General features: G+C 38.7%; 50 protein-coding genes and 4 tRNA genes (1 of these 54 running past the window's edge). 27 read left to right on the top strand and 27 right to left on the bottom strand.

From position 1 onward, the window contains the following. The 9 genes from rsxC to I6E72_RS10070 form a co-directional block, all read right to left on the bottom strand. Positions 1-1,317 carry the 5' portion of an electron transport complex subunit RsxC gene (rsxC, locus tag I6E72_RS10110; protein WP_197112205.1) on the bottom strand. It extends 1,266 nt beyond the left edge of the window, so only the first 1,317 of its 2,583 coding nucleotides appear in the window; it begins with the start codon at positions 1,315-1,317; its stop codon lies off the left edge, out of view. An 8-nt stretch (positions 1,318-1,325) separates the two neighbouring features. Continuing rightward, a complete protein-coding gene (rsxB, locus tag I6E72_RS10105) occupies positions 1,326-1,880 on the bottom strand; it encodes an electron transport complex subunit RsxB (protein ID WP_007585357.1) in 555 nt (184 codons plus the stop codon). A gap of 1 nt (position 1,881) precedes the next feature. Then, on the bottom strand, positions 1,882-2,463 hold the full coding sequence (gene rsxA / locus I6E72_RS10100) for an electron transport complex subunit RsxA (protein WP_008172491.1): 582 nt from the start codon (positions 2,461-2,463) through the stop codon (positions 1,882-1,884). 81 nt (positions 2,464-2,544) lie between these two features. Then, complete coding sequence (locus tag I6E72_RS10095; protein ID WP_197112203.1) at positions 2,545-3,363, bottom strand: substrate-binding periplasmic protein; 819 nt, start codon at positions 3,361-3,363, stop codon at positions 2,545-2,547. Between the two features lie 15 nt (positions 3,364-3,378). Further along, on the bottom strand, positions 3,379-5,322 hold the full coding sequence (locus I6E72_RS10090; protein WP_007585367.1) for an EAL domain-containing protein: 1,944 nt from the start codon (positions 5,320-5,322) through the stop codon (positions 3,379-3,381). Positions 5,323-5,470: 148 nt separating this feature from the next. Continuing rightward, a tRNA-Asn gene (locus tag I6E72_RS10085) sits at positions 5,471-5,547 on the bottom strand. Positions 5,548-5,568: 21 nt separating this feature from the next. Further along, positions 5,569-5,645: transfer RNA gene (locus I6E72_RS10080), tRNA-Asn, on the bottom strand. A gap of 21 nt (positions 5,646-5,666) precedes the next feature. Next, positions 5,667-5,743: transfer RNA gene (locus I6E72_RS10075), tRNA-Asn, on the bottom strand. Positions 5,744-5,756: 13 nt separating this feature from the next. Beyond that, positions 5,757-5,833 (bottom strand) — tRNA-Asn (locus I6E72_RS10070). 1,053 nt (positions 5,834-6,886) lie between these two features. Here I6E72_RS10070 and I6E72_RS10065 point away from each other — a divergent pair. The 5 genes from I6E72_RS10065 to I6E72_RS10045 all read left to right on the top strand — a co-directional run bounded on the left by I6E72_RS10065 (position 6,887) and on the right by I6E72_RS10045 (position 13,003). Next, positions 6,887-8,266 carry an MATE family efflux transporter gene (locus I6E72_RS10065; protein WP_024591018.1) on the top strand — a complete coding sequence of 460 codons (1,380 nt, stop codon included), beginning with the start codon at positions 6,887-6,889 and terminating at the stop codon, positions 8,264-8,266. Then, the gene (gene uvrB, locus I6E72_RS10060; RefSeq protein WP_007583893.1) at positions 8,263-10,257 is read left to right on the top strand and encodes an excinuclease ABC subunit UvrB; all 1,995 of its coding nucleotides are present in this window, start codon (positions 8,263-8,265) and stop codon (positions 10,255-10,257) included. The genes I6E72_RS10065 and uvrB overlap by 4 nt, the downstream gene beginning before the upstream one ends. Before the next feature lie 2 nt (positions 10,258-10,259). Beyond that, positions 10,260-11,198, top strand: coding sequence for a class I SAM-dependent methyltransferase (locus I6E72_RS10055; RefSeq protein WP_165736317.1), 939 nt, complete (start codon positions 10,260-10,262; stop codon positions 11,196-11,198). Then, positions 11,199-11,879 (top strand): tRNA (adenine(22)-N(1))-methyltransferase, encoded by a 681-nt coding sequence (locus I6E72_RS10050; protein ID WP_197112201.1) that lies wholly within the window; start codon positions 11,199-11,201, stop codon positions 11,877-11,879. Positions 11,880-11,980: 101 nt separating this feature from the next. Then, positions 11,981-13,003 (top strand): hypothetical protein, encoded by a 1,023-nt coding sequence (locus I6E72_RS10045; RefSeq protein ID WP_197112199.1) that lies wholly within the window; start codon positions 11,981-11,983, stop codon positions 13,001-13,003. A 4-nt stretch (positions 13,004-13,007) separates the two neighbouring features. On the opposite strand, the gene I6E72_RS10040 is transcribed toward I6E72_RS10045, so the two are convergent. Beyond that, entirely contained in the window at positions 13,008-13,250 is a 243-nt protein-coding gene (locus tag I6E72_RS10040) for a hypothetical protein (RefSeq protein ID WP_007583900.1), read from the bottom strand. Positions 13,251-13,458: 208 nt separating this feature from the next. Here I6E72_RS10040 and I6E72_RS10035 point away from each other — a divergent pair, with 208 nt between their 5' ends. After that, positions 13,459-13,908: a methyltransferase family protein gene (locus I6E72_RS10035; protein WP_007583901.1), complete on the top strand. Its 450-nt coding sequence runs from the start codon at positions 13,459-13,461 to the stop codon at positions 13,906-13,908. Positions 13,909-13,995: 87 nt separating this feature from the next. Here the strand turns inward: I6E72_RS10035 and queC are convergent, their stop codons facing one another. Continuing rightward, positions 13,996-14,652 (bottom strand): 7-cyano-7-deazaguanine synthase QueC, encoded by a 657-nt coding sequence (gene queC, locus I6E72_RS10030; protein ID WP_007583902.1) that lies wholly within the window; start codon positions 14,650-14,652, stop codon positions 13,996-13,998. 145 nt (positions 14,653-14,797) lie between these two features. Between queC and queE the strand changes: the two genes are divergently transcribed. Next, positions 14,798-15,463, top strand: coding sequence for a 7-carboxy-7-deazaguanine synthase QueE (queE, locus tag I6E72_RS10025; protein WP_024591014.1), 666 nt, complete (start codon positions 14,798-14,800; stop codon positions 15,461-15,463). Positions 15,464-15,735: 272 nt separating this feature from the next. Beyond that, entirely contained in the window at positions 15,736-16,479 is a 744-nt protein-coding gene (locus I6E72_RS10020; protein WP_197112197.1) for a class I SAM-dependent DNA methyltransferase, read from the top strand. Between the two features lie 219 nt (positions 16,480-16,698). Here the strand turns inward: I6E72_RS10020 and I6E72_RS10015 are convergent, their stop codons facing one another. The 4 genes from I6E72_RS10015 to I6E72_RS10000 all read right to left on the bottom strand — a co-directional run bounded on the left by I6E72_RS10015 (position 16,699) and on the right by I6E72_RS10000 (position 21,797). Next, positions 16,699-17,253, bottom strand: a complete 555-nt coding sequence (locus I6E72_RS10015) for a hypothetical protein (RefSeq protein ID WP_197112195.1) — start codon at positions 17,251-17,253, stop codon at positions 16,699-16,701. Continuing rightward, entirely contained in the window at positions 17,247-17,783 is a 537-nt protein-coding gene (locus tag I6E72_RS10010; RefSeq protein WP_197112193.1) for a DUF543 domain-containing protein, read from the bottom strand. The genes I6E72_RS10015 and I6E72_RS10010 overlap by 7 nt, the downstream gene beginning before the upstream one ends. Before the next feature lie 127 nt (positions 17,784-17,910). After that, positions 17,911-20,088 carry a DEAD/DEAH box helicase gene (locus tag I6E72_RS10005; protein WP_197112191.1) on the bottom strand — a complete coding sequence of 726 codons (2,178 nt, stop codon included), beginning with the start codon at positions 20,086-20,088 and terminating at the stop codon, positions 17,911-17,913. Continuing rightward, positions 20,073-21,797 (bottom strand): dsDNA nuclease domain-containing protein, encoded by a 1,725-nt coding sequence (locus tag I6E72_RS10000; RefSeq protein ID WP_197112189.1) that lies wholly within the window; start codon positions 21,795-21,797, stop codon positions 20,073-20,075. Before I6E72_RS10000 ends, I6E72_RS10005 begins: the two co-directional genes overlap by 16 nt. Before the next feature lie 329 nt (positions 21,798-22,126). Here I6E72_RS10000 and I6E72_RS09995 point away from each other — a divergent pair, with 329 nt between their 5' ends. Then, on the top strand, positions 22,127-22,702 hold the full coding sequence (locus I6E72_RS09995) for a GNAT family N-acetyltransferase (protein WP_331459206.1): 576 nt from the start codon (positions 22,127-22,129) through the stop codon (positions 22,700-22,702). A 513-nt stretch (positions 22,703-23,215) separates the two neighbouring features. Here I6E72_RS09995 and bcp read toward each other — a convergent pair. Then, on the bottom strand, positions 23,216-23,695 hold the full coding sequence (gene bcp / locus I6E72_RS09990; RefSeq protein ID WP_002963124.1) for a thioredoxin-dependent thiol peroxidase: 480 nt from the start codon (positions 23,693-23,695) through the stop codon (positions 23,216-23,218). Between the two features lie 11 nt (positions 23,696-23,706). After that, positions 23,707-24,240, bottom strand: a complete 534-nt coding sequence (locus I6E72_RS09985) for a glycine cleavage system protein R (RefSeq protein ID WP_007583906.1) — start codon at positions 24,238-24,240, stop codon at positions 23,707-23,709. 359 nt (positions 24,241-24,599) lie between these two features. Here I6E72_RS09985 and bamC point away from each other — a divergent pair, with 359 nt between their 5' ends. Both bamC and I6E72_RS09975 read left to right on the top strand, forming a co-directional pair. Further along, the gene (bamC, locus tag I6E72_RS09980; RefSeq protein WP_024591010.1) at positions 24,600-25,661 is read left to right on the top strand and encodes an outer membrane protein assembly factor BamC; all 1,062 of its coding nucleotides are present in this window, start codon (positions 24,600-24,602) and stop codon (positions 25,659-25,661) included. 66 nt (positions 25,662-25,727) lie between these two features. After that, on the top strand, positions 25,728-27,098 hold the full coding sequence (locus I6E72_RS09975; protein WP_007583911.1) for a YjiH family protein: 1,371 nt from the start codon (positions 25,728-25,730) through the stop codon (positions 27,096-27,098). Positions 27,099-27,151: 53 nt separating this feature from the next. Here the strand turns inward: I6E72_RS09975 and I6E72_RS09970 are convergent, their stop codons facing one another. Together I6E72_RS09970 and I6E72_RS09965 are read right to left on the bottom strand one after the other, a co-directional pair. Then, the gene (locus I6E72_RS09970) at positions 27,152-27,298 is read right to left on the bottom strand and encodes a DUF2897 family protein (protein WP_197112187.1); all 147 of its coding nucleotides are present in this window, start codon (positions 27,296-27,298) and stop codon (positions 27,152-27,154) included. 107 nt (positions 27,299-27,405) lie between these two features. Beyond that, entirely contained in the window at positions 27,406-27,942 is a 537-nt protein-coding gene (locus tag I6E72_RS09965; protein ID WP_165721433.1) for an acyloxyacyl hydrolase, read from the bottom strand. Between the two features lie 244 nt (positions 27,943-28,186). Between I6E72_RS09965 and I6E72_RS09960 the strand changes: the two genes are divergently transcribed. Continuing rightward, on the top strand, positions 28,187-28,780 hold the full coding sequence (locus tag I6E72_RS09960) for an MlaC/ttg2D family ABC transporter substrate-binding protein (RefSeq protein ID WP_007583914.1): 594 nt from the start codon (positions 28,187-28,189) through the stop codon (positions 28,778-28,780). A 230-nt stretch (positions 28,781-29,010) separates the two neighbouring features. Continuing rightward, positions 29,011-30,348, top strand: coding sequence for an ankyrin repeat domain-containing protein (locus I6E72_RS09955; protein WP_010555074.1), 1,338 nt, complete (start codon positions 29,011-29,013; stop codon positions 30,346-30,348). 82 nt (positions 30,349-30,430) lie between these two features. On the opposite strand, the gene I6E72_RS09950 is transcribed toward I6E72_RS09955, so the two are convergent. From I6E72_RS09950 to I6E72_RS09930, 5 genes are read right to left on the bottom strand one after another with little or no spacing between them, the layout of a single operon-like run. Then, complete coding sequence (locus I6E72_RS09950) at positions 30,431-30,874, bottom strand: DUF2069 domain-containing protein (RefSeq protein ID WP_024591007.1); 444 nt, start codon at positions 30,872-30,874, stop codon at positions 30,431-30,433. Further along, positions 30,871-31,425 (bottom strand): NAD(P)H:quinone oxidoreductase, encoded by a 555-nt coding sequence (gene wrbA / locus I6E72_RS09945; protein ID WP_007581039.1) that lies wholly within the window; start codon positions 31,423-31,425, stop codon positions 30,871-30,873. Before wrbA ends, I6E72_RS09950 begins: the two co-directional genes overlap by 4 nt. Beyond that, a complete protein-coding gene (gene arsC, locus I6E72_RS09940) occupies positions 31,425-31,772 on the bottom strand; it encodes an arsenate reductase (glutaredoxin) (RefSeq protein ID WP_197112185.1) in 348 nt (115 codons plus the stop codon). The genes wrbA and arsC overlap by 1 nt, the downstream gene beginning before the upstream one ends. A 53-nt stretch (positions 31,773-31,825) precedes the next feature. Further along, complete coding sequence (locus tag I6E72_RS09935; protein ID WP_197112183.1) at positions 31,826-33,283, bottom strand: M48 family metalloprotease; 1,458 nt, start codon at positions 33,281-33,283, stop codon at positions 31,826-31,828. A gap of 1 nt (position 33,284) precedes the next feature. Further along, positions 33,285-33,950, bottom strand: a complete 666-nt coding sequence (locus I6E72_RS09930; RefSeq protein WP_024608627.1) for a hypothetical protein — start codon at positions 33,948-33,950, stop codon at positions 33,285-33,287. A 145-nt stretch (positions 33,951-34,095) separates the two neighbouring features. Here I6E72_RS09930 and I6E72_RS09925 point away from each other — a divergent pair, with 145 nt between their 5' ends. The 11 genes from I6E72_RS09925 (at position 34,096) to I6E72_RS09875 (ending at position 49,827) form a co-directional block, all read left to right on the top strand. Continuing rightward, the gene (locus I6E72_RS09925; RefSeq protein WP_002961455.1) at positions 34,096-34,314 is read left to right on the top strand and encodes a sulfurtransferase TusA family protein; all 219 of its coding nucleotides are present in this window, start codon (positions 34,096-34,098) and stop codon (positions 34,312-34,314) included. Then, complete coding sequence (locus tag I6E72_RS09920) at positions 34,307-35,383, top strand: AI-2E family transporter (RefSeq protein WP_007581049.1); 1,077 nt, start codon at positions 34,307-34,309, stop codon at positions 35,381-35,383. Before I6E72_RS09925 ends, I6E72_RS09920 begins: the two co-directional genes overlap by 8 nt. A 135-nt stretch (positions 35,384-35,518) precedes the next feature. After that, positions 35,519-37,774, top strand: coding sequence for an aminotransferase class V-fold PLP-dependent enzyme (locus tag I6E72_RS09915; RefSeq protein ID WP_121954331.1), 2,256 nt, complete (start codon positions 35,519-35,521; stop codon positions 37,772-37,774). Between the two features lie 667 nt (positions 37,775-38,441). Beyond that, positions 38,442-40,088 (top strand): glucose-6-phosphate isomerase, encoded by a 1,647-nt coding sequence (pgi, locus tag I6E72_RS09910; protein ID WP_024591002.1) that lies wholly within the window; start codon positions 38,442-38,444, stop codon positions 40,086-40,088. A gap of 268 nt (positions 40,089-40,356) precedes the next feature. Further along, positions 40,357-41,829, top strand: a complete 1,473-nt coding sequence (gene zwf / locus I6E72_RS09905) for a glucose-6-phosphate dehydrogenase (RefSeq protein WP_101163306.1) — start codon at positions 40,357-40,359, stop codon at positions 41,827-41,829. A gap of 2 nt (positions 41,830-41,831) precedes the next feature. After that, on the top strand, positions 41,832-42,542 hold the full coding sequence (pgl, locus tag I6E72_RS09900; RefSeq protein WP_007581060.1) for a 6-phosphogluconolactonase: 711 nt from the start codon (positions 41,832-41,834) through the stop codon (positions 42,540-42,542). A 336-nt stretch (positions 42,543-42,878) separates the two neighbouring features. Beyond that, positions 42,879-43,583, top strand: coding sequence for a SapC family protein (locus I6E72_RS09895; RefSeq protein WP_002961447.1), 705 nt, complete (start codon positions 42,879-42,881; stop codon positions 43,581-43,583). A gap of 290 nt (positions 43,584-43,873) precedes the next feature. Continuing rightward, positions 43,874-44,905 (top strand): isoaspartyl peptidase/L-asparaginase family protein, encoded by a 1,032-nt coding sequence (locus I6E72_RS09890; RefSeq protein WP_010555079.1) that lies wholly within the window; start codon positions 43,874-43,876, stop codon positions 44,903-44,905. A 272-nt stretch (positions 44,906-45,177) separates the two neighbouring features. Beyond that, positions 45,178-49,065 (top strand): ATP-dependent RNA helicase HrpA, encoded by a 3,888-nt coding sequence (gene hrpA, locus I6E72_RS09885; protein WP_197112181.1) that lies wholly within the window; start codon positions 45,178-45,180, stop codon positions 49,063-49,065. A gap of 75 nt (positions 49,066-49,140) precedes the next feature. Then, positions 49,141-49,521: a response regulator gene (locus tag I6E72_RS09880; RefSeq protein ID WP_007581064.1), complete on the top strand. Its 381-nt coding sequence runs from the start codon at positions 49,141-49,143 to the stop codon at positions 49,519-49,521. A gap of 9 nt (positions 49,522-49,530) precedes the next feature. Then, complete coding sequence (locus I6E72_RS09875; RefSeq protein WP_007581065.1) at positions 49,531-49,827, top strand: PilZ domain-containing protein; 297 nt, start codon at positions 49,531-49,533, stop codon at positions 49,825-49,827. A gap of 30 nt (positions 49,828-49,857) precedes the next feature. Here the strand turns inward: I6E72_RS09875 and I6E72_RS09870 are convergent, their stop codons facing one another. After that, positions 49,858-51,048 carry a class I SAM-dependent methyltransferase gene (locus tag I6E72_RS09870; protein ID WP_197112180.1) on the bottom strand — a complete coding sequence of 397 codons (1,191 nt, stop codon included), beginning with the start codon at positions 51,046-51,048 and terminating at the stop codon, positions 49,858-49,860. A gap of 64 nt (positions 51,049-51,112) precedes the next feature. On the opposite strand from I6E72_RS09870, the gene I6E72_RS09865 reads away from it, so the two are divergent. Together I6E72_RS09865 and I6E72_RS09860 are read left to right on the top strand one after the other, a co-directional pair. Further along, entirely contained in the window at positions 51,113-51,844 is a 732-nt protein-coding gene (locus I6E72_RS09865; RefSeq protein WP_211185177.1) for an HD domain-containing protein, read from the top strand. Between the two features lies 1 nt (position 51,845). After that, complete coding sequence (locus I6E72_RS09860; protein WP_197112178.1) at positions 51,846-52,286, top strand: VOC family protein; 441 nt, start codon at positions 51,846-51,848, stop codon at positions 52,284-52,286. Here I6E72_RS09860 and I6E72_RS09855 read toward each other — a convergent pair. After that, the gene (locus I6E72_RS09855; protein WP_101163310.1) at positions 52,283-53,275 is read right to left on the bottom strand and encodes a response regulator; all 993 of its coding nucleotides are present in this window, start codon (positions 53,273-53,275) and stop codon (positions 52,283-52,285) included. The genes I6E72_RS09860 and I6E72_RS09855 overlap by 4 nt on opposite strands. A 3-nt stretch (positions 53,276-53,278) precedes the next feature. Beyond that, on the bottom strand, positions 53,279-56,611 hold the full coding sequence (locus I6E72_RS09850) for an MHYT domain-containing protein (RefSeq protein ID WP_197112176.1): 3,333 nt from the start codon (positions 56,609-56,611) through the stop codon (positions 53,279-53,281). 343 nt (positions 56,612-56,954) lie between these two features. Here I6E72_RS09850 and I6E72_RS09845 point away from each other — a divergent pair, with 343 nt between their 5' ends. Beyond that, positions 56,955-57,587: a M48 family metallopeptidase gene (locus tag I6E72_RS09845; protein WP_442960306.1), complete on the top strand. Its 633-nt coding sequence runs from the start codon at positions 56,955-56,957 to the stop codon at positions 57,585-57,587. The last annotated feature ends 84 nt before the right edge of the window (positions 57,588-57,671 follow it).

The raw sequence follows: 57,671 nt of genomic DNA, 5'->3' as shown, positions 1-57,671 counted from the left end.
GGCTATACGGTAGTACTGTACAAGAGGGATTTCGCTTGGACACACATATGCACAAGCACCACATTCAATACAGTCAAATAAATTATGCTCTTGTAGTTTGTCGTACTCTTTTGATTTAGCAAACCACTGCAATTGCTGTGGCAGTAAAGAAGCAGGGCAGGCATCGGCACAGGCGCTACAACGTATACAGGCTTTTTCAGGGCCGGGCTCCGCTAGCTCTTTATGATCAGGTGCTAAAATACAGTTGGTTGTTTTAACTATGCCAATACGCACTGTGGGTAGCGTAAAGCCCATCATTGGGCCGCCCATTACAACACTTTGCTGCGGTACAGGCGAGAAACCTTGGCAATCAAGTAAATGCTTTATTTCAGTGCCAAGTAGTGCCCATACATTTCCAGGTTTATGAATAGTGTTGCCTGTTACCGTAACTATACGTTCAATGAGTGGTTTACCTTCATAAACGGCTTGTTGTACGGCAAACAAAGTCCCGGTGTTATGCACTAAAATACCAATATCGGCAGGAATACCAATACTAGGAACTTCACGGTTAGTAAGTAATTTAATTAATTGCTTTTCACCGCCAGATGGGTAAATAGTTGGCACCGTTTGAATAATAATTTTTGAGTTATGCTCAGCTGCTTGCTTCATTGCTGCAATAGCTTCAGGCTTGTTATCTTCTATACCCACAATGCACAGTGTTGGGTTTAAAAGCTGCTGCATTATTTCAATGCCTTGGATAACTTCTTTAGCGTGTTCGCGCATTAAAACGTCATCGGCAGTAATATAAGGTTCGCACTCAACAGCATTTACAATCAAAAATTCGATAGGTTGCTTGGTATCTGCTTTTACATAAGTAGGAAAACCAGCACCACCCATACCGCTAATACCGGCTTGGTGAATAATATTTATCAGCTCATCATGACTAAGCTCAGCAGGATTTTTATTTTTATTTAGAGCTACCCATTCGTCTTTGCCGTCTGGTTCAATAATAACACTTAGTTCAGGTAGGGCCGATGGATGTGCTGATGGCATAGGTGCAATATCAGTAACCACACCAGAGCTTGGCGCATGCACAGGTACCGACCAGTTAGCAGCAGGCGCTGTAAGTGGTTGGCCTTTTAAGACGTGTTGGCCTTTTTCTACAAGTAACTTACCGTTTGCGCCTATGTGTTGCTTAAGCGCAACAATGAGTTTGTCGGGCAAAGGTAGGCGAGTGATACTCGCACTATTAGAGAGTGATTTTTGTTGTGGTGGGTGTATGCCGCCAGGAAATGCCCACACGGTGCCTTTTTTTATTTGTTCAAGTAACTTGTCCACTCAAACCTCTAATCTATTTGTGTAACAGGAATAGCATCTAGCTGCCATTTCCAGTTTTGTTTAGTTTCGGCTACAGGTAGCATATCAATGCAATCTACAGGGCAAGGCTCAACACATAAATCACAGCCAGTACATTCATCAATTAATACAGTGTGCATTTGACGAGTTGCGCCCAAAATGGCGTCAACCGGGCAGGCTTGAATACATTTGGTACAGCCAATACATTCATCTTCGCGAATATAAGCCACTGTTTTTATAGGTTCTGCTTGCTCGCCACCGGCAAGTGGTTTTTCATCAACACCCATTAAGCCGGCAAGCTTTTTCATGGTTGATTCGCCGCCCGGTGGGCATTTATTTATTTCATCGCCATTGGCTATGGCTTCGGCGTAAGGGCGACAACCCGGGTAGCCACATTGTCCGCATTGAGTTTGCGGCAAAATAGTATCAATTTGCTCAACAATAGGGTTACCTTCAACGCGAAAGCGAATTGCTGCAAACCCTAAAATAAGTCCAAAAATGAGTGCTAGCGAACCAATCGCTATCAAGGCATAAAACAAGGTCATATTAAAACTTCACTAATCCAGTAAAACCCATAAACGCCATCGACATTAAGCCTGCAGTGATCATTGCAATAGAGGCGCCTTTAAAAGGCGTAGGAACGTCAGCAGCGGCTAAACGCTCTCGTAGTGCTGCAAACAATACAAGCACTAAAGAAAAACCAACCGCAGCACCAAAACCATACACTGCAGATTGTAAAAACGAATGATCTTCTTTGATATTTAATAAAGCCACACCTAATACCGCACAGTTAGTGGTGATCAGCGGTAAAAATATGCCTAATAAACGATATAGAGTAGGGCTTGTTTTACGCACAACCATTTCGGTAAATTGCACTACAACGGCAATCACTAAAATAAAGCTCATGGTGCGTAAAAAGGCGATATCCAGAGGGATTAAAATATATTGATTAACTAAATAGCTAGTTACAGAGGCAAGAGTAAGCACAAACGTGGTTGCCAAAGACATACCAATCGCCGTATCAAGCTTACCTGATACGCCCATAAACGGACATAAGCCTAAAAATTGTACTAATACAAAGTTATTAACCAGAACGGTTCCAATCAATAACAAGACATATTCTGTCATGTGTGCCTCACGCTATAATAAACGTGGGTATTATCCTTTTTTCTTTATCGATTAACAACACATGAGAAGCAAATAAACGACTCAATCAGTAATGATATTAAAGTGACTTAAGATTTCAGGGGTAATTAGAATAGGATCGATATTATATGGCTTTAAAATATCTTTAAATTGATCGTGCTCTTGGTATAAATCTAATAGTACTTTATTAAATAGGGCAATTTGTTCAGGAGATAATTGAATTTTATTAAAACCAATAAAATAGGGGGATTCGCTTTGTAAAAAGGCCAAATTAACATGATGTAAGTTAAATTGTTTTAGCCTAGCGCGTGCTTGTAAAGTATTGGCAAAGTACCCATCTATACGATTGTTTTCTATCATTTTTACACCCGTGCCATTGGCATCGGTGAGTAAAACAATATCAAATTCCCTCAATCCGTCTTTAATCATTTGTTGCTGTATTTTGATTAGTTGAAAAGATGCATTTGAAGGGCCAAAAACAGCAATTTGCATTTTTTGTAGATCATTGAGGCTTTTGATGGTTTTTTTTGCACCCTCAGGTTGAAAAAAGCCATATTGCATTTTCATAAGCGGGATCGAAAAATAAAGCCATTCGTTGCGGTCAAGATTCCAGCCCATAGGAAAGTTTCCTTGAGCTTGCAGGTTTTTTAACATGAGCTTAGAGCGACGATTTGGTACGCTGACAAACTCACATTTATAATTGAGGCGTTTACACGCTAAGGTAAGTATATCAACAAAGGGGCCAGCGGCATTATCGTGTTCATCAACAAATGAAAATGGAGGATAGTTATGAGTGCTAAAAACTAATTCTTTTTGCGGGGCGTTTGCGTACAAACTCAAAGGCATAATAAAAAGTATAATAAAGGTAATTACTCTTTTCATGATGCCTCCAATAGACTATATGTCTTTAGGTTTTTCTATGTAATAACCTTGAACGCCATCTAAACACAACGTTTCTATAATGTGCTTTTCTTCTTGGCTCTCAACGCCCTCAGCAAATACACTAACACCAATGCGGTGGGCTAAATCGACCATTAAGCGCATAAAGTACTGATTGTTTTTATCGTCTTCGAGGCCGCGAGTATAACTTGCGTCCATTTTAATAAAGTCAGGTTTTAAATCTCGGAAAAACTTAAATGAAGTTAAGCCAACACCAAAACGTTCAACTGTAACGCGTGCGCCAACACGGTGAACCATGTCGATAAAGCGCTTACTAGCCTTGATGTTTTGCTGTAAACCAAACTCACTTACTTCAAATACAAGTTTAGATGCAATATGCGTATCTTTCAATAATCGACGCTCTAGCCAAATTACAAACTGATCGTTGTGTGCACTAGAGGCTGTTACGTTTAAACCAAAAAACTTTTCAGATAAATTACGGCTTTTAACCTTTTCAAGAGAAGAGTCAATTATCAGGCGATCAATTTCTATTGCCATATCAAGCTTTTCGGCCATCGCTAAAAAAGAAGCGGTAGGCAGTACTTGATTGTCTTCTGTTTTAAATCGAACTTGTACTTCAGCGTAGGCTTTTATGCTTTTACCAAGCGGCATAATGTTTTGCATCACTAAATGCACACGCTTAGATTCAATAACTTCTTTAATAACCTTACGCCAGTTTTGATTACCAAAACCCGCACTTACGTTATTAACTAAATCGGTTTCGCGTTGTACGTGCCATGCGTTTACTTGTTTTGATTGCGCCATGCTCATTGCGTTATCAACAACAGAAAGCAATTCGCCTAACGGCTTACCTTTTTCGTATCCTACAATACCCGTATTAGCTACCGAGCTTAACTCTTGGTTTTGTTGGTACTGCGTGAAGCGCGATTGCAGGTTTTCACCAAAGCGCTCAGCTTCTTTTAAAGGAATGTGGGGTAGTACGACAGCAAAGTCAGAGCTGTTTAATCTAAATACTTGGCTGCCAGTGTAAGTGCCGCTTATGTGCTTAATAATATCGGCAACGCCTTTAACGTACTCATCACCTTTTTGATAACCACGGCTTTGGTTTATAGCTTGTAGTTCGCTACAACGAACCATAGCTAAAGATCCAAATGTACTTTGCTCAGTGTTTTCAATGTTTTTTTCGTAGTACTCAACAAACATATTACGATTACCAAGCGAGGTAATTACATCTTTGTACGCTTCATGCTTAATAGTCATAGCAGCGCTTTGTATGTCTTCGTTTTTGTTTTTTAAGAAATGTGATAATCGATTAAAGCTAGGTACTAAATCTTTTCCCATTTTTTTCAATCGAGTGCCATCTAGTGCTGTTTCTAAATCATTATCAACTTGGTTTTGATTGATATAAATATCGATAATGTCAGCAACTGTTGTACTTATGTTTTTATTTAAATGGTAAAAAATAGATTTCATTAGAATTATTGGAATAATAACTAAAATGGCAGAAATCAAAATAACAATAAAAAGGGACGTTTGTAGCTGCGACGCTAAATGCTCAATGTTAAGTACAAATTCAACTTTTATATCTGAGGCGTCATTTACAGCAAATTGAGGGCGCACTGAGTTAAAGTTAGAGAGTACAAAATCAGCAAACATTGGTAATTGAGTAGGGGGGTTAATGCTAAATATTTCAGCCCCTTGGTAATCTCTTAGAGTAAAGCTTGAAAACGTTTTACCATCTGCAATTGATTGTTTTAAATTTTGAGCAGAAATATCGTCTAAAGAAAGGTCATTAATATACTTAGTAACAGTAGTTTGCGCACTTTTTTGTGCATCACTTACCGCAGTATCAAAGCTTATAGATATGAAGTAGCTTCCTGCTGCAACACACAATAACCAAGAGATAATTTGTATAAAAATAAGTTTTTTAAATCCAGCCATGTTTTCAGTCTTTTAATAATTCAAAAGGGAAGGAATCAAGTCCTTGATTAATAAACTAAGTACAGCGCATTAAGGAATAAACTAATGCTTTAGTTATATAAGGAAGAGTAGTGGAATTAGCTTGAGATGTCTATGAAATTCTTAGAATTGGCTCCCCCTCCCCGACTCGAACGGGGGACCTGCGGATTAACAGTCCGTCGCTCTAACCAACTGAGCTAAGGGGGAACTAAATGATAATTATGAATTTGGCTCCCCCTCCCCGACTCGAACGGGGGACCTGCGGATTAACAGTCCGTCGCTCTAACCAACTGAGCTAAGGGGGAACTACATCATAAACATAAACTTGGCTCCCCCTCCCCGACTCGAACGGGGGACCTGCGGATTAACAGTCCGTCGCTCTAACCAACTGAGCTAAGGGGGAATCGTAAAAAACTTGGCTCCCCCTCCCCGACTCGAACGGGGGACCTGCGGATTAACAGTCCGTCGCTCTAACCAACTGAGCTAAGGGGGAAGCGTCTTGCCTTTCAACGGGGCGAAATATTAATGACCGCGCCGCAAAGTGTCAACATATAAAAGTCATAAATTGAAAAAAGAGGTTTATTCGTTGTTTTTGTGTTCGATCTGCGTGTTTTATAGCTCTATTAAAGTTACTTTTTTAAAAATTTAAGAATAACAATGTGACTTTTATTATTGCTGAGTCTTCAAATTGGTTAAATTAAACACGGTATTAAAGTGGCTTGTTATTAAAAAACAACTCAAAAACATAAAAAACTCATTTTTTACTTAGCGATATTTTTCGTATTTAATTCGTTTTTTGTTTTAATTTTCTAAAAATATACCTATGCGTATATTCGCAGAAATATTTTTTGATCTAAATTGTGATCTAATCACTATGTATAAAATGAGTATTTGTTTTATCCGTTCAAAAATAGAGCAATCAATAACTTAACTTTGTATTAAACGTTTTTTTATACCTAACGTACAACTATGTTAAGAAGAAAAATTGGTCAGCTACAGTTTTTAGCGTGAGTTTATAAAAATGCCACAATCAACAAATGGTCAATTGGTTGGATATCACCGAAAATGGAGGCTCTCTCAAAGCCTTTATAAATGCGGGTTTGAATGAGTTATCCACGGTTTCTGTGGATAACTCTGTTTATGAAACTTTAAGAACATCATCGGCACCAATGGTTTAGGGTGCTACAACGATTTCAAGCTTTTAAATCACTATTTTTAATTCAATATAAAACAAAGGGTTATGATTTGATACTGAATGTATGCAACTCGATGAGGGAATTTTTTCGTAACGATAAACCAAGCAATACCTTTGTGTAAAAAAGCATCATATATCACTGGGTGTTTGTAATAAAAGTTATAAAAATGTGTTTTAATTGGTTTTTGGTGTGTTTAGGCTCTATTTTAACAAAAAGATGCAAAAACTAAGTTTTACTATTTTTTCGAATCTTTACTTCTTTAATTACTTCAATTGTAGTGATAAATCCGTGGCTTGAACTGCCTTGATGCTTTAAAATGATTCGTTCAGTAAAAGAGGCCTATTTATTTCATGCGCGCAATTTCAAAATCCCAGACTCGCCCAGATTTACTAAACGATCCCATCTTGCCCACATTAAAGACGATGACCATCCCGATGATATTCGGCATGATCACGCTAATGATGTTCAATATTGTCGATACATTCTTTATAAGCTTACTAGGCACTGAGCCGCTTGCAGCGGTGAGCTTTACATTTCCGGTTACCTTTACCGTTATTAGCTTAGCAATAGGGCTGGGGATCGGTACATCGGCGGTAATAGCAAAAGCGCTCGGGAGTAATAAAATAGATGAAGCGCGTTTTGACGCCAGTATTTCTTTAATGGTAGGTGTGGTTCTGGTTATTGTGTTGTCATCTGTTGGGTATTTACTGATTGACCCCATATTTACTTTGCTAGGAGCGGGCGCACAAGTATTGCCGTTAATACACGAATACATGAATATATGGTTTATTGGTAGTGTATTTTTAATAACCCCAATGATTGGTAACTCGGTACTGCGCGCCAGTGGCGATACAAAAACGCCAAGTATAGTAATGGGTGGAGCAGGGCTCATAAACGCCGTACTCGACCCTATATTGATATTTGGTTTTGGGCCAGTACCAGCGTTAGGTATTCAAGGCGCGGCCATAGCAAGCGTTATTGCATGGTCTGTTGCTGTGGTTATTATTTTATATATATTAGCGGTTAAAAAACGCTTGTTGAGCCTAAAAGCAGGCAAGCAAACAGTGACGGGCGCTATTCGTAAAATATTAAAAATTGGTTTGCCTGCTGCCGGCGCAAACATGCTTACACCGGTTGCAATGGCCGTAATGACCGCTATGGTTGCGCACCACGGGCCAGAGGCCGTAGCTGCATTTGGGGTAGGAAGCCGAATAGAATCTATTGCAAGTATATTAGTGCTTGCGCTATCAATGACATTACCGCCATTTGTTAGCCAAAACTTTGGCGCTGGCAAATTATGCCGCGTTAAAGAAGCGTATACCGGCACACTAAAATTTGTGATGGTATGGCAATTTGCCATTTACGTATTACTCATTGCATTCTCAGGTGTTATAAGCCAATTATTTGGTAAAGAACAAGCCGTAATAGATGTAATTAAACTCTTTATTTATACCATCCCGCTAAGCTATGGCTTACAAGGGGTGATCATATTATCAAATTCATCGTTTAATGCTTTACACAAACCAATGTACGCATTGGTATTAAGTGTCATTCGGTTATTCATATTTTATGTACCATTTGCTTATGTAGGCAACGAAATAGCCGGATTATTAGGGCTATTTATTGGCGCTGCTTTAGGTAACTTATTTACAGCAATAGTGGCATACAAATGGTTTATGAAAAAACTAGAAGCGCTGAGCGGCGAATCGTTACAGGAGTGCAATAATTGAGCGATCATTTTCAGTTAAAATCACATTTTAAACCAGCAGGCGATCAGCCCACAGCGATTAAGCAGCTATGTGAAGGATTAGAAGCAGGCCTTGCACACCAAACTTTATTAGGTGCCACCGGTACAGGTAAAACCTTTACCATGGCTAATATTATTAACGATTTAAACCGTCCGACAATAATAATGGCGCACAATAAAACGCTTGCTGCGCAGCTATATGGGGAAATGAAAGAGTTTTTCCCTAAAAATGCGGTTGAGTATTTTGTATCGTATTACGATTACTACCAGCCAGAAGCCTATGTTGTATCAAGCGACACATTTATTGAAAAAGATGCCTCGATAAACGAGCACATAGAACAAATGCGTTTAAGTGCGACCAAAGCACTGCTTGAGCGTCGCGACACCATTATTGTGGCGTCGGTATCGGCTATTTATGGTTTGGGCGACCCTAAATCATACATGAAAATGATGCTACTTTTAAAAGTGGGCGAAAAAGTAGACCAACGCGACATGCTGCGTCGCCTAGCTGAAATACAATACACCCGCAACGATATAGATTTTAGCCGTGGTACATATCGTGTACGTGGTGAAGTGGTTGATATATTTCCTGCAGAATCTAGCACCTTCGCAATTCGCGTAGAAATGTTTGATGACGAAATAGAGCGCTTGAGTATTTTTGATCCGCTTACAGGCGCCGTCGAAAAGCATATAATACGCACCACTATCTATCCAAAAACACACTATGTTACCCCGCGTGAAAAAATACTCGGTGCTATCGATAAAATACAAGAAGAACTAAAAGATCGAAGAGCCCAGTTACTCAGTGCTAATAAATTAGTAGAAGAGCAACGCGTAACGCAGCGTACGCAATACGATATAGAAATGATGCGGGAGCTAGGTTATTGCTCTGGTATAGAAAACTACAGCCGCTATTTATCGGGCCGTACGCCGGGCGATCCGCCACCCACATTACTTGATTACCTCCCAGACGACGCATTGATGATTATTGATGAATCGCACGTAACCGTATCGCAAATTGGGGCAATGTATAAAGGCGACAGAAGCCGAAAAGAAAACCTGGTTGAGTATGGCTTCAGAATGCCCTCAGCAATGGACAACAGGCCGCTGCGCTTTGAAGAATTTGAAGCTATTTCACCACAAACAATTTATGTATCGGCAACGCCAGGCGACTTTGAGTTAGACCGTTGTGTGGGCGCAATAGCAGAGCAAGTAATTCGCCCAACTGGGCTGCTTGACCCACTTATTGAAGTGCGCCCAGTGGGCGATCAGGTTGATGACTTACTTTCAGAAATTTATAAAAGTGTAGAGAAGGGCGAACGCGTACTTGTAACCACTTTGACCAAACGTATGTCTGAGGATTTAACCGATTACTTAAGTGAGCACGACGTAAAAGTGCGTTACTTACATTCAGACATAGACACGGTTGAACGGGTTGAAATTATTCGTGATTTACGTGCGGGTGTGTTTGATGTGTTAGTGGGCATTAACTTACTTCGAGAAGGTCTGGATATGCCAGAAGTGGCGCTAGTAGCCATACTTGATGCCGATAAAGAAGGCTTTTTACGCTCAGCGCGTTCAATCATTCAAACCATTGGTCGTGCAGCACGTCACTTAGATGGTCGCGCTATTTTGTACGGTGATAAAATTACAAAATCGATGGCTAAGGCCATGGACGAAACAGCGCGCAGACGCGAAATTCAGCATGCTTATAATATTGAACACGGTATTGAACCGCATTCACTAGCCAAAAAGATTCTTGATGCGATGGATGTAGGCGAAGAAGCCGGCCCTAAAGATAACCTTAGACTTGTTCGTAAAGACTCTAAAAAGGTACTGAGTGCGAAAGAAATTACCGTGCAAATTAAGCAGCTTGAAACCAAAATGCATGCATACGCAAGCGACCTAGAATTTGAAAAAGCGGGCTCTGTTCGCGATGAAATACATGAACTACAACAACAGTTGATTAATTAAAAATGACAGCAAACTTTACTCCTCTTATTACTGCGCTTGAAGATGCGCCAATTTTAAAAAATGAACTGTGCCGTGTTTTTCATGGCCGTGGCCATAGTGTTGAGGCGTTAAGTCATATTAATTTAGACTTTTATCCGCCAAGTTTGTTTTTGGTTTCGTACGACGAAATTGACGAGCAAACACTAAGCGAGCTTACCGATGTTGTGTGGCAGTGGGCACAAAAAAACCAGCCAGAGCTTATTACGTCACTTGTGTATCAGCAACGCGCTGGCGTACAAAGCCAAAACACCGTGGTTTATGGGCAATTACCTAATCCGCATGTTGTAACCGAAAACGGCATTCGTTTTTTGGTTGATTTACAGAGCCGTCAAAATACCGGAATATTTCCCGATATGCGCAGCGGCCGTGAGTTTGTAATGGCTAATAGTAAGCATGGCAAAGTGCTTAATTTATTTTCGTACACGTGTGGGTTTTCGCTTGCAGCAATGCAAGGCGGAGCAGATCATGTAATGAATATGGATATGAGCAAAGGTGTACTTAAAGTCGGCAAGCAAAACCATCAATTAAATGGTTTTGAGCGTGGCGTAAGTTTTTTACCTCACGATATTTTAAAGTCGTTTGGAAAACTAAAAAAAGCAGCCCCGTTTGACTTAATAATAGTTGATCCGCCAAGCTTTCAAAAAGGCAGCTTTATTTTAACTAAAGACTATCAAAAAGTACTGCGCAGGTTGCCAGAGCTACTTTGTGATACCACACAATTGTTATTGTGCGCGAATAGCCCAGAGCTTAGCGAAGAGGCGTTTAAGGCGTTAATAAACGAGCACACCCAAGGCGCAATTGAATTTGTTGAGCGCCTAGCCCCTACCGAGCGTTTTATTGAAGTAGACAGCGACAGAAGCTTAAAAGCACTTATCTACAAAACGTCACAATCTGCTGATTAAATGAAGCTCAGCAAACGCCTAACTGCCATTGATACATTAATTTCGCAGCATCACGATATTATTTGGGATTGCTGCTGCGACCATGGTTATTTAGGCATGGCGCTATTAAAACGCGCAGCTGCAAACCAGGTTATTTTTGTAGATATAGTCGCCACTTTAATGAACGACCTAGAAACGCAATTATCATCTATTAATAAATTACAAAAAACCTGTAATAAAAATCCGCAGTGGCAGGTCTTATGTCAGGATGTAGGCAAAATTGAAATTGCTCAAAGTAAAAGCCAAGTAGTTGTAATCGCAGGTGTTGGCGGTGAGCTGTTGTTAAGTTTAATACAACAAATTATTGCTAATAACGTAAGTGAGCATTTGAATAATGTTCGTTTTATTTTGTGCCCAGTGCATCACACTTATAAGTTGCGAGTCGGTTTAAAGCAATTAGGTTTAGGGCTTGTAAGTGAGCAAATAGTTTACGACAACAAACGTTTTTATGAAGTGATTGAAGTGAGCTTTAGTAGCAATAATGAGATTAGTCACACCGGTAATAAAATGTGGGACTTTGCTAGTGCAGAACACGCTATGTACCAGCGCCAACTCATAAATCATTATAATAAAATGCTCAATAAAGATAAGCCATACTATCAAAAAGTTATAACAGACTATCAAGAACTCACCGATAGTTAAAAAAGCCCGAAAGTAGGGCGTACATGTGATCTAATTACGACATTGACGACGTAATGTGTTCATAGTTTATATCGCACAACGCGAGTTTATTTGGTTTATTTATGTCAGATAACAAGAGTCACATTAATCATTTGCTTAGCAATGAGCAGAAATGGCAACACAGTTACGAGCAACCTATTTCTTATGCACCCCTTGTGCAATTGGCTAATAGTAGCTGGGTAGTGCCACAACATTTTTTACGTTACAAGCACACGCTTGAAAGCGTAAACGAAGTGCTTGAGAGTATAGAATTTTCGGCTCACTTTAGGGTGCTTGCTGCACAAAAAGGTGAAGAAATTTACCTGCAAGTAGCAGTGCTGAGCCCAGACAACTATCAAAAAAGTGCATCTGCAAATGAAGGTAAAGCCAAAAAGCTATTATTTGGCAGACGCTGGATAGTAGAGGAAAACTTACCTACTTCAGAACTTATTCAAACTGCATTTTTAGCGTTAAAAGTAGCGCGTGAACATGAAGTAAGAGAGCTCTTTCAGTTAATGCAAAGCGGTGCAACAAGTACGCCATTTAATAACCATCACGACTTACCGGTAATAGCGCAAAACCCTGAGCTTGTTAAAAGTGAAAGTGCTGAAAGCCGTGTTGATGAAGTACTTAAACGTATTGTATTTGCAGGAAAAAGTATTGAACTTAAAAGTCAGCAGCAAATAGCCGAGCAACATTTATATACTGTTGAGCTGTTGTGTGAAGATTGCCAACTTAGCGAGTTTAATAAAAAAACAATCGCGTTTTTAACAGCAGATCCATCCGCTAATAGCTTTTTACACGCCTTAATTACAGCATTAGTAGCCACAAGCAATGATTACGTAAACGAGCAATTTAAGTACAAAGGTTTTGCCCGCTTTAGTAAGCACGTTGTGGTTGAGCAAATAGGTAACTTAAGTATCGCTATGCGCTCGCCAAGTACCGTAGGGCTTTGCTCTATGGGTAAGCAACATGCCAATCAGTTAAATTTTGAGATAGACAGCGGGCGAGCACCACAGGGCTGCGGGCAAGCTATTGGTGGGTTTTTAGCTGCTCACGGCATTGAGCAGCCAGAAAATGCACATTTATATCCAAATTACTTATAACAATTTAAAGCTTATTAATTTCATCTTTAACGCTAAAGCTTGAATCGGTAACAATAGCCTCAAGTGTTTGTACACGCTCTTTTAATGCAAGCACTTGTGCATTTGTTTCAGCTAATTGTTTATGGGCATCGCTGTTGTTGTTTTGCATTTTATGCTTAAATTCAAGATGCTTTTTATACATATCGTAAACTACTCCTGAGCCAACCGAAATTAGCACAATAAGTACAATCATCGTAGTTCCAGACATAACCTTATTCCTTATCATTTTATTATTCGTTTATGGTTAAAGTATAACCTTTAAGCGCTTTTGATAAAGCTGACAATTGTAACTTAATTTGTATACTTTACTTAAGCTCAGGTTTGAGCGTGTTCATCATTTATACACTTTAGATATTGTTTAATGGCTGCATAGCCACCATATAATAAACATACTTTAGCCAATACAGTGAGTTGCCATGTTAAATAATAAAATACCTCCCGTTATTGTTGTGCTGTTTTTTGCAGGCATAATGGCGCTTATTGCGCATTATAGTGTTATTGATTTCACCGCATTTATTACCTACTTAGCAGCAAGTTTGGTCATTATAGGGTGTGTTTTTTGTATTGCAGGGGTGGTGAGTTTTAAAATAGCAAACACCACTGTAAACCCTAATAAACCTGAGCAAGCGTCAAAACTTATTACTAGCGGTATTTATCGGATTTCGCGTAACCCAATGTACGTAGGTTTTGCATTTATTTTAGCAGGGTGGGGTATTTGGTTAAGTTCCTTGTGGGCACTTTTATGTATTATAGGGTTTATTGCGTATTTAACGTTTTTTCAAATAATACCCGAGGAGCGTGCGCTCACTAAATTATTTGGCGAAGAGTTTACCGCCTATAAAGCGCGCGTAAAACGCTGGTTGTAATCTCTACGTTAAAATTAAACAAACAAAAAAGGCTATCGATGATAGCCTTTTTTGTTTACAGCAATTGTATTACTAATTAATTGGTGCTTATTCGTATTCTAACGGGTCTGTAATATTATTTAGTGCAAATGCTTCAAGGCGTTCTTGGCACGCGCCACATTTACCACAGGCCTTTTCACGGCCGTTATAACAAGTCCACGTTTGGCTGTAATCTAATCCCATTTCAATACCGTCGGTTAAAATACCAATTTTAGTATTGTTTAAGTATGGGCTAAAAATTTCTACAGCGTCGTAATTTGCAATACGACATACATCATCCATTTTTTGCACAAATTCAGGACGGCAGTCAGGGTAAATAGCATGATCCCCAGAGTGAGCGCCGTAATAAACTTGGCCAGCTTTAAGTGATACCGCGTAACCAACAGCAAGCGAGAGCAAAATCATATTACGATTAGGTACAATCGTACTTTTCATGCTTTCTTCTTCGTAATGGCCTTCAGGCACATCAATGTCATCAGTAAGTGATGAGCCACCAATAAGTTGGTTAATCGCCGAAATATCAACAATTTTGTGTGGAACGTTTAATTTTTCACACACACTTGCCGCCACTTTAAGCTCTTTTACATGACGCTGACCATAGTCAAATGATAGGGCATATACATCATGGCCTTGTTGCAGGGCTTTATTTAATACGGTAAATGAGTCCATACCGCCGGAATAAATAACAACTACTTTTTGCGTCATATCTGTTTTGCTCTTAGTTTTAATAGAGGTTTATATCAGGGCGCGATATACTACACGGCCGCAGCTTAAATAACAATTTTTGCACAGCGCTTTTTGGTTTTTTAATAGTAGCAATTTGGCTACTAGGTAGTAAGTGAGATCTCTTTTGTACAAAATTAATGAAGTGTTTGAAACCATTCAAGGTGAAGCTAGCTTTACTGGCACACCCTCAATATTTTTACGTCTGCAAGGTTGCCCTGTAGGCTGCTCTTGGTGCGACACCAAGCAAACGTGGGATGTTGATAATGTATATAAAGTATCGCTGGACGAAACCGTAGAAAAAAAAGCCGACTCAGATCATTGGGCTAACGCCAGTGCAGAGCAAATTTTAGCGTTGTTTCAATCACGTGGTTACACCGCAAAGCATGTTGTAATTACTGGCGGCGAGCCATGTATGTTCGACTTAAATCCAGTATGTAACTTATTACACGAACACGGCTTTAGTACACAAATAGAAACCAGCGGCACGTTTGAAATACTCGCCCCAGAGCAAACATGGGTAACGGTATCGCCAAAAATCAATATGCGCGGCGGTTATGAAGTACTTACCAGCGCTATGAAGCGTGCCAACGAAATTAAACACCCCGTTGCCATGCAAAAGCATGTAGAAGAGTTAGAAGAATTATTTGCTAAAACAGGCGTTAATCCTAAGCTTGTTTATTTGCAGCCAATTAGCCAAAAAGTATCGGCAACCAAATTAGCAATCGACACCTGTATTGCCAAAAACTGGCGCCTATCAATACAAGTACATAAGTATTTAGGAATTAGTTAAAGAGTAGCTTAAAGTTATAGTACGTAGGTTGGGTAGAGCGTAGCGAAACCCAACGAATCTCCAATTTCACACCGTTTTATAACAACGCTCTATAATATTTAAATACACAGGCCGTATAAGCGAAGCGCCATCCGACAGCCCTGTACTTTATAGCCTGAACTTTATAACCTAAGATTACATCTACCCTAAAGCTCATATCTTCTTCGTTAATTGTGCTAATTAGTTTACTATGCGCGACTTAAAAATATTCTACTACTTACCACTAGGCTTATATGTCCGCAAATGCACTTTACACCGACCTTTCTGATTACTACGACTTAATGTGCGCAGATATAGATTATCAAGCCCAAAGCAATTCTATTCACAGGCTGCACCAAATTTTTGGTAATGGCGCAAATACCCACCTCGATTTAGCATGTGGCACCGGCCCGCATGTACGCCACTTTATTGATTACGGCTATAAAAGTAGTGGGCTTGATTTAAACCAGCCAATGCTAGATAAAGCAAAAACGCGTTGCCCAGAAGCGCAATTTTCGTTGCAAAACATGAGTGAATTTAAGGTAACCGAGCACTTGGATTTAATTACCTGCTTTTTGTATTCAATCCATTACTGCGACGGCATTAATAAGTTAAAAGAATGCCTTGCCAGCGTACACAGCGCATTAAACGTAGGTGGAATATTTTGTTTTAACACGGTTGATAAAAACAAAATCGACAGCGATTCATTTGTAGAGCACACAGCAACAAGCGAAAATAGCTTCTTCACATTTCGCTCTGGTTGGCATTACAGTGGCAGCGGCAGTAAACAGTTATTAAAACTCAGCATAGAAAAAACCACCGCAGATAAAACACTCGTATGGCACGACGAGCACCCAATGGTGGCTTTTAGTTATACCGAGCTTAAAGAAGCCTTAAAACCGTACTTCGAAATCCACATATTTGAACATGACTACGACAAAATAACCCCATGGGCAGAGCGCTCAGGCAACGCCATTTTTGTCTGCGTAAAAATTTAAGGCGAACATTCATCAAGAAGAGATAAAAGTTTGGGTAGAGCGCAGCGAAACCCAACGAACTCAAACGAACCTCCAATACCCACGGCCCAATAACCCAGCATTATATATTTGAAAACGTAGGTCGGATAAGCGAAGCGCCATCCGACACAAACAAAGTTGAATACCGCGACACATAAGCAGCTTTTGATTAAAGCTTAGGAAGGTTTGCAACGCTTTAATTTAATCTCTATTTAGGTACTCAGCTACCTCAAGCACTTGCTCATGAGTTCCTGTAGGTAAAAGTCTATCTACATTGTAGTCGTAGCATAAATACTCTTCTTTACTCCACACTGAAGACGTTTTGCTTCCAACTAAAAGTATACTCCCACTTGTGCATTGGGTATAACCATTAGCGCGAGCTGCAATTTGCCAAGTAACATAATTCGCAATAAGCGTTACTATTGAAACTACTAGCATTACACCAACAGCTAACCCTAATTTCTTTTTTAAACTGTTAAAAAAAGGTTTCTCTGTTAAGTCAAATAAAACATCAGAAATACCTATCAACACAGCTAAACACATTACAGCCCAACCAGGAAAAATAAGAATATCAACACTCGATGAGACAATTACAGGGTAACCACTGTATGGATATAGTAGCCCTTGTATTATTTCATTGAGTACATAAGACGCCATAAACCATGTAGCTAAAATAGTAAGGGCTATTGCGATAACTAACGCAATTAAAAAAGTAGCGTCGATATTACTAAATCGTTGTTTTAAACTTTTTACCATGGGTTAACTAACTCATTTATAAAACTATTCAACTCTTTTTTTACTTTAATCTTAACGGATTTCACTATTGATTCAGTAGTAACTAAATAGACTCTATGAAGCTCTTCTCCGATATTTATTGAAGCTCTTCTCATAAATTCTTTTTCTCTTTGTTCTAAATATTTTATTAATGATTCGGTAATTTTAAGTTTTATATCTGCTTGATTTAATAAGATACTAATACCAACTCCCACAATAATACCAGCACCTATTGCTACTACAGCAATTGCTGCTTTTGCAATTAATAAGCCAAAGAGAATTCCTCCTATGGCTCCTAAAACAGCTTTAACGATATCGGTACTCGTTGTAGCCAACCAGTTTGTCCAACGATAATCCTCTTCAAAAAGCCAACTAATGCTATTTAGAGTCACAGAAAAAAATACTGAAATATAAAAACCACTTTTAGCACCTTGTTTCAAAGCCTCTTTACCCACACCCAATAACCCCGCATTATATATTTGAAAGCGTAGGTCGGATAAGTGAAGTGCCATCCGACACAGTAACTTATTTAAGTTTCGGCGAATATAAACAGCTAATTAATTATGATGTATGAAGTCAAGATTTGACCCCTATGGCTTTCTAATGGGCGACCCATCTGGCTTCTAGTTCTAAAGACATTTAGTAAATAGCCTGTTTAATAAACATTTGGTCCACCGAATTGAGTTGTCTAAGGTATTTTAAGTTCATTCTTAAATAGCGTAACAAAGTGTCTATTTTTGTTTCACTTAGTTCTGGGGTCACAAGCTTTTCTAATGTCTCTATTGGTATACCCATTTCCTCTAATGCGGAGAATGAAGCTGGTAAGTGACTATTTTCGAATATATGTATCAGCCAGCCTAAGTTGGCTGTTGGTTCTCGATCAAATAAGATGTATTGATGATTCAATAAGTCTTGTAGCAAAGATAGTGCTCTTACAACAGCGTGTTTAAATATATTGCGAACAATACTAAGCTCTCGGTCTGTTGCGTTTGAACGAGCGGTATCACTTTCATTTGCTTTATAGATATAGTCTATCTGAGCTTTGATATATTCTGTATGGTTATTGGCATATATATATTCGCGTAATTTATTATAAAGCTCGTCGCTGTCCTCATAACTTAGTTGCTGTCTAGCCAGAACTCGATTTTCTACGGTTTTGATAAAACGTGTCAGTAGCTCTAGCTGGTATTTCTTCGGTTTAGTGATTGTTGCGATTTGCTCTATATCTCTAACCGATAACTCCGCGAACAGCTCGTAAGCTTGTTCCAAAACTTCAACGTCATAAGTCGAATGCTTTCGAATGATTTCCATAGGAAGGTTTGATTTACTTGCGAATTGAATCAGGCTTTGATTACTTTGCTCTGATAAATGATCAGGTTGTATTCCTGCCAATAGGTTAATAGGGGAGTCTTCATTCTGTTGCCCTAAAGGAAGACCTACGATTTGTGGTTCTGGTTCCGGTAATTGTTCTAGGCAAAAAACGTTTCCAACTAAATATTGCCCCATTCTACCTGCACGTCCCGATATATTTTTATGAGTAAAGCTATCTATTTTTGGATTACCATTTCGGTTGTCGTAAATAATAATATTTTCTGCAGAGGTGTTGACACCTTCGATCATTGTTGAAGTACAAATTAAAAATTTAATTTCTTTGTTATTGAAAAGATCAACTGTTTTTTGTTGAATTGCACGAGGTAGAGCACCGTGGTGAATACCTATACCGCTTTTTAATGCTTGTGTACAACCCCAATCAGAACCATAGTTTTTCTTTAGCCACTGATAGTACCTCCTTAATAATCGGTCCTCAAAGCAACTAAATCTTTCTATTTGTAGATTCGTTTGTGAAGTTAAAAAGTGAACTACATTTGAAATACAGTTTGAAGATTTGCAATAGATAATTGTTTGCCCTTTATAGGTTTCAATAATCTTCGCTAAATGCTCATTTTTATCTTCTATATTATTTGGTGCGATATTGTATTTATGGATATTTAATGCAACGGTCTTAAAGTCGGAAGGAATGAATGTGAACTCACGTGTTAATGAACTCATCCCTTGAACAGCATCTATATAAGGTCCAATCATGTAGAACTGTTTAGATACTGTAAGTAATTTGCTAAGGGCTATATTCAAGGCAAAAGCTCTTGGCCTAGACTGAATATCTTTGATATCGGCAAGTTTATAGAATTCATCAATAATAAATAAATCTATATCCCTTAAGTCTTCTCTCTCATTTACACGCTCTTGAGTAAAAATATAAATTACTTTTTCTTTTCGGCTTAATTGTGAGCCATGATGGATAATTTGATATTTGTTACCAAAACGTGCTTTGATACGTCTTCTAGTCTCATCTATAAGGGCTATTGTTGGAACTACAATTACGATAGTCTTGAACTTATTGGCTGCTAATAACGCATCAACAATAGCACTTTTCCCCATGCTTGTTGGAGCGCTCAAAATGACATTTTTTCCGGAAAGTAGTAAATTAAAAACCCTTGCTTGCATTGAGTGAAAAATGAAACTGTCATCAAAGTTACTTTTATAAACATCAAGAACAAACTCTTTCTCAGGAGAAAGGTCAGTAAAGTATTTTTTTAAATAAGGATAAAGACCAGCAATACGCAAAAGGTTTTGAAGTAGCTCGTTGTGCTTTTTAAAAAGCGGTAATGCTTCTAAGGCCCGAATAATGAATTCCTGACCTACCGGTACTAAATCAGGTGAAGATAAGCATACATTAGCTTTCTTCAAATACGAGAATGCGCTTAACGTTTCATTCCTAACACACTCTAAACATTGCTGAGGATCTAAGCTGGTTTCCATTGTGATTTCACCTGAGTTTGTATTTCGTTAATAAGAGAGCTTAGTGATGGAATAGGATATAAGTATACTTCAATATGAAGATCTTCATAAAACTCATCTTTAAGAAGCATTTTATCTACAAGAGATTTGAATTTGGTTGTAACTTCTAATTCCAGGCTTTTCTCATAATCAATGGTCATTTCTCTAGCGTTACATTTGAGGTGATCTGACTGATAGCCAATAAAAAATACAAACCTAAACCTATCTAGATTTGTATCAAGGGAGCTATTTGCATTGAGTATGTCGTCAATATCATGGTCCAGTAGATAGTTGTCTTTTTTGGCGATCAGTACTTTTTCTTTTTGAGTGGAAAAAGCTTCTGAGTCTAGGAGAGAATTAAATTCGTGGACTATGTTTGCAATGGATGAGTCGTCAATTTTATCTATTAGTCGACTAAAGCCCATGAGTAAGTTATCCGGGTGATGTGCATTTAGAATAATATGAATATTATCAAAACAAGTATTGTTATTGTCATCTATATGGAGATTTGCTGCAATTGGTTGAGCTTTATAAATAGTTCTGATTGTTGAGTGCAATAAAGCTTTAGCTATTAGGTTGTTGATGAAATTAGCTTCTTGCTTGTACCGTTGAGTCAATAACTTAAATTTATCCGTAATTTTGCCAGGGGCATTATCTGCAATTTCATTGGGTAATAATAAGATTTCATGAAACCACTTATATAAATTGCGGGCTATTAAATCATAACCGTATTGCCTCCGATGATACTCACCTTTAAGCCCTTTACACTCCTTTCTTCCACTGTATTCTTGTTCTTCATAAAGATTATTATCTTGAAAAAACAAAGAAAGAACGACTTGAAGGGTTTTGCCATCTGTGGTGTATATTTTTACATGACCTTCACTTAAGTTTGCATAATGTTCAATTTCGGATTCAAACCACGGAATAAAATCTTCTCGAAGATAAGATTTATCGTCAATCGACTTAATGACCCGTGACGCAGCACCTTTTTTAAACAGGTTATTAAGCAAAGAACATAGAATCCTTTCGGGATCACCATTTTCAAAAAGATAAATGCCTTTTCTTTGCGCCGCTTGTTGTATTAACTTTGTGCAGCGTGATTCGATCACTTCTTGTGGAATTACTTCCCATTCCGCATGGTCAAGCCAATATTCAATGTCATTGCCATTTGGTGATGTAAAGAGTGGCGATTTTTTTGGTCTGTTACGCTCAATACAAGCTCCTAGTCTCTTCAATAAAGGAGGCTTTAATATAGCTTTTTCATTACGAGTGTTTAGCGATGTTTTCAAGTATTTAAGTGAATCAGTAACGTCTCTTGGTGTGACTATACGGAAATAACTAGGGTGTTTCCCTTTATCGCATAGGATTGACTTATGTAAGATGGAATCTTCTTTGCTAACAGTCTGCTCTTTTCTTTGCCCCTTTACTGGAGGGACAACTTTTGTATCAGCGTCAGCGAATTCGGAAACACTCCACTTTCTATCTTTCTCTGTAGTTTTTATTTGTATATATTCGATTTTGTCAGTGTATACAGCATCAACGTCGTCAACAGCTTCACAACGAACTGATAGGAGGTTTTTGTTCTCTAACATTCGCAGTGCATAGTAAGCCGCTACAAAATTTTGATAAATAAAACCTTTTAGAGCTGCAGGGCCCCCACTATCAGACAATTCCATTTCAGATGCACTCATTAATATTCCAATTATTCTATTTTTATCCTATATCAGTAAGTGTACATTGCCAACGTGCTATAAAACCAGTTGTATTAGCTAGTAAATAGTGATTTTTTGTTGAGTAAATAGCCAAATATATTGAGCTAGCAGTTAAATCCTAAGGGTCAAATCTTGACTTCATACATCAAAATCATGGAACGCCTACTTATCCCTCGATCATGCTTTTACTTAATCAAACTTTAAGTAAGTAACATAAAAAAAGCGTTTCGCTAGGGCAATACTTTTCTTTATCTTTTCAATAGCTCAAAGGCTATTCAGCCGTTAAATAAGTTTGGGGTTATTTAATAGTGATCTTTAGTTTTAAACTTACATCTATAACAATCAATACTCACAAGGAAGAACACTTGCATATCCAAATTACAGAACAGATTAAACTAGCTCCTTTAGTGGAAAGCGATGCGGCGGACATTTTAAGGGTTGTTAATTTAAGTCAGGTAAGTTTAGGACAGTTTTTGCCTTGGGTAGAAGGGGTAAACAATATTGAATCAGCTAAAAAGTACATACTTGACAGAGTAAACAGCGGGCTGAATGGTTCGCGGTGGTTTAAGATTTATTATAAAGATAATTTGAGTGGTGTTTTTGCAGTTAAGTCTATTTGTCCTGAGCTAGATATAGCCGAGCTTGGTTACTGGTTAAGTAGTGATGCACAAGGAAATGGTATTATTAGTCAAGTAATTACAAGAGTGCCAAGCATACTCAAAAATACAAGCGCTAAAGTAATTGAGTTTAGATGCTTAGCACAAAATGCAGCTAGCATTAAAATTGCTTTAAAATCAGGTGCAAGTTTAGTTGGTACTATTCCAAACTTTGTATCGATTGGTAATACACGACAACAACTTAATATATATCAAGTGGCTTTATGAATAACCTTGAATACCAGACTCTCCAGTAATAACTCCGTCTATTTAATGACTCTTCTCATCAATCTCTTTCCCGCAATTATAACAGTTGTTAGTTGGGAGCTTATAACTAGAAATAGAGCGCATTACTTGGTTTTTCTTACAGGCAGGGCAGGCGTAATTAATTACAGAGATTATAAGCGCAATGGCAAAAACGAAACTACCAATATAAAACGGGTTTGAGTAAAATTGCATACTTGGTTCTGAAAAGTTAAAACCAATAATACAGATGATTAATGCAGTTAAATAAAGTTTAAATTTTAGGCTTTTATTCAAGGTTTAAATATCCAATTGGCAAGGTGCTAATAATAAGTGCTTTGGCAGTTTTAACAAATTATTTACTCTATTGCTATTTAAGTTTTATATAGCGCAAATGTATAGGCATAAAAAAAGCGTTGCCCTTGAGCAACGCTTTTCTGTATTTGTCTAATAGCTGGTAGCTAACTTACTCAGCCACAAACTTATTCTGCAGCTAACTTATTCTGCTGCGAGATAATCCAACACTACTTGATGATGATCTTTAGTTTTAAACTTATCAAATAGGTGTTTAATTTTACCGTCTTGGCCTACTAAAAACGTTAGGCGGTGAATACCATCGTACTCTTTACCCATAAACTTTTTGTAGCCCCATACACCAAATGCTTCAGCAATGGCGTGGTCTTCATCGGCTAATAAATCAAAATTAAGCTCTTTTTTAGTTTCAAAGTTTTTAAGGCGCTTAATTGGATCTGGGCTAATACCTACAACGCGGGTATTAAATTTAGCAAGCTGTGCTTGCTCATCGCGTAGGTTTTCGGCTTGTACAGTACAGCCCGGCGTTGACGCTTTAGGGTAAAAGTACACAAGCACTTGTTGCTCTTTTAACAGCTCGCTTAATGTTACTGTTTCGTCGTTTTGGTTTTGTAGGCTAAAAGCGGGTGCAGTATCGCCTGCTTGTAATGGACTAATTGTGTTCATGTTTAGCATCCTTAACGAATTCGTTTAAAAATATAATCTACGTTTAGCGTGTGAGAAAGGCTCTCAAAACTAATTTTAAATTGATCTATATCTACATCAACAGGTATGTTGAATTCAAGTTCACAACGCATTTTAATGTTGTCTTCTTGGGAATAAGTGTCTGACTTAAGTGAGCAAATACTAATATTATTGTCGGCAAAAAAGCGCGTTACTTTGCTCAATGTGCCTGGGGTGTCTATCCCTGTGTATTCTAGTGTGTAACCTGCACAAAACTCGCTAGGAGTATGACTTGCTGTACGCTTCATCATGGTTAGCAGGCCAAGTTCCATGGCTTTAGTTGGCAGTACGTGCTCTATGCGGCTTATTGCCGACATGTCGCCGCTAAGTAGCATTATGAAGGTAAATTCGCAGCCTAAAATAGCAATACGGCTGTCAATAATGTTGCAGTGGCAATCGCTAACCAGTTGGGTTAGTTCACTTACAATACCGGGTCTGTCTTCGCCAATCGCTGTTAAAACAATTTGATGATTTGAAAATGCAGTCATGAGTTCAAATACCTTGTTACTTGGATTATATCAACCGAGTTGGCAACACCAAAAATACACACAAGAAGTTGCACGGCGGCGAAGTTTAACACAAAAAGGGCTCTAAACTACAGCACACGCTAATTAAGCGCTTTTAAAGTGCGGTGTTTCTTGTTTTTACTGGCACGGGAAAGTACCATAGCTAAAATTTGCTTATTTGCGCTTAGTTTTATTGCTAAGTTGAAGTGCTGAACTTTATTGCATTTAGGCAGCCAAATAATAAATGTAAAGTTAATATTGATTTTACACTGAACCAAATCGGCATTACCCACTCATATATTTGTTAAAACAATTAAAGGGTATGCTAAGGAGAAATATCTGTGCAGTATTGGATCCCAAAAGCACTTGCAGTAAGTGTATTGGTAAGTTTATCAGGGTGTAGTGTATTTATTAATAAGGCACATGACGAACGTAACTATCGTACGCATGAGCCTGTAAAAGCACCAACGTCGTTATCTCAACCAGCTCAAGACCCAGTTTATAAAATGGATGTAGGTCAATACGACAACAATCCTGAAGCTACAAATTACCGCCCACCGGCACAAGTATTAACAATTGCTAAAGGCAGTTGGGTAGAAGAGACAGATAAACAAGCGCGTATTTATTTTGATAAAAACGATGGCATTGCTGATTTAGATGAATTTCTTTGGGACACGATTCAATCAGTCCTCGCTGATAACAATGCAGGAACCACTAAAGAAGACAAGCTACTAGGTACTATTGAAACTGATTGGTACTCAATCATTAAAACCGAAGAAGGTTTTTGGTGGTGGGGCGATGAAGTTAACGATGACTTAGAAAAATTTAGATTCACTATTGAAGAAAAATCACATCAGCGTACTGCGTCTTTACGTGTAGAGCTGATTGATTTTAAAGGCGACCATACGCTAACTGATTTGTTAAAGCAGCAGTTAGAAGTACGTGCGCTTAACCAAGTAGTGAGCGAGTTTGATTACCGTTACCGTCAACTTGAAGTTGATATGCGTAAACGCCAAGGTATTATTTCTCTTGAAATGGGCTTTGATAACAAAGGTAATGCAGCACTTGTAACTGAGCAATCTTACGAAGCTGTGTTTGACCGTTTCTCTGGATTTTTAGAGCGCTTGTCGTTCACTATTGTTGAAATTAACCCAGATACTGGCTTAATTACTGCTGATTATACTAAACCAGAAACAAGTGTTTGGGATTCAATTTGGGGTGATGACGTAGCTCAACTACCTATTGATGAAGGCCAATACCAAATTTTAGTAAGTAAAACTAAAGAAGGCGGTACTAGCTTAACGTGGATGGATGATAAAGGCGAAACGCTTGAGCCAGGTACTATGAATGGTTTACAACAAGCATTAGAAGCAGCACTCATTCAGCGCGGCATTAAAATTTAAATAATAATAAGTTTTACCACAAAAAGAGCGCTATGCTCTTTTTGTGGTTTTTATAGGTTAATAAATATGTCTCAGCTACCTCATCGTTCACACTACACGTGGCGCACTTGGTTTACTTTTTTGGTTCCTTCGTTAATTGGTGTGTTTTTATTTATGACACCCATTAGTACCTCGCAAGGGATGACCATTCCTATTGCCGTTATGGCAAAAGCGGTTCAAGCAATGATGCTTGGCTCTGCTCAAGCAATTATTACTCTCATTATTTGTATTACAGGGGTTATTTCTGTAATTACTAAAGTGTTTAAACCCGCCGCTATATGTAACTCACCTTTGTTAAAGCATTTATTTGATGTGAGCTGGACATGGCTGGTGGTGCGCTTATTTGGTATGGCGTTTGGTTTAATGACGTACTTAAGCCTAGGCAGCGAGATGATTACCTCGGCCAATACTGGCGCGCTGGTATTAAATGACTTACTGCCAGTGTTGTTTTCGGTATTTATTTTAGCGGGCTTACTACTGCCGCTATTAATTAACTTTGGTCTACTAGAGCTTGCTGGTACGTTAATGACTAAAGTAATGCGCCCTGTATTTGGTGTACCGGGTAGAAGTGCGGTTGACTGTACTGCATCGTGGTTAGGTGATGGTAGTGTGGGTATTTTGATGACTGCAAGGCAGTACGATCAAAAGCACTATACACAACGCGAAGCGGCTATTATTGGTACTACGTTTTCAGCGGTTTCAATTACGTTTAGTTTAGTGGTGCTTGGGCAAGTTAAACTTGAATACCTATTTGCACCGTTTTACGCAACGGTATGTTTAGCCGGTATTGTTGCCGCTATTATTGTGCCGCGATTACCGCCACTGCGCTTTAAAAAAGACTTACTGATTGATGGTACTGAGCCAGATAGAGACGCTGAAACAATTCCGGGTCATAAAACCTTATTTGGTCATTCGTTAGATGTTGCATTAGCTAAAGCAGATAACTCAACGGGTGTTAAAGGTACTATAAAAGAGGGCTTACATAACGCGCTTGATATGGTGTTTGGTGTATTGCCTGTGGTTATGGCGGTAGGTACATTTGCACTGATCATTGCTGAGCATACGCCTATATTTCAGTATTTAGGTATGCCGTTTGTGCCATTTTTAGAGTTATTACAAGTACCCGAAGCGGCAGCTGCGTCGCAAACTATTATGGTTGGTTTTGCTGATATGTTTATTCCGTCAATATTAGCAGCAGGTACAATTGAAAGTGATGTAACGCGCTTTATTATTGCCGCAATGAGTGTAACTCAGCTTATTTATATGTCTGAGGTGGGCGCACTTTTACTTGGCAGTAAAATACCGGTAAATATTTTAGAGTTGTTTATTATATTTATTTTGCGAACGCTAATTACTTTACCTGTTATTGCGCTAATGGCGCATTGGTTAGTAGGCTAAATTAACGAAAATATAATTAAGCGAATTGGTATTATTAAAAAAGCCCTGATTAATCAGGGCTTTTTTGTGTCTGTTGTATTTTTAATATTGGCGTTGGGCTTTTTAAACTCCGTTTTTGCAGAGAGTTTAATCAGCGCAATATTACCAATGACAATAGCAAAAACAACGGCGACAATAATTAGAATATGCCAAGTTTGCATCGCAGTATCACCTAAACTTTAGTACGTTTAAGTGTGACCGCTTTGCGCTATTTCAGCAATTAAATTACTCAAAACATAATCAATAACTTTAAACACAATCAATAACGTTAAAAACGTCTAGCTACCGAAAGCGTTAAAAAGTTAAGCCCAGGGTTTGGCTCTTTAAAGCCTGCGTTTGAATAGTGAATAACTCTAAGGGCAACATTAGTATGACCAAAGTCGGCAACAAGGCCTATGCGGTCTTCAAATTGGTAGTGAGTACTTATGTTTTTACCGGCAAACTGCGTTTCATCAATCAGTGATACACCAATCCCTGCTTCTACATAAAATGGGGTGTTGTTAAAACTAAAGGCAGGAAATTGCAGCACAGGTGACATAGCAAGTACTAGGTTTGATTGTGTTTCATCGCCGTGGCGGTATTCCCACATATTTACGCTGGTTTCAAAGTAAAAGCGTGCATCACCAATTATATTTTGCATGCTAGGCGCATGATACTGATACGCAAGCTTAACGCCGTTTACGTTACCTTCGCCTTTGAGAAAATCAACGGCATAACCGTGGTTCGATTGAGCAAAAGCAAGTTTGCCAAAAAGTGAAGCTACTAATATAAATGAGATAATAAGTGTTTTAAGTGACGTTTTCATAGGTGCCAAATGTTTGTCTGATTCAAGTGATAACTAAATGATAAGGGCGACCTATTAACAATTACAATGAGGACAAAATGCCGGTTGTATATGAGCTGTTAACGGAGGTTTCTAACTGCTTGAATTTATTTTAGTTATTTTATTGGTGCGATTTGGGCATTAATAAGTTGCTTATTTGTGCCTTTTTTATTGCGTATAGTTCGCGTAAATTACAGCCATCTTAATCACACAGACATATACAATTATGAAACTCTTTAAACTATTCGTTTTAGCCACTGCTTTTTTTAGTAGTTCGTTATTTGCACAAACTCAGCAATCGCCTGATCAGTTACTTGAATCAGTAGCCGATAAGCTATTTGCAGACATTGGCCAAGTAAATTCAAAAGGCACAGCAAGCAAAGAAGCGATGGCTGCCATTGTTGAAAAACGTTTAATGCCACATATTGATGTTAAGTTTGTGTCGTTTAAATTATTAGGTAAGCACATTAAAGGCATTGAGCGCGAACAGGCTGTTCAATTTATAGATGCAGTAGAGCATTACTTAACAGGCACATACGCTGGTGCACTAATGAAGTACACAGGTCAAAAAGTAGTATTTGAGCGTAATAACGCAAAAAGTGACTCTGAGTACGCAACAGTTAATACACAAATTATTGAGCCAAATGCGCCTACAATCGACTTAAGTTTTAAGCTTCGTTTAGGTAAAAATGATGAGTGGAAAGTATACGATATTGTTGCCGAAGGCATTTCACTATTAAGTGCTAAGCAAAAAGAGATTATTCAACGTATTTCTGAAGTGGGTTTAGATCAAGTTATTAGCGAGTTAAAAAGTAAATAGACTATTTGTCTGGCTCTGATTAAGCCCAACTCCAACCTCAAAAACGGCCAATTACTTATGTACTTGGCCGTTTTTATATTTGTAAGTAAAGGATTGTTGTTATTGCGTAATTTTGCGCTAGCAGCAAAACAAAGGTGTGCTAGAATATCGACACTTTGATTAAGCGTGGTGTCAGCTAAAAACTGATATAACTTACCACCCCCAAGCCACACTGGAGTTGTGTTGTTTTAATGGAAAATGTACTGATTTGGCCAAAGGAATACCCATTACTTATTAAAGGACTGGTAGAACAAAACGGTGCCTTTATTTTAGATGCTTTGGAAGCTTGGCCTGCTTGTCGTTCTACAAATGAAGACGATGGTGTATGCACCACCGTGTTACCGCCTATTTATTATTTGGCATGGCTAACCCCGCTAGAACCATTTGAAGAATGTTACTTTCAACATATCTCTGAATATGACGAAGACGCACAAGCGTATATTAGTGCGGTTAAAAGCCATTACTACGATAATGAATACACCCCTGAAAGCTTAGTGCTTATGTTGTGCCAACGCCTTGAAAAATACGCAAGTGTGGCTGCACAAAATACCATAGATACGCCACTGTCTTTAGTTGATTTGTTTTTTAGTAAACGCTATTTCACGTTAATTGAGCATGCGCTAAATAATAAAAGTAAACTTTCGGCAAAAGATACATTAGCCCTTTGGAAAGAAGTTGATTTTAGAGAGCGCTTAAGTGCGTTTATTCCAGAGTCTATTGCTGATTTAGATACTCTTTCTGAACTTGCCAGCGAAAAAGTAGCAGCGGGTAAAGACTATTTTACGTTGCTTACACAGGTTTCTCCTGATGTTGACTCTGTTGTACTGCTAGAAAAAGCATTATTAACGCACCTACGTAAAAAAACAGCCAAGCAAACAATGGCAATGCGTTTTATTGAGCAAGGCGCTACAGGTGTTCTTGCTGATGAAAACAATAAAACAGCCTTTATGTGGGCCGCCGAAAAAGGCTTTGTAAATGTGGTTGAAACGCTACTTGCAAAGCAAGACAAAAAAGCGGTTGATAATTTAGGTAACACAGCACTTCATTACGCTGTATTTGCTAAAAATGAATCGTTAATGGTGCTGCTTATTAAAGCGGGCTATAACTTTAGAGCGCGCAATAAAGAAGGTTTAAGTTGTTACCGTTTGGCGGTTAGTATTAAAGCTAATAACTTAGTTAAATGTTTAGAGCGTGACTTTGGTATTAAAGAACTTTCGCCAGAAGGACAGTTTGATCGTATTAAAAAAGTACATGTGCTGCACGCTATTGTCACTATATTGCTGCCTTTGCAGTTGTTCTTCTTTTTTGATGAAACACTCTCTATTAAAAGTGAGCTAACGCTTAGTTTAACTATGGCGGCAGTGATTTGTTTTTTCTTTGCAACCACTTTAAAACGCTGTGCGTTATATCCACATATTAAACACCCTTGGGGTTTATTTGTGCTTAGAGGCTTTTCGTTTATTAGCTTAATTGCTCAAATAGGGTTGGCGAGTATTGTGGTGCTAGCTGCCTTAAGTGATTTGGTTTAGTCACTTTTAAACAGCTAATAAAAAACGCGCTTAAAGCAATTTAAGCGCGTTTTTTGTATTTATAACCGTTTATGGTTAAGCCTTATTTACCGTGCTCATTTGCTGCTTTTTCTTCAGCTAGTTCTTCTTTAAGCTTACGGATTTTTAAACCTTGTTCTTGTCCGCGGTGTCTTGCGTAGTAAGTACAGCCAATAAACATTGAAGAGGCAAACACAAGCTCTAGCAATACCCAAATTAATTCATCAGGAGCGGCCCACAGCATGGTAAGCCCGTGAATAAAATACAGCATTACAACAAAGTTAGCCCACGCATAAGTGTATGTACTGTCTTTAATTATGCCTCTTAGCGGCAGTAATAACGGAATAATGGGCAAAAATAAAGATGCTAAACTCGCATTACCATTTAGAGGTGGCACAAAATACATCCACAGTGGAATAAGAACAAGTAAACCTACATAGCCAAATAGTGCGGCACGCTGAAACTTTACTGTAATCGGCTTTTTAGCTGGGTTGTCAGCTGTATTCATTTAAGTTTTCTCGCAATGTGAGTAAGGCGTTTACCAACGCTTTGGCATATTTTAATTTCGTCTTTGCTTAGCTGTGCACTATTAGCGCTGCCAGCAACGTGTGTTGCACCGTATGGTGTTCCACCTGTTTGTGTTGCAAGTAGTTCGGGTACATCGTACGGCACGCCCAGTAGCATCATACCGTGGTGTAATAGTGGCAGAGATAAGTTAAGTAAGGTTGCTTCATTACCACCATGCATACTGCTTGATGACGAAAACACACATGCTGGCTTATCTATTAGCTGACCTTTTAACCATAAGTCGCTGGTGGTTTCCCAAAAGCTTTTAGCTTGAGAGGCCATCATGCCAAATCGGGTTGGTGTACCAAATGCTAAACCATCGCAATTTATTAAATCATCTTTGGTGATCACAATGTCGTGCGCATTTTTAGCCACAAAGGTGCGAAGCAGTGCTGTAGCACCTTGTTGCTCTATCGACTCTGCTATTTCGTGAGCCATTGCTTCAACTGAGCCATGGCTTGAGTGATAAAGCACCACTATGGTTGCACTCATTATAAAACGCTTAGTACGTTTTCTGGTGGACGACCAATCGCTGCTTTATTGTTATTCACTACAATAGGGCGTTCAATTAGTTTTGGATTTTGTACCATGGCATCTATTAATGCTGATTCACTGTTTTCATCTTTTAAATTAAGTGCTTTGTAGTCATCTTCTTTTGTGCGCATTAATTCACGTACGGATGAAAAACCAAGTTGGATTACAAGCGTTGAAATTTGCTCGTGAGTAAGAGGGGTTTTTAAATACTCTACAACACTTGGCTCTATCGCTTTACTTTGCAGTAGCGCTAGCGTTTCGCGTGATTTAGAACAACGTGGGTTGTGGTAAATAGTAACAGACATAAAATGATTCCAAAGTGTGAATTGCGTCTATTTTAGGGTAAGCGCTTGCAGACTTAAAGTCTTGCAAGCTCTTTTTGTAAAAGTCGATACTGGGTAAGTAGTGCTTTTAAACGTTGTTGCTTTACAAGTTCGGTTGGCTCTACAAAGTTTAGTGCCTTTTGTACTTCGTCTGCGGCTTTTAAATAAGCACCATATTGCGCTAATACATCGGCGTTAGCTTCGTGATAAGAGGCTAATTTATCTTGTTTTTTATACGCGTCTGCAAGGAGTTGTTTGCCTAAGTTATGATCTGGCTTTTCGAGTAAAAAACTCTTTAAAATATTTTCAGCAAGCTCATATTGTTCAGCTTCAAGTGCTGAGTTGGCATAGTTAAGTGTAATTACCTGATTATTAGGGCGATACTGATTTAAATCCGCTAAAAACTTAACGGCTTCATCTGCCTTTTTTTGTGCAATAAGTAAATCGGTATGGGTATCTATATAAAATAGGTTTTTAGGATCGTTTTTTAAAAGCTCGTCTAATATTGGCGCTGCTTCATCAAGCTTTTTTTGATCAAGCAAGCTTATGGCTAAGCCATACTTTAATGCAGTGTTGTTGTAGGTATTTTCGCGCAGTAGCTTTCTAAATAGATCTTCTGCGTTTTCTGGTTTGTTGTCATAGCGGGCAAGCACTCGACTTTTTGCTAAATTAAACTCAAGGCTCGCATTCATAAGGCGCACAGGAAATTGCTCTGCACGCAAACGTACATCTGATACACGACTCTCTGGTAATGGGTGAGTTAGCAAAAATGCTGGTGGCTTGTATTTATAGCGAATTTGCGCCGCAAGTTTAGTTAAAAACTCACTCGATGCACGGGGATCAAATCCTGCATTATTAAGTGTTTGCATGCCTATGCGGTCAGCTTCTTGCTCAGCTGAGCGGCTATGCGTTAACTGACTAAAAGCAGATTGTGTTTGGCTGGCAGATATAATGGCAATACCCGCGTCGGGTGCAACAACGGTTGCTAATATACCTGCAATCATACCGGCAATGGTCAGCGCGCTGTTATCTTGTTGCTGCTGTATTCTACGTGCTAAGTGGCGCTGTGTTACGTGAGCAATTTCGTGACCAAGTACCGACGCAAACTGGCTCTCGTTATCGGCTTGAGCTATTAACCCGGTGTGTACACCTACATGCCCGCCATAAAATGCAAACGCATTTATTTCTGAGTTATTTATCCAAAAAAACGAAAACGGAAAACGTACATCGTTAGCATTAGCAACAAGTTTACGGCCAATAGTCGTGAGGTATTCATCTAGCACAGGGTCGTTTATAACTGGTGATGAACCTCGTATTTGCATCATCATTACTTCGCCAATAGCTTGTTCTTTTTCAAGTGGCAGTGCTTGTAATGCAGATGTTCCTAAATCAGGAAGTGTAAAATTGGTTTGCGCTTTTAAAGGTTCGCTTACTAATAAGCTAAACGTAAGCGCGGCACTGCATAAAGTGATAAATGCTGATTTTAGCTGCATTTTATTCCTTGTTAATTTGTTCGCCAATTGCAATTTTGGCTATGTCTATTTCGTCACTGCTTGCACGGCTGTCTTTTTCGCACAATTGGTATAGTTCTTTTATTGTGACTCCATCAAGCTTTACAACGTTCAATTCTCGCTGCAAAAAAGTAATAATTTTATGTACTACTTTATGTGCATGTAAAATAATGGCTTTATCTGCTTTGTCGCCTCGTTCAAAATAAAAGCCAATAAACTTATGTAACTGACTTATTCTGATCAGGTTTTTCATTGAATGCGGATCCCACACTCTAAACTCCATAAAGCGATTGTTTTTTACGTATTGGTCAACAATAACATCTTTAGCATAAGGCTGTGCCCATAGCTCAAAGCCTCTGTCGGTAAAAACTTGGTGCAGCGCAATACGTGGCTTATGTTTAGTGTGTATTACACCAAGGCTGTCTTCATGGCCTTCTAATAAATCTAAGTTCCAATTGCGTTTATCTATAAGTTGTTTAACTGCATTATCGAATCCATGATCTAAAATCCCTTCAGATTCGCTTATTGATGAGGCAACAAGGTGATAAAAAGGAGGTAGTTCGCCCCAATTAATTTGCTTTTTAAACCAATTAATCTCTTTGAGTGTTGGATTACTTGGTAGTTGCGCTTTATTATGCGTGCCAGGCATTAACTTATCCTTACTGCTAGTTATGTTATAAGGATAAACTATTGCAGGTATTGTTTTAACAAAAAGTTACAACGGTTTGGGTATATAAGTATATTGACCGTAAATATGCGACTTATTATTCATTTACTATACGGATAAAGTAGTTATGGTAGAGCGCGATTTAAAAGAGTTTAAATGCCCTCAGCAATTTGTGCAGTTTAAACTTGCGCTACGAAGTGCGCAATCTTCAAAACAACGTATCACTTTTAGTCTTAATAAAGGTGAAAGTGCGAACGATATTGAACGTTTTTTGCAAAAAAATGCTTATAGTTACAATTTTGATAAACAACGTGGGTTGTTATTAGTGGAGCCATTACATGTTTGAATACGTAAAAACATGGTACGAAAGGAAGTTCTCGGATCCTCACTCGTCTACCTTATTATTTTTATTATTGGCCTCAGTGGCCTTACTTTACTTTTTTGGCTCGTTAATTGTCCCTGTGCTTGTAGCATTGGTTATTGCTTATTTACTTGATTGGCCGGTTGTTCATTTAGAGCGCGTTGGCTTAAAACGTTTTACTGCAACGATTATTGTAATGTTGATATTTATTAGCATTATGCTCACCCTTATTTTGGTTATTGGCCCAGTGCTTTGGAAGCAAACCAGTAACTTAGTGCAAGAAACCCCACATATGTTAGAACAAGGGAAGTCTTATTTAATGGCTTTACCTGAACAATACCCAAGTTTAATTAACATAGATCAAGTACAAGCTATTGTTGCAACGGTAGAAGCTAAAATCATTGAGTTTGGTCAAACTGTATTGTCGTTTTCACTTACGTCATTAAAAGATGTTGTTGCATGGCTTATATATTTAGTACTTGTGCCGTTACTGGTGTTTTTTATGCTTAAAGATAAGCTGGAGCTAACGGGGAGTATTGCTAAACTGATCCCGCAGCAACGACGCTTAATTTTGCAAGTGTGGCACGAAATGAATCAACAAATTATGAATTACATTCGCGGTAAAGTGTTTGAAATTTTAATTGTTGGTGGTGTGTCTTTTATTGCATTTACTGTTTTAGATTTACGCTACGCCGCATTACTTGGTGTGCTTGTTGGCTTGTCGGTATTAATTCCATTTATTGGCGCGGCACTCGTCACTATTCCGGTAGCGGCAGTTGCGCTGTTTCAGTTTGGATTAGAAACACAGTTTTGGACCATTTTAATTATTTACGGAATTATTCAGGCGCTTGATGGCAACGTGCTTGTGCCACTATTATTTTCTGAGGCGGTTGATTTAAATCCGGTATTTATAATTGTCGCGGTATTATTTTTTGGTGGCTTATGGGGATTTTGGGGCGTATTTTTTGCCATCCCGTTGGCTTCATTAGTAAAAGCGCTAATAACAGCTTGGTCGTCAACGCATGAAGAGATAAGTAAAGAGGTCAGTGAATAATTAAGTAAACAGACTTTTAGTCTAAAAAAGAATAGTAAACGCACCTCTAGTGCTAATTGATTATTACTCATTACCTGTAAATTTATGTACTATTGGTAATAAGATATATTTTTTAGTAATAAGGTGCGTTTTTTAATGTCTGAGTTTTTATTGCACGATGAGCCAGTAAAACAAGTTTACCTTGATGCAAACGCAACGACCCCTGTGTTGCCTTGTATTGCTGATGTTGTTTCTCATACCATGCAAATATGTTTTGGTAATCCTTCAAGCCCGCACATTACAGGTATTCAAGCCAAGCATTTATTAGAACAAACACGTCAAAAAGCACACACAGTTATTGGCGCAAGTAATGGCGATATTTTATTTACCTCTGGCGCAACAGAAGGCATTCAAACTGCGGTGGTTTCTACGTTAATTGATGCTAAAAAACACCCGATTAAAAACCCCGTATTGTTATATGGCGCTACTGAGCACAAAGCGGTGCCAAATACACTTAAGCACTGGAATAGCGTACTTGACGTTAATGCTGAAGTGCTTGCTATTCCGGTTGATAGTAACGGTATTTTAGATTTAGATTTTATAGCTAAACATATAGATAACGCTTTGATGATTTGCACCATGGCCGTTAATAACGAAACCGGTGTATATCAAGATTTACCCGCTATTGAGCAGGTGATTCGTAGCCGTAATAAAAATGTATCGTGGATGGTGGATTGCGTGCAGGCGCTCGGTAAACAAGCGCTCGCACTAAGTGACACAACAATAGATTACGCACCTTTTTCGGGGCATAAGCTTTATGCACCTAAAGGTATTGGCTTTTTATATATTCGTAGTGGCAGTGCGTACACACCTTTTATAGCGGGTGGCGGTCAAGAAAGTGGAATGCGCTCAGGCACCGAAAATCTACCCGGTATTGCAGGGTTAAATAAGCTATTTAGTATGTTGCTTGATAAATCAGACAACACGTTTAAGTCTGTTAGCGTACTTAATTCTTATCGAAGCCAGTTACAAAGCGCGATAAAAGACACCTTTGGCGATATTACATTCAATCATGATTTTGCTTATAGCGTGCCTACCACACTTAACTTTGCTGTTAACGATTTAACGAGCAAAGAAGTGATTGATTTATTTGACGCTGCGGGCATTCGCGTAAGTGGAGGCTCGGCTTGTAGTACAGGCGCATCAACAAGTTTTGTTTTAGATGCAATGGGTGCAAGTAAGTGGCAAAGCGAAAACGCGATTAGGCTATCGTTTGGACCTGCTGCAACACAACACGATATTGATGATGCTTGTGTGCGTATTCGCGCTCTTAAAGCAATACTACAGGCAAACTGTTTAATCGTATCTGACAGCACCACACCACAACAAGAAGTATGCGCACTGGGCCTTACTCAATTTAGGCACCAAGGTGCATGTAGTTGGCTTTATGTAAGCGATGATAAATACGCTGTAATTATTGATCCTATTATTGAGCTTATTCCGCGCTTTGAAAAAATAGCTAATACACAAAACTTAACTATATCGGCGGTGCTTAATACTCATCTGCATCAAGAGCGAGAGTCAGCGACTAATTTACTAACCAGCGTTCTTGCATCAAGAGTTATAAAAGGTGAGGTTGATTCGCTAGGTTGGCCGCTAAATACAGCAAGTATTAACTTGGCAAACGACGTACTTGAAAAAGTAGTTACACCTGGGCACAGCAAAGAAAGTGTAAGTTATTTATTAAAAAACAGTAATGGCGAAACGCGTTACTGTTTTTGTGGTGATTTAATACTGCCTGCAGGGCTTGGCAATACATCGCTTATAGGCGGCGATGCAAAAGCAATGGCACGCTCTATTTTAGCAATGAGCGAGCAACTTAATAGCACCAGCATTATTTGCTCAGGGCACGATTACCAACAATGTTTTGCCATGAACTGGGCTGTACAGCAAAACCAAACGCCACTTCTTGATGCGTTAGTGAGCGGCAGTATTTCAGTTGATGAATTTGCAATACAAAAACAGCAGTACGACGCTTCAAAACAAGTAGATAATACGCAATTGTGTGGTTATGTAAATGCGTTACCTGAGGTTGATACACAGCAATTAAATTTTGATGACGCTAAAGTAATGTTAAACACCAGCGATACATATTTAATAGATACTCGGGAGCCGTATGAGCATGGAGCAAATAATGTTGCTCAGTTATTTAATACGCTAGATGAAAAAACATTAAATATACCACTTAGCAGAATGGCAAATGCGGTATTTGAAGGGCAATTAAACAAAAATAACAAGTACATTTTATTATGCCGTAGTGGTAACCGCTCAAAAATTGCTGCAACTAATTTAATGCAACTAGGATACAAAACGGTTTATAACCTAAGTGGCGGGTTAGCGCTTAGTAATTAAACAAAGATTGTAATTTATACAAAATCGGCTTTAGGGCCGATTTTTTTGTTTTTAAGGTTTATTTGCTCGCAAGGTAAACAAGCCCTAGGGCCTGTTGACCTTTCAGGATTAAAATTTGTTCAATCTAGGGGCTATTTAATCGCGGCGTGAGGTTTGTAACCTAGTGGGCTAAGTAAAAACCGAGTAACAAAGAGTAAATTGCCCCTAGGCAGAACCCTTCGGGCAGCGCATGTTTGGCATTTATTCCACGTTATCGCCTATTTATGGGGAATAACCACACTACATAGGCTCTGCCTTGCCTAAATGCCAAACACACTGCTGCAAATTTAACTTCGAAAGATAAACAGGCCCTAATAATTAGTGAATAACTATAAAAAGTAATTATTGTGCTGATAAAAATTCATTAATATTTCATTTTGATTGATTAAGCTATCCCGTTGCCTTTAAAATTGCGGGTAAATTAATTTATAAAATTTTTATGATACCGGTGTCAAAAGCTAAAAATTGCGTTATCATCGGCATCTAAAATTATAAAAACAGCACTTTTTTTGCATTTTTAGTTATACTATCGGCGCTTTATTTTAGTGTAAATAAGCAGTGTTAAGAGTTTTGCTTTTATAAAAAACATTTTTAAATCAATTGATTGAAAAAACTAGAGGATATTTCCATGTCTAACCGAACGCAACTAGCAAGTTGGCAAGCACTAGAACTAAGTGCAGCTAAGATGAAACAAACACATCTGAAAACGTTATTTGCACAAGATGACACGCGCTTTTCTCAGTTTTCGACTCAAGTACCTGGCGTACTATTCGACTATTCTAAGCAACTTATTGATAACGATGTTTTTGCTAACTTAATGTCGCTTGCTAAAGAATGTGATATTGCATCGTGGCGCGATAAAATGTTTAGCGGTGAAAAAATAAATATCACCGAGGATCGCTCAGTACTACATACGGCACTTCGTAATCGTGCTCACACTCCATTAATCGTTGATGGCGAAAACGTAACACAAGCCGTAGACAACGAATTAGCTAAAATTAAAGTGTTTGTAGAAAAAGTTCGTAGCGGTAAATGGTTAGGCTATACCGGTAAAGCGGTAAAAGATGTTGTAAGTATTGGCGTAGGTGGTTCTAACCTTGGCCCACAAATGGCAACCGAGGCATTAAAAGCACTTGCTGATGATACGTTAAATGTTCATTACGTATCTAATGCTGACGGTGTACAGATTTCGTCTATATTGAAAGCCATTGACCCTGAAACAACATTATTTGTTATTTCGTCAAAAACATTTACTACGTCAGAAACTATGACAAACGCTAAAACAGCGGTTGACTGGTTTTTACAAACAACAAAAGATGAAAGTACAATTGCAAAACACTTTGTTGCAGTAAGTACAAATTTAGAAAAAACGGCAGCCTTTGGTATCAGCGACGAAAACGTATTCACTATGTGGGATTGGGTTGGCGGTCGCTTTTCACTTTGGAGTGCGATAGGCTTACCAATTGCTTTATATTTAGGCTACGACGCCTTTGAAGCAATTTTAGAAGGCGCGTTTGAAATAGACGAGCACTTTAAATCTGCGCCGTTTGAGCAAAATATACCATTAATTATGGCATTGCTTAGTGTATGGAATACGAGCTTTTTGGGCTACACAGCGCAAGCTATATTACCGTACGACCAAGCACTGCATATGTTGCCTGCTTATTTACAGCAAGGCGAAATGGAAAGTAACGGTAAACACGTTAACTTTGCCGGCGAAACGGTACCTTATACTACAGTTCCAATTATTTGGGGTATGACGGGTATTAATGGTCAGCACGCGTTTTATCAGTGTTTACACCAAGGTAATGTAATTGTACCTGCAGATTTTATTGCATCAGTTAAACCACAAGTGAATGTTGATAAGCATCACGATATTTTATTATCAAACTTCTTTGCACAAACAGAAGCGATGATGAGTGGTGTAGATGCAGCGCAAGTTACTGCTGATTTAACCGCTAAGGGTAAATCGCAAGCAGAGATTGATGAGTTATTAAATCATAAAATTCATCAAGGCAATCGTCCTACAACGTCTATGCTATTAGATACAGTAGATGCTAAAACAGTGGGCCGTTTAATTGCACTGTATGAGCATAAGATATTTTGCCAAGGCATTATTTTAGAAATATGTTCGTTTGACCAATGGGGTGTAGAACTGGGTAAAGGTTTAGCATCTAAAATTGAGAGTGAACTCACTGATGAAAGCGTTAAACACGCTCATGATAGTTCTACAAACGGCTTAATGGCGTACTACAAACAAAACCGTACGCAGTAAAAAATTCGCTTACGTAAGTAAGTAAACCGAGTACCTTTGAACGGGTAGCGCTGGAGTGCTTAGGGTCTGTATTTTTGTGAGAGGAGATACAGGGCCCCTAAGGCTCATTTAATAAGCGCAATGATAAAAATAATAATAAATCATCGATACAGAACAATTCAGCAGGCTTTTATTTAAATACAGCTATAAAAGCCATCTAATCTAGCAATAAATAGGCATACCCGCGCATTTATAAAGTGTACTGGGTATCACAACGTAGAGAGTAACTATGCTTAATCCTTTTGATATTATAATTTTTGGGGGCGGTGGTGATCTTGCGTTACGCAAATTGCTACCTGCAATGTACAGAGCATATCAAGAAGGTAACTTACCTGAAGGCTCACGTATCCTACCAACAGTGCGCGAAGAATCGAAACGTGCTGAATACATAGAAACAGCGCATAAAGCATTACAAGAATTTTTAAGCAAAGGTGAGTTTAACGCTAAAGATTGGAAAGCATTTTCTACTTTTTTAGTGCCAGTGGTAAGTAATGTTACAGAAGCAGATGACAACTGGGATGTGCTAAAAGGCATTTTAGATGAGCACGAAAGCACTAAGTCTCGCGTGTTTTATTTATCGCTTCCACCTGCTGTTTACGGCACATGTTGTGAAATATTATCGACTAAAGGTTTAATTACACCTACATCACGCGTTGTTGTTGAAAAGCCTATTGGTTATTGCGGTGATTCTGCTGAAGCAATTAATGGAAAAATTGCGGAATTTTTTAATGAAGAGCAAATTTTCCGTATTGACCATTACTTAGGTAAAGAAACAGTACAAAACTTAATGGCGCTACGTTTTTCAAACTCATTGTTTGAAAATATGTGGGATGCTAAATCTATTGATAACATCCAAATTAGCTTATCAGAAACTGTTGGTCTTGAAAGCCGTGCTGGTTTTTACGATAAAGCCGGTGCACTTCGTGACATGGTTCAAAACCATTTATTACAACTACTTTGTTTAGTTGCAATGGAGTCGCCTAATAAACTTAACGCTAACAGTATTCGTAACGAAAAATTAAAAGTATTAGAAGCACTTCGCCCACTAGTAGGTGGTGATGTTGATGAAAATATTGTTCGTGGTCAATACGTACCAGGTGACTTAAACGGTAAAATTGTACCGGGTTACTTAGAAGAGCTAAATGAAGGTTCTAGTAAAACAGAAACGTTTGTAGCTATTCGTGCACATATTGATAACTGGCGCTGGGCGGGTGTTCCATTTTACCTTCGTACGGGTAAACGTATGGCTAAGCGCTGTGCAGAAATTGTGGTTGAATACAAAAAAGTATCTCACAATATCTACGAAGATAACGTGGGTAATATCGAGCCAAATCGTCTTGTTATTCGTTTGCAACCAGAGGAAACAATTCAACTAACGCTTATGTCTAAGCGTCTTGATAACCTTCAAATGCAACTTGAGCCAGTAACAATGAATATTGAGCTTTCACAAGCTTACAGCAATGGTTTTCACTCAGATGCGTACAAGCGTTTAATGCTTGATGCCGCTGCAAATAACCCATCATTATTTATTCACCGTGATGAAGTTCGTCAAGCGTGGAAATGGATTGATCCAATCATTGACCGTTGGCAAGACAAAGGCAAGCCTGCACTTTACCGTGCTGGTAGCTGGGGTCCTGAGGATGCTGATGAACTATTGGCAGAAAAAAGCCACGTGTGGTTTAACACAGGCGATAAGGTATAAGCATGGCAACACTAGTTGAAAAATTTTTTGACGATAAAGACGCGTTAACAGCCGAGCTTTCTGCAACGCTTGAGCAATCACTACGTGATGGCATTAAAAACGATGGCCGTGCTGTATTAATGGTGTCGGGTGGCTCGTCTCCTGCGCCAGCTTATAAGCATTTATCAACGCTTGATTTAGATTGGCAACATGTTGATGTTGCTATGGTTGATGAACGCTGGGTAGACCCAAGCCATGAAAAAAGTAACGAAGCATTTATTAAGAGCACGTTATTACAAAATTTTGGCAGTGCTGCAAATTTTATAACCATGAAAAACGATGCTGCAACCGCGCAGCAAGGCAGTGAAGTGTGTGAAGCCGCTTACAGTGCTCTAAAAGCGCCATACGATGTAACTATTCTAGGCATGGGCCCAGATGGCCATACAGCGTCGTTGTTCCCAAATGCAGAAGGTTTAGAGCACGGTTTAACAACTGAGCAAACAGTATGTGCAATTAATGCGATACAAAGTGATGTGACGGGTAGTATCACCGAGCGAATGACACTTACGTTAAATGCCATTGCGCAATCTAAAGTGGTAAAGCTTTTAATTAGCGGTGAAGAAAAACTCGCTGTTTATAAGCAAGCAAAAGCGGGCGGCGATGTTAATGACATGCCACTTCGCGCTGTGCTTAATCACCCAAGTATAAATATTGAAGTATATTGGGCGCCTTAATTTGGGTGCTAATTTAACTTTTAAAGGCCGCTTATATAAGCGGCCTTTTTTATTTGCTCAAATTTAAGCCTAAACACTGCAAAAAAACAGTCCTGAACTGTTAACCAATGTTAATGAATAACTTTGATTTGTATTAAAATCAACCATGAAGTGTGTTGTTTTTGAACAAAATTTATGAGTTTGAGCTGTATGTTTTTTAGCAACGTTCAGATTTAGTTAAATTTTATTTTTTCATGGTCGTTGTCATAAAAGTTTCCCTTCCTTTTTTAGCTCAAAAGCATTAGCCTAAAGGTATTAACAATGAAACATATAAATTAAAATAAACGGAGCAGTAACATGGCGGAGCAACAAGTACAGCCTTTACACAACGAAAAACATGCCAACACTAAAATTCAAAACGGCATCAATGTAGAATTCATGAAAACTCAACATTTAGTGCCAGTAGTTGCACATGAGTTTGCACGCGTAGCAAACGAGTTTCCAATGTCATTCGTTAAAAACAACGAAAGCGGCACTTTTCAAGCTGTTGCTATGTTTGGCTTAGAGCCAGGCGAAAACCTTTTTGTAGAAGATGGTAAATGGACTGCAGCATTTGCACCTATGGCATCTACTCGTTACCCACTGGGCTTAGTTAAACACCCAGATCAAGATCAATACGGTATCGTAATTGACGAAGCAAGTGCGCTTGTTGGTGAAGACGAAGGTAATGCATTATTTGAAAACGGCGAAGAAACAGATTACCTAAAACGTCGTAAAGAAGCGCTTGTATCTTTTATTGAGTTTTCTCAAGTAACTGAAGCGTTCACTAAATTCCTTGCTGATAAAGAGCTACTAATTGCGCAAACGCTAACAGTAGACATTAAAGGCGAGAAAAAAGACATCAACGGTATTTACCTTATCGATGAGAAAAAGCTAAATGAGTTAAGCGATGCTGATTTCTTAGAGCTTCGTAAACGTGGTTACTTAGCACCAATTTATTCTTTCTTAACGTCTACTCATCAAGTAGCACGTTTAGCGCGTTTAAAAGCTAAACAAGCTTAATTATACCAATTGCATTAAATTAGTGATCTATTATAGCGATAAGAAAATGGCTCAATAACAAGGCTAAAATTATGATACATAGTTGTTCTATATAAATAATTTTCAACGTAGTTAGTGAGCTATTTAATACGCTAGAATGATCATGTTTTTAATAAAATTGGTATTACAAACACGTAAAATTTAAAAAAGCGCCTTAAGGCGCTTTTTTTATGCCATTAAACTCACTTTAGTTGAAATTAAGCCCGCAACCATTCACATTAGTTTATAACTTTCCCATAAAAGAACTCATTATGAAAACACCCTTATTAGCAATTTTTGCGAGCAGCCTTTTTGCTTTAAGTAATAGCGTATTCGCTGCAGAGACTCCTTTTGCCATTGCGATTCATGGTGGGGCAGGGACAATAGAAAAAGCACGATTTACACCCGCTCAAGAAAAGCAGTACCGCGCTAAATTAACAGAGGCGGTAGAGACAGGTTATAAAGTATTGCACCAAGGCGGTGAAAGTTTAGATGCGGTAACTGCGGCAATTACAGTATTAGAGCAATCGCCTTATTTTAATGCAGGGCGTGGAGCGGTATACACTTACGATGGCGGGCATGAGCTTGATGCATCCATAATGGATGGTCGAAACCGTGAAGCAGGTGCAGTTGCGGGTGTAAAGCATATTGAGAGCCCGATTAAATTAGCGCGTTTGGTCATGGATAACTCTGTACACGTAATGCTTAGTGGGCAAGGCGCTGAGGAGTTTGCTAAAGAGCAAGGTGTTGAACTTGTCGAAAATAACTTATTTGATACCGAGCCTCGTTACAAAGCGCTTTTAAAAGCAAAACAAAAATTAGATAAAGCCAAAGCAACCAGTAAAGAGTACCAAGCCGCGCACAAAGCATTGCCTAACTCTTACAAAATGGGCACGGTTGGCGCAGTGGCGCTTGATAAAAACGGTAATTTAGCGGCAGGTACATCCACAGGTGGTATGACGGCAAAACGTTATGGCCGTGTAGGTGACGCGCCGGTAATTGGTGCTGGGACATTTGCTGAAAACGAATCGTGCGCAGTATCGGCAACAGGGCACGGTGAATATTTTATTCGCTATAACGTAGCGAGCGATATATGTGCGCGTGTTAAGTATCAAGGTAAAACCATAGCTGAAGCTGGAGATGAAGTTATAAACGGTGTGCTTAAGCCAATTGGTGGCACTGGTGGCGTTATTATTATTGATACTAAGGGGAATATTAGCTTGCCGTTTAATACCTCTGGCATGTATCGGGCAAGTAAATCGAATACGCAAGCGACCTACGTGGGCATTTTTAACGACGAATAAGCCAAAGTAATTTAATTAACCTCAACTCTGGTTAAGAGATTTACTAACATATTGAACCACAATGATATTTTAATTCATTTATTGCTAGCCAGTTATTTTCAGTGCAGTTAGCGCTGAAAATAACTGCTTGAGATAGATTTATTATTCGCAGTTTAGGTGAATCGCAGCGTTTATATAACAAACAACCCCGTGTTATGCATTTTGTAGGATTAACCCCGGCCGTTTAATTTGATACAATTATGGCTCTTTAACTAATTTTATAAGGTATGCGGGTGGTAAACCTAGGTCAGTTGTTTGGCGAGCTAAAAACGTGCTTGAAAAAAGATCAATTCATTTTCAAAAAACGCTTACATGGCGTAAAAAAAATAACAGATGAAAACAAGCATGCCAACGCGCTTGAAAAAATAGCGGCTGATATAACCCGTAGCCAAGAATTACGTGATAAACGCTTAGCGGGCCTTCCTAAAGTGACTTACCCTGAGCAATTGCCAGTAAGTCAAAAAAAGGAAACAATTAAAGACGCCATTGCAAATAACCAAGTGGTTATTATTGCAGGTGAGACGGGCTCAGGTAAAACAACTCAAATACCTAAAATGTGTTTAGAGCTTGGCCGTGGTGTTGATGGCTTAATAGGCCATACTCAACCACGCCGATTAGCAGCGCGAACGGTGGCTAACCGTATTGCTGAAGAAATGAAGTGCGAACTTGGTCAGCAAGTCGGTTTTAAAATTCGTTTTAGCGATCAGGTTTCTAATAATACGTACGTTAAACTCATGACTGACGGTATTTTACTGGCAGAAATTCAGCAAGATCGATTTTTAAACCAATACGACACCATAATTATAGATGAAGCGCACGAGCGTAGTTTAAACATCGACTTTATTTTAGGTTACTTAAAAAACCTACTTCCAAAACGTCCCGATCTAAAAATAATAATTACGTCTGCAACCATCGATCCTGAGCGCTTTTCAAAGCATTTTGATGATGCGCCCATTATAGAAGTATCGGGTCGTACTTTCCCTGTTGATGTGCGTTACAACCCAACGGCCGATATTAATAAAGAAGATATGGAAGCCGAGGGCGATCAGCTACAAGGTATTTTTGATGCTGTTGACGAACTGTGCGCGGAAGGTCCTGGCGACATACTGATATTTTTAAACGGTGAGCGTGAAATACGCGATACCGCTGATGCACTTAGCAAGCGTAATTTAAAACACACTGATGTATTACCACTTTACTCGCGCTTATCTAACGCAGAGCAAAACCGTATATTTGCGCCACATTCTCGTCGTCATATTATTTTATCGACCAACGTAGCCGAAACGTCACTAACTGTGCCGGGTATTCGTTATGTCATAGATCCAGGTACTGCGCGTATAAGCCGCTACAGTTATCGTACAAAAGTTCAGCGCCTGCCCATAGAACCTATATCGCAAGCAAGTGCTAATCAGCGTATGGGTCGTTGTGGACGTGTTGAAGCGGGTATTTGTATACGCTTGTACTCTGAGGATGATTTTTTATCTCGCCCAGAGTTTACCGACCCTGAAATACTGCGTACTAATCTTGCCTCAGTTATTTTGCAAATGTTGGCACTCGGGCTTGGTGATATGGCGCAATTTCCGTTTGTGCAAGCACCAGATAGCCGTAATATAAGTGATGGTTTATCGTTATTAGAAGAACTACAAGCAGTAAAACCAGACAAACGGGATAGTAAAACGAGTTTAACCGCTTCAGGTAGAGAGCTCAGCCGATTACCGGTTGACCCTCGTTTAGCTAAAATGGTGCTCACAGCTCACAAACTTGGCGCATTGCGTGAAGTGATTGTTATTGTGGCGGCGTTGTCGATTCAAGATCCACGCGAACGCCCGCAAGAAAAACGTGCTGCAGCTAACGAAAAACACGGTCGCTTTGACGACCCAGATTCAGACTTTATCGCTTTTTTGAACTTATGGAATTACTTAGAAGAGCAGCAAAGCGAGCTGACTAACGGCCAGTTTAGAAAGCTGTGTCAAAAAGATTTCCTAGCCTATATGCGCCTGCGTGAGTGGCAAGATATTGTTTATCAAATAAGTACTGTGTGTAACGAAATGGGCATGAAAGCAACCAGCCAAGCGGCTGATGGCGAACTTGTTCATAAAGCGTTACTAAGCGGAATGCTGAGCCATATTGGCTTTAAAGATGAGAAGCAAATATACAAAGGCGCACGTAATAGTCAGTTTCATATTTTTCCGGGTTCAGGTTTATTTAAAAAGAGTCCTAAATGGATCATGTCAGCGGAGCTGGTAGAAACCAGTAAATTATATGCCCGCACAAATGCAAAAATAGACATTAACTGGGTAGAACCATTAGCGCAGCATTTAGTAAAACGTAGCTACACAGAGCCACACTGGGAGAAAAAACCAGGTGCGGTAATCGCGTTTGAGCAGCAAACTTTGTACGGCTTACTTGTTGTAAATAAACGCCGCTGTGTTTATAGCAATATTGACCCTAAAGTGAGCCGAGAGCTTTTTGTACGCACTGCATTAGTTGAGCAAGAGCTGGGCTTAAACGAGGGCTTTTTAGCGTTTAACAGTGAGCTTATTGAAGATATTCAAGTACTGGAAAATAAGTCTCGTCGTCGTGATATTTTAGTTGATGAGCAAACGTTATTTGAGTTTTACGATAAAAAAATACCCAAAGAAATTAATAACCGCGCTGCATTTTTAAAATGGTATAAAACACAAAAACAACAAAATAAACATTACTTACACATGACCCGTGAAGAGCTAATGCAGCATGGTGCAAGTAATATCACTGAGTTTGACTACCCTGACACATGGCAGCAAGACAATATTATATTACCGCTTGCTTATCATTTTGACCCAGGACAAGCGGTTGATGGTGTTGCGGTGCAAATACCGGTAGCACTTTTAAATCAAGTACAAGAGAGTGGTTTTGACTGGCATATACCTGCATTTAGACATGAGCTAATAAGTGGGCTTATAAAGTCATTGCCTAAATCGCTTCGCCGTAATTTTGTGCCAGCACCAAATTACGCAGATGCAGTACTTGCAGCTATTGAGCCAATGCAAGGTAGCTTAATTGATGCTTTAGCTACGCGCTTATTAAGAATGACAGGTGTGAGAGTTGATGCAGAAGCGTGGGATTTAACCGCGCTTGCACCGCATTTACGATTGCAGTTTGAAGTACGTGATGAACACGATAAGTTACTTGCTCGTGGACTTGATTTAGCCAAACTTAAAGCAGAGCTGCAAGGTGAAGTAACCGAAACACTGTCTAAAGTAGCCGATAAAGGCATTGAAAAATCAGACCTAACACAATGGGACTTTGGTGAGCTGCCAGCGTCATATGTTAAAAAACAAGGTCAATACGAAATAAAAGCATACCCTGCGCTGGTGGATAAAAAATCAGCCGCTGCAGTGGAGCTTTTTGATAGTGAAGCAAAAGCGCAGCAAGCGCATCAACAAGGTTTGCGCCGTTTAGTACTGTTAAATGTGCCGTCGCCAATTAAGTACTTACAACAAAACTTACCGAATAAGGCAAAGCTGGGTTTGTACTTTAATCCATTTGGTAAAATAGCTGATTTAATTGATGACTGTATCGCCGCAGGTGTTGATAGTTTATTAGTGAAACATGGCGATATACGCGATGAAAAAGCATTTGAAACAGTAAAAGAGCAAATACGAGGTGAGCTCGGTGATGCCGTTGTATCGATTGCAACGCAAGTTGAGCAAGTATTAAGTATTGCGCACGCACTGCATAAAAAAATGAAAGGGCGCGTTGATTTAACCATGATAACTGCGCATGGCGATATAAAATCACAGCTTGAGTCACTTATATTTAAAGGTTTTGTGAGCGCGCATGGCGCAGATAAAATAACGGATTTAATTCGTTATTTAAAAGCGATTCAAAAACGTTTAGAAAAGCTGCCTGTGGATCCAAATCGTGATAGGTTATGCGTATTAGAGCTCGATAAAGTTGCTCAAGAGTACAAAAAAGTAGTTAATAAAACGCCTAAAGGCTTGCCTATTCCACAAGAAGTAACCGCTATTTTTTGGATGCAACAAGAGCTTAGAGTGTCGCTATTTGCTCAAACGCTTGGAACTCCTTACCCAATTTCGGCTAAGCGAGTACTTAATGCGATAAAAGAGATAGAATAAAACTTGCATTTTCTATTAAGCTTAGTACCTTAATAGGAGGATTTATTTTTGTTTTGAAAAGGAAGTGACATAGTTATGTCCTCATCGATTGAACATAAAACAAAGCGACTTTTAGTGGTAGACGACGAGTATTTTAATTTTGAAATGCTCAAAGCAGCACTCGCGTCGAAATTTGATGTTAGTTATGCAGATTCAGGGCAAAGCTGTCTTGCATCGGCAATTGCAAGTCCGCCAGATATAATTTTGCTTGATGTTTGTATGCCTGGTCTTGATGGTTATGATACATGCCGAATGCTAAAACACACACCTGAAACAAAAAATATTCCTGTTGTTATGGTATCGGGCCTAGAGTCTCCATCTGAAAAACAAGCAGGGTTTGACGCTGGTTGTAACGCATATGTTGTAAAGCCATTTTCAGTGGGTGCTTTGTTGGAAGAAATTAACACGGTTTTTTAGAGGTAACGTATGTTTACTGATGATAAGCGAAATTTTAGACGTATGCAGATCAATACACCTGCAAATTTAACAACGATAGAACCAATAGCGGGTTTAAGCTTTGCCGCAGAGTGCGTGGATTTAAGTGCAACAGGTTTATCAATTCATTTAGATGAATTACTTGAACCTAATACATTACTGACGGTGAACATTGATTCGACTCACCCAAGTATTGCGCCTTTAAATGCAACAGCAAAAGTAATACGTGCCAGCAAAGAAGATGATGGCACGGTAACAGCAGGTCTTGAAATCATTCAGTTTAACTAAGTTGAATCCAGTTAAACTCAATAGTAGATATTAAAAAACCTTACAGATTAAGCCTTTTAAGTAAAAGCCTTCAGGGTAGCTGCCAGCAATTGGGTGATCAGCTGCCTGGTTTAATCGCTCCATTATAAGTAGGTCTTTACCTGCATCAAGTGCTGCATCGGCTACTACTTTTTGAAATAAGTTTTGTTCCATTAAACCAGAGCATGAGAACGTTAGTAATGTTCCACCTGGTTTTAGTATTTGCATGGCAATCATATTGATATCTTTATAACCACGACACGCACCGGTTAGCTGCGCTTTATTATCAGCAAACTTTGGTGGGTCCATTACGATGGTATCAAACTGTCTGCCTTCGTCGCGGTATTGGCGTAGTAACTTAAATACATCCTGCTTAACAAAACTTACTTTATTTAAATCTAAGTTATTATGCTCAACATTACGTTTTGCTGTATCTAAAGCGGGTTGAGATACGTCTACGTTAGTTACATGCTCACATCCACCACGCAGGGCGTACAACGAAAATGTACCTGTATAACTAAAACAGTTAAGTACCGTTTTACCCTTTGAGAAGCGCTCAAGTGCGGCGCGGCTATCGCGCTGGTCTAAATAAAAGCCCGTTTTATGTCCATCAATTATATCGACTTCAATTTTAAAACCGTTTTCCTCAATAAGTACCGGCTGTGTTGGTTCGTTACCCCAAAGAGCGCCTTTTATTGGCTCTAAGCCTTCTTTAGTGCGTACTTCTACGTCTGAGCGCTCGTATATGCTAGAGCCTGGGAAAATAGACATCAACGCGCCAACAATCTCGCCTTTATGACGCTCAGCACCCGCACTTAGTAGCTGACATACTAACACGTTATCAAACTTATCGATTGTAACGCCTGGTAAGTAGTCAGACTCCGCAGCACATAATCGAAATCCTGTTAATCCGCCTTCTTCTATTACTTGGCTACGTGCTTCTAATGAGCGACGTAAACGGCGTTCAAAAAAGTTTTGATCGATGATTTCTTTTTCGTCAAAGCTCCAAACACGTGCGCGAATTTGTGAGTGAGGGCTGTAAGCAGCAGTTGCTAAAAACTTACCTTCGCTATCGTGAATCGTTACTGTGTCGCCTAATCCAGGTTTACCTTTAATTTTTTTGATGGCTTTTGAAAATAACCAAGGGTGTTTTCTTTTTAATGATTTATCGCGACCAGCTTGTAGGTAAACGGCAGATGACATAAGGCTTCTCAGTAGTAATAAATAAGCGCTGTATTTTAGTCAAGCAAGGGGCAACATACAATGAATGTTTTGCAAGGTGGGCATAAAGCACGGTAAAGTACGGATAATTTATCGATTCATTAGCTTTTGGAACCTAATAGTGCCTGACGCCGTTTTAAGCCCCGATTTAAAAATACTTAATTCACAATGTAGAGAGTTTATAGCTTCTTTAGTGCATGCCGATGTAGCTCACGATATTACCCATATAGAACGAGTGGTGCGCGTTGCAATACAGCTATGTAATGCGGAGCAGGCAAACATGTCAGTTGTATTACCTGCAGCGTGGATGCATGACTGTGTGGCGGTGGCTAAAAATCATCCTGATCGTGCAAAAGCCTCTACTATGGCAGCCGATAAGGCATTGGAATTTTTAAAATCTATTAATTATGACGAGTCACTTTTTGATGAGATTCATCATGCCATTGCCGCTCATAGTTTCAGCGCAAATATAAAAATTAAAACTGTTGAAGCGCAAATAGTACAAGATGCTGACAGAATGGATGCATTGGGCGCTATTGGAGTGAGTCGATGCATGAAAGTAGGCGGATCAATTTCTCGGTTATTGTATAACCCAGAAGACCCTTTTTGTATTGAACGCGAGGCTGATGATAAAACATACACGCTTGATCACTTTTTTATAAAGTTATTACATATTGCCGATAGTATGAATACGCCATCTGCTAAAGCAGAAGCGAATAGACGTACAAGGTATATGCATGACTTTTTAGAGCAATTAAAGTCAGAAATAGGTGAGTAACGTGAATAATACAAGCATACCTAAATTATCTGGGATTGATCATTGCCATTTAAATGTTGATAACTTGATTGATGCCGTTAAGTGGTATGAGCGTGTTTTAGGTTTTAGTGTAGTACCCGAGCTTGCCTTTTGGGATGAGGACGGACGCGGCCCTTTAACACTTGAAGATGCGAGTTCAACAACTCGTTTAGCACTTTTTGAAGGTGAGGGGCGTAGTAAAGGGATTGCATTTTTGGCCTCAGGGGATCAATTTATTCAATGGCGTAATCATCTTGAAGGTTTAAATATAAAAGTAGTTTTAGCAGATCATGGTGTAACGTTTTCTATGTACTTTAAAGATGAGAGTAGCAATAGCCATGAAATTACGTCACATGACTATGGTTATATAAAGTCTTACTACCCAAATGTTGAGCTTGGCTCTCACAGCGCTAAAAAGAATTAGCTTTCTTGATTTGAATTTTTTATAGCAAGAATATCGTCTAATTTTTTCACAAATAGTTCGATTAGAGCGGGATCAAAATGAGCTCCTGCTTGCTCTTGCATATGTAAAACTGTTTTCTCTACACTCCATGCCTCTTTATAAGGGCGTTTTGAAGTCAGAGCATCAAAAACGTCAGCAACGGCAACAATTCTACCTTCAATTGATATTTCTTCGCCTTTGATCCCGTTAGGATAGCCTGAACCATCCCATTTTTCGTGGTGTTCAATAGCAAGTTTATGAGCGAGTTGTAATAATGGCGATGAAGAATTTGCTAATATTTGTGCACCAATTATGGCGTGTTTCTTCATATGCTCAAACTCTTCAAAAGTTAACTTTCCTGGCTTGAGTAAGATAGCATCAGGGATACCTATTTTCCCAACATCGTGCATTGGGGCGGCTTGGCGTAAAAGCTCTGCACTTTGCTCATCCATACCTAGCGCTAATGCTAATACTTTGCTGTATTGGCTCATACGCACTATATGTTCGCCAGTGTCAGTATCTTTATATTCAGCAGCACGGCCTAGACGTTGTACTAAATCTACATGTGCTTGTTTTAATTGCTCAGCTTGCACTAGCGATAAGTGAGTTTTAACTCTAGCTCTTACAATAGCAGGGCTTATTGGCTTGGTAATATAATCTACGGCACCAAGTTCAAAACCTTTAAATTCATCATTTTCGTCCCCCAAAGCTGTCACAAAAATAATGGGGATATGAGACGTTTTAGGATTGTTTTTTACCCGCTGGCAGACTTCAAACCCATTCATATCTGGCATCATTATGTCTAGCAAAATTAGCTTTGGTAGTTCTTTTTCAAGTAGTGCCAATGCGGCATCACCCGATTTAGCAAACGACATACGATATTGATTACCTAACACTTCGCGCATTACTTTTAGATTTGCAGGCTCATCGTCAACAATTAATACTCGTGGCCTATCTGTTGTAAAATCCATTAATTAATACTCATTGTTTGTTAGTTTTTCAAGTAAGGTTTCTAGTATTACGTGTGCTTTATCAAAATCAAATTCATCAAAGGCCTCGGCTATATCATCAACTTCATTTTTATAGATTGAAGGTATGCCGTGTTGCAGTTTTGCTAGTAGCTCATCATTTAATTCTGCATTTTGTGCATCTTGATTAAGCGTCTTACACAGTGACTTAATTTCATCAATTGATAGCGTGTCAGAACTATTATCTTCAGGCTTACTACTTGGCTTATCGCAAGTATTAGATGATAGCAATTGTGAGATGACAAGTAGCTCGTTTTTTATATCGTCTAAAGTACTAATAACTTTAGCGTCACTTTGTTTTTGCTCTAAATCGGTTAATAACTTCATTAATGTTATTAGGCCTAAGTTACCAGCAACACCTTTAAGTGTGTGAATGGTGCTATCGACATCTTTTATGTTTGATAATTTATCACTGAATAATGTTTCGAACCGTTTATTACTGTCACTAATAAATTTAGTAATCTCTGTAAGTTGTTTACACTTAGAACCCCAAAGGGCTAACCCTTTTTCAAAATCTATATGCTGCGCTTTAGGATCGCTTTGCGATATAACCATTTCTTTTGCAATACCAAGACCAAGCACTTGTGCTATTTCTTGGTTTAGCTGATTTATATCGACGGGTTTATTTGCAAAGCCATTCATGCCTGCTTTTTTAGCCGTAAGCTTATCTTGTTGTAATACACTGGCTGTGAGCGCGATAATTGGCGTGTATTTAATTTGTCTTTGATTTTCTATTGCTCTTATTTTTTGTGTTGCCTCTATGCCATCACACAATGGCATATGTATATCCATTAAAATGACATCAAAGTCTTGTTCTTCAAATACTTTAATCGCTTCAAGTCCGTTAGATGCCTTGGTAACTGCATGCTGATCGCGTGACAGGAGTAAAGAAAGTAGTTCTGTATTTTGCTCGATATCGTCAACTACTAACACCCTAAGTGCAGGCAGTTGTGTGTGTAGACCATCAAAATGATCTATTTTAGTTTCGTCACCTAAAGTAAGCGGCAATGAAAAGTAAAAGCAGGTGCCTTTACCTAGTTCACTTACTAAGTTTATTGTTCCGCCCATAAGCTCTACAAGTTGTTTGCTTATGGTAGTACCAAGACCTGTACCACCAAAACGGCGAGTAGTAGTACCATCGGCTTGTTCGAAAGGTTGAAACACTGCTTGAATACGATCTTTTGCAATACCAATACCGGTATCTTGCACTTCAAAAAACAGATGCTGATTTTGTGTTATAGCAACAGTTACGGTAACAGAGCCTTTTTCGGTAAACTTAATAGCATTACCAATTAAATTAGTAAGTACTTGCCTGAGTCGATCTGGGTCACCGTAATAAGTAGCACTTACTGATTCTTTAATATGAAGTTTAAGTTCTAAATCTTTCTTTTTAGCTTCTAACCAAAAAGTAGAAATAATACTGTCTATTACTGGCTTTAAACTAAAGTGTATTGGCTCAATAGTGAGCTTACCGCGCTCTAGTTTTGCGGAATCGAGAATTTCATTTAATAATCTAAGTAATGAACGCGCTGCATTATTTACGGTCACTAAATGTTTTTGTTGTTCTTGATCAAGTGGGGTGTCCATTAACAAGTCACTAAAACCTATTATAGAATTCATAGGTGTACGTATTTCATGGCTCATATTAGCCATAAAAGATTGCTTTGCATAAGCAGCTTCTTCAGCTTTAAATTTAGCTTGCTCTAGTTTTTCTTCATATTCTTTGCGTTCTGTAATATCAACTAAAACACCATCAATCCACTTTGCTTGGCCTTGGGTATCAAAGTCGATGCTGCCTTTATCTAAAAGCCATAAGATTTTACCGCTTCTGTGGCGAATTCTGTATTCGATTGAATACTGACGTTTTTCTTCTACGGCTTTTGTGACGGCGTCTACAATAGGTTGCTGATCAGACTTTAAAATCAAATCGTTAAATTCAATGCAGTGTTCAGTAAATTCATTAGGGTTATAACCAGTTAATTCGTTGATACTTGGGCTAATAAAAAGCATGGTCCAGTTATCATCAAATTTGCATCTAAAAGCAACGCCTGGCATGTTATCCATCAAGGAGCGGTACTTTTGTTCTTTTTCTTCAAGGCTTTTTTGTAAAGCGCGTTGCTCTGTTAAGTCTGTAATAAAGCCTACGTAAAGAGGGTTTTGCCCTGGTTGATTAACTTCACCGACGCCTAATCGAATTGGAAATAAGTGGCCGTTTTTGTGTTTAGCAAAAATTTCACGGTTAACACCAATTACTTTACCTAAATCAACATTTTTAGCATGTAAAAGATAGCTGTCGTGATGCATCGCGATAGCATCATCCATTAGCATTTTAATATTATGATTTTGTACTTCATTTTCATGCCAACCAAAAATTTTGCTAGCTGACTCATTAAAGCTCAAAATAATGCCGGTGTGATCTATTGTCACGATTCCATCAATGGCTGTGCCTAAAATTGCGTTTAAGCGAGACTCGTCGGCTGACTTTTCTTCAAGTAACATTTTATATCTGACCATGCCATTAAGTACCGCTACTACGCTTGTAATGGCAATCGTTGCAGTTGCAACCGCGATGGCTACAAAAGTGAGCCCAGCAGAAGCATTTGCGTCGTCATATAAAAGAGGAGATGTTGCAACAAAGCGTGTAGATGCCATGCCCATATAATGCATAGCAGCAACAGCAAAGCCTAATATTATAGCGCTGATGGCTCTATTTTGTAGGTATGATAGTTTTGGAAAAAATTTTTCAAGATTAAAGCGGCTATATAACGCTATAAACGAAAGAGCGACGGCAACTAAAATTGAAAGACCAAAGGTCAGTGGGTCATAGCGCAACATTGGGGAAAGCTCCATTGCAGCCATACCGCTGTAATGCATTGTACCAATACCAGCCCCTAGTAAGATCGAGCAAATGCTGAGCACTCTAAAGTTTCCATCACTATTTACAAGTATTGATACCGCATACTGACATGCTAATAAAGCAGGAAGAAAAGAGAGTAGTGTGATTGTTGGATCGTAGCTTATATTAGTACATAGCGAAAAAGCTAACATACCTATAAAGTGCATACTCCAAATACCAGAAGAAAATACAGTTGCTGCGGTTATATTTGCTAAACGTTGATAACGAGGGAATTTAGTCTCTTTTGCTAAATCAATGAGCTTAGTAGTAAAAAAAGCAGCAAAAATGGCTATTAATACAGACATTGAGACTAGAAGAGGGTCGTAAACCCCATTAAGTATTAGGCTTGGATCTTGGTCTGTAATGAAGAAAGCTGATAGCATAACGGCTCGAAATATAATCTTTATTTTACAAGTTTAATCTAATTTACTAATAAATGAACCGTTATTTCTAATCGCGCTATAAAGTGACGAATTTTAACCAAGTTTATTTATTTTTTGTTATTGAAGTAAATAAAATATTTTAACTTTCAATTCAAATAAAACAGACGGATCAATCTATAGCTTATTATAATAAAGTGGATTAGGAGTTAGGTGCGACTGTATGCCTAAGAGTTTAAAATTGATGGTAATATGGATTATATAAACGGATGCTATATTTAGAGTTTAAGTCGTGTTTGAATATCAACTAAAAAAGAGTACTAGACGCAAAACAGTCGCAATAAAAGTGCATAGTCAAAAGGTAACTGTGTATGCGCCACATTTTGTCGCAAAAAAACACATTGATACTTGGTTATTTGATAAACAAGAGTGGGTTGCAGAACAATTAAAAAAACAATCGTCAATTGATGACACTAAGCAGTACCCCTTTGAATCTAAAAAAATCAGTGTTTTTTCAGAAACTATTTATTTGAAACTGGACTCAGGCCAAGATTCCGAAGTAATCCCGTATGATGACCACTTACTTATTACAATATCTCCTCGAGTTAAAAACACTTATCAAAAGTATCGACAGCTATTAGAGACTTATTTAAAAGAGCAGCTTATTGCATACATAGAGATGCGTTTAGCGTATTTCTGTACTCAAATGGGTGAAGAGTTGCCAAATGATTTAAAAATAGGTGTTTATAAACGAAAGTGGGGGAGTTGTAATAGCAAGCGAGAACTCACTTTTAATTTACATCTTATAGGTGCTCCTTACCACACTATAGATTATGTGATTGTTCATGAGCTTGCCCATTTAAAGTATTTAAATCATAGCAAAGCTTTTTGGCAGCGAGTAGAGGCGTTTTTCCCCGATTACAAAACATCATCTAATTGGTTAAAACAAAATGGTATGAGTTTACAGTGGGTGTTTTGATGTTACTGAATATAGGAATATAGGAATATAGGAATATAGGAATATAGGAATATAGGAATATAGGAATATAGGAATATAGGAATA

Origin of the sequence: Pseudoalteromonas sp. NSLLW24, assembly GCF_015864725.1 — a bacterium.
GTDB lineage: Bacteria > Pseudomonadota > Gammaproteobacteria > Enterobacterales > Alteromonadaceae > Pseudoalteromonas > Pseudoalteromonas arctica.
Note: the sequence above shows the minus strand (reverse complement) of the source record. Positions and strands in the feature narration are given on the sequence as shown.

What these genes read in the sequence shown, in the direction of transcription:
- rsxB (WP_007585357.1), bottom strand. Translation starts at nt 1,880, where the DNA reads ATGACCTTGTTTTATGCCTTGATAGCGATTGGTTCGCTAGCACTCATT.
- rsxA (WP_008172491.1), bottom strand. Translation starts at nt 2,463, where the DNA reads ATGACAGAATATGTCTTGTTATTGATTGGAACCGTTCTGGTTAATAAC.
- I6E72_RS10095 (WP_197112203.1), bottom strand. Translation starts at nt 3,363, where the DNA reads ATGAAAAGAGTAATTACCTTTATTATACTTTTTATTATGCCTTTGAGT.
- I6E72_RS10090 (WP_007585367.1), bottom strand. Translation starts at nt 5,322, where the DNA reads ATGGCTGGATTTAAAAAACTTATTTTTATACAAATTATCTCTTGGTTA.
- I6E72_RS10065 (WP_024591018.1), top strand. Translation starts at nt 6,887, where the DNA reads ATGCGCGCAATTTCAAAATCCCAGACTCGCCCAGATTTACTAAACGAT.
- I6E72_RS10055 (WP_165736317.1), top strand. Translation starts at nt 10,260, where the DNA reads ATGACAGCAAACTTTACTCCTCTTATTACTGCGCTTGAAGATGCGCCA.
- I6E72_RS10050 (WP_197112201.1), top strand. Translation starts at nt 11,199, where the DNA reads ATGAAGCTCAGCAAACGCCTAACTGCCATTGATACATTAATTTCGCAG.
- I6E72_RS10045 (WP_197112199.1), top strand. Translation starts at nt 11,981, where the DNA reads ATGTCAGATAACAAGAGTCACATTAATCATTTGCTTAGCAATGAGCAG.
- I6E72_RS10040 (WP_007583900.1), bottom strand. Translation starts at nt 13,250, where the DNA reads ATGTCTGGAACTACGATGATTGTACTTATTGTGCTAATTTCGGTTGGC.
- I6E72_RS10035 (WP_007583901.1), top strand. Translation starts at nt 13,459, where the DNA reads ATGTTAAATAATAAAATACCTCCCGTTATTGTTGTGCTGTTTTTTGCA.
- queC (WP_007583902.1), bottom strand. Translation starts at nt 14,652, where the DNA reads ATGACGCAAAAAGTAGTTGTTATTTATTCCGGCGGTATGGACTCATTT.
- I6E72_RS10020 (WP_197112197.1), top strand. Translation starts at nt 15,736, where the DNA reads ATGTCCGCAAATGCACTTTACACCGACCTTTCTGATTACTACGACTTA.
- I6E72_RS10015 (WP_197112195.1), bottom strand. Translation starts at nt 17,253, where the DNA reads ATGGTAAAAAGTTTAAAACAACGATTTAGTAATATCGACGCTACTTTT.
- I6E72_RS10010 (WP_197112193.1), bottom strand. Translation starts at nt 17,783, where the DNA reads ATGGCACTTCACTTATCCGACCTACGCTTTCAAATATATAATGCGGGG.
- I6E72_RS10005 (WP_197112191.1), bottom strand. Translation starts at nt 20,088, where the DNA reads ATGGAAACCAGCTTAGATCCTCAGCAATGTTTAGAGTGTGTTAGGAAT.
- I6E72_RS10000 (WP_197112189.1), bottom strand. Translation starts at nt 21,797, where the DNA reads ATGAGTGCATCTGAAATGGAATTGTCTGATAGTGGGGGCCCTGCAGCT.
- bcp (WP_002963124.1), bottom strand. Translation starts at nt 23,695, where the DNA reads ATGAACACAATTAGTCCATTACAAGCAGGCGATACTGCACCCGCTTTT.
- I6E72_RS09985 (WP_007583906.1), bottom strand. Translation starts at nt 24,240, where the DNA reads ATGACTGCATTTTCAAATCATCAAATTGTTTTAACAGCGATTGGCGAA.
- I6E72_RS09975 (WP_007583911.1), top strand. Translation starts at nt 25,728, where the DNA reads ATGTCTCAGCTACCTCATCGTTCACACTACACGTGGCGCACTTGGTTT.
- I6E72_RS09970 (WP_197112187.1), bottom strand. Translation starts at nt 27,298, where the DNA reads ATGCAAACTTGGCATATTCTAATTATTGTCGCCGTTGTTTTTGCTATT.
- I6E72_RS09965 (WP_165721433.1), bottom strand. Translation starts at nt 27,942, where the DNA reads ATGAAAACGTCACTTAAAACACTTATTATCTCATTTATATTAGTAGCT.
- I6E72_RS09960 (WP_007583914.1), top strand. Translation starts at nt 28,187, where the DNA reads ATGAAACTCTTTAAACTATTCGTTTTAGCCACTGCTTTTTTTAGTAGT.
- I6E72_RS09955 (WP_010555074.1), top strand. Translation starts at nt 29,011, where the DNA reads ATGGAAAATGTACTGATTTGGCCAAAGGAATACCCATTACTTATTAAA.
- I6E72_RS09950 (WP_024591007.1), bottom strand. Translation starts at nt 30,874, where the DNA reads ATGAATACAGCTGACAACCCAGCTAAAAAGCCGATTACAGTAAAGTTT.
- wrbA (WP_007581039.1), bottom strand. Translation starts at nt 31,425, where the DNA reads ATGAGTGCAACCATAGTGGTGCTTTATCACTCAAGCCATGGCTCAGTT.
- arsC (WP_197112185.1), bottom strand. Translation starts at nt 31,772, where the DNA reads ATGTCTGTTACTATTTACCACAACCCACGTTGTTCTAAATCACGCGAA.
- I6E72_RS09935 (WP_197112183.1), bottom strand. Translation starts at nt 33,283, where the DNA reads ATGCAGCTAAAATCAGCATTTATCACTTTATGCAGTGCCGCGCTTACG.
- I6E72_RS09930 (WP_024608627.1), bottom strand. Translation starts at nt 33,950, where the DNA reads ATGCCTGGCACGCATAATAAAGCGCAACTACCAAGTAATCCAACACTC.
- I6E72_RS09925 (WP_002961455.1), top strand. Translation starts at nt 34,096, where the DNA reads ATGGTAGAGCGCGATTTAAAAGAGTTTAAATGCCCTCAGCAATTTGTG.
- I6E72_RS09920 (WP_007581049.1), top strand. Translation starts at nt 34,307, where the DNA reads ATGTTTGAATACGTAAAAACATGGTACGAAAGGAAGTTCTCGGATCCT.
- I6E72_RS09915 (WP_121954331.1), top strand. Translation starts at nt 35,519, where the DNA reads ATGTCTGAGTTTTTATTGCACGATGAGCCAGTAAAACAAGTTTACCTT.
- pgi (WP_024591002.1), top strand. Translation starts at nt 38,442, where the DNA reads ATGTCTAACCGAACGCAACTAGCAAGTTGGCAAGCACTAGAACTAAGT.
- zwf (WP_101163306.1), top strand. Translation starts at nt 40,357, where the DNA reads ATGCTTAATCCTTTTGATATTATAATTTTTGGGGGCGGTGGTGATCTT.
- pgl (WP_007581060.1), top strand. Translation starts at nt 41,832, where the DNA reads ATGGCAACACTAGTTGAAAAATTTTTTGACGATAAAGACGCGTTAACA.
- I6E72_RS09895 (WP_002961447.1), top strand. Translation starts at nt 42,879, where the DNA reads ATGGCGGAGCAACAAGTACAGCCTTTACACAACGAAAAACATGCCAAC.
- I6E72_RS09890 (WP_010555079.1), top strand. Translation starts at nt 43,874, where the DNA reads ATGAAAACACCCTTATTAGCAATTTTTGCGAGCAGCCTTTTTGCTTTA.
- I6E72_RS09880 (WP_007581064.1), top strand. Translation starts at nt 49,141, where the DNA reads ATGTCCTCATCGATTGAACATAAAACAAAGCGACTTTTAGTGGTAGAC.
- I6E72_RS09875 (WP_007581065.1), top strand. Translation starts at nt 49,531, where the DNA reads ATGTTTACTGATGATAAGCGAAATTTTAGACGTATGCAGATCAATACA.
- I6E72_RS09870 (WP_197112180.1), bottom strand. Translation starts at nt 51,048, where the DNA reads ATGTCATCTGCCGTTTACCTACAAGCTGGTCGCGATAAATCATTAAAA.
- I6E72_RS09865 (WP_211185177.1), top strand. Translation starts at nt 51,113, where the DNA reads ATGTTTTGCAAGGTGGGCATAAAGCACGGTAAAGTACGGATAATTTAT.
- I6E72_RS09855 (WP_101163310.1), bottom strand. Translation starts at nt 53,275, where the DNA reads ATGGATTTTACAACAGATAGGCCACGAGTATTAATTGTTGACGATGAG.
- I6E72_RS09850 (WP_197112176.1), bottom strand. Translation starts at nt 56,611, where the DNA reads ATGCTATCAGCTTTCTTCATTACAGACCAAGATCCAAGCCTAATACTT.